Source organism: Parasedimentitalea nitratireducens, from assembly GCF_057444295.1.
This window is the reverse complement of record NZ_JBYAXC010000019.1, coordinates 1-42,361: the sequence shown is the minus strand read 5'-3', so window position 1 is coordinate 42,361 and position 42,361 is coordinate 1. Positions and strand designations below refer to the sequence as shown.

Here is a 42,361-nt window from a genome sequence, read left to right as displayed (position 1 = left end):
CCCGTGAAATCGAGTTGGAAGCCATTCATCCTGTGATGTAGTGCCGCCAAAACCGTGAGTTTTTCAACAGAATAGGCCGTAATCAAGCTTTTTGTTGCCCGCCATCTGCTTGAGAGGGGTCTACGCAAAATGAAAGGAAGCTCATGGCTGCACCTTCTCTCTACCTTCAAGACGTACTCGATGGCAGCATCGCCGCATTCCGCGCAGCCCTGAGCGGGACTGATCCCGACGGCGAAGACAAAAACGCGCCGACTTTTGGCCGACTACCTTTTCGTGCTACACGGGCGTAAATTGAATCTGCAGATCTGGACCACGGGCCATCCACTTTTGGGTTCAACCATCGTGACAACCTCGATGCTCATTCACGTGACAGAGGACAAGCGATGGGCCAGAACGTTCTCGCGCTGGTACCGGCTTGAGAACCCAAGGCAGGTCGACACTTTAAAGTTCTCCCAAACATTGAATTGGAAAGTTTCTGCCCATCGGTGGGGGCCGACGCGATCGGTATTCCTCTACGCCTGGCGCGGATGGTACTGGCTCAAAGGCATTGAGAGTTGGCCCGAGTCGCACTTAACAAGGGTGCAACGAGGCCGCTGCAAGTCTAACTCGCATCGATAAAAGTTGGCCATCTCAAAATCTATTTCGTGTAAGAGGTTGGAAGTTATGGAAAATTATAGGAAACATTATTCCGGTAATTTGTTCTGCGAACTTTCACAACCACCGCTTACCTAAAGATTGGGCAAGCAACGAAAGCCAACGAAGAGGTTAACGGCAACAGTGAAAACGAACGAATACGAAACGGCTGGGTTCGGGGGGGCGCCCAGCTGATACCCCGAACCCAGCCGTCCTCTGAGGCAAAATTCCAGAAGAATAGCACGAAAACCACTCGACCGTATTTCGGTTCGAGACCACGAAGCTTGTGCTTTGAGGCGAAACAAAATGCAGACCAACAGTCGAACAACACCAATTTAACAATCCCGTCGGTCACCCGCGTTGAGCTGGGTGATGACACCTTCTCTTTGCCCCGCGAATTCCTGGAGCGCGAGTTGCGCCGCTCGCATAGAAAGTCACTGCCGAGCCGTGCGAAACGTAGGATCCCCAAGTCATCGAAGGGCCACTTCGTCAGAGAACGGGTCTTCAACCATGGCGAACACCGTCAGAGGCTAGGCTTTGGAAGTTTGACCGAGCACAACGCCGCGCTGTGCTTTATCTACCGTCCAGATGTTATAGACATTGAAGAGCAAACTGGCGTCGTTGCCGTTTGTCCGCCCAAACGGCAAGACGTCCGAGCACTTCTTTGATTACCGAGTTTCATTCAGAAGTGGTCGCCGGTTTTGTATTTCGGTCAAGCCAGAACGGATTGCCCGGACCTTCGAGTACCGGGCTACGATGGACCGCATCAAACAGGCAGCCAATGGTAACATTTGCGATGACGTGCGGACAGTCACAGAGGGCAACATCCATCCGATTGAGCTCCATAATGCAAAGCTGTTCCACTCGGCTCGAGATCCTGAACCCCAGCTTGATGCATTCGTCGTTGCGGGGCTGAAGACGGTCGATAGGCCAATCAGCGTCAACAATTTCCTTGCTCTGATTGGCGTCGAGGGTGTCGGATTTTGCAGCACTGTTCGGGCGATCCGCTTTGGGCAAGCGAAGCTTTTTAGACGCGAGAAAATCACCGGCAGGAGCTTGATCGTTGGCGAAGCGGTCGACTGACGGCGTATCCGTTCAAAAAGAAGCTCAAGGTCCTGCTTGATACGCTCTGGGATGCTGAGCGTCCGACGATCAAGTCTTTTGTTTAGAGTGTTCAGGCTGCCATAGATGCTGAGAATGAACGCCGTGAGCGCCTTCCGGTTCCTGCATCGAAACTCAAGCGCCCAGGGTATGATCACATCTCTGGCAAAATTCGCGAGCTAGCGCCGCTTGTTCATGCCTTGCGAAAGTTCAGTAGGGACAAAGCTTACAAAGACCTGCACACTCTGGGAATGGGTATTGAGACCTCCCGATTGCTCGAGCGTGTCGAAGTGGATGAGTGATCTATTCAAAGTGACACGACTGTCCTTTTTCGACATTCGTGACCGGCTGGTTGGGCTCCTTCAAAACAGGAACTGATTTGGTTGCACTGAATGACTACGATACCTTCGGCGCTAAAACTCCCCTTTGAGGGAACATCGGGTGATGCAAAATCCTCTCTGTTGTCCGTGCCCGTTTTTATCCAACTGATCCTTAGATCAAGCGATCAGAGATTTCTTAATTGCGGCCAATAGATCTGCGCGCATGATGGGTTTCATCAGGCGAATGTCTTCAGATCGCAAACCGTTACCCTGTACAGTTGCCTCGCTCGCGTAACCGGACATGAAGACTACCGGGAATTCGGCTACTATCTCGCGAACTGCACGGCTTAATGCAGCCCCCTTAAGGTTTCCAGGCATCATGATATCCGTCAGGAGTAAATCGAATGTGGGATTTGCCTCAAACAATGCGAGGGCCTCATCCCCAGATCTTGCTGTTGTTACGACGTAATTTGATTTTTTTAGAATTTTTATCAGTATTGAAAGAACATTTTCATCATCCTCGACAACAAGAATTTTCTGGCCATTGCCCTGGAGACTTTCCACATTCACCAGCGCGGCCACTCTGATGTCCACCTCATCGTAGCGTGCTTTAAAATAAAGTTTGAAAGTCGTTCCAACACCAGGCTCTGAGTAGACCTGTACCGTGCCGCCAGACTGCTGCATGAAGCCAAATATCATTGACAGGCCAAGGCCTGTACCTTTGTCGGGAGCCTTAGTTGTGAAGAAAGGCTCAAATATACGTTCCAATGATTCAGCCGGAATACCATGTCCAGTATCGCTGACTGCCAGCATTACATACTGACCAGGCGCCATCTTCTTCTGGCGCGCATCAAGGTATCCTTCGTCAAAACGCACGTTCATAGTTTCGATTGTAAGATTGCCCCCTTCCGGCATGGCATCTCGGGCGTTAACGAGCAGGTTCAATAGCGCGCTTTCTGTCGAACTGGCGTCCGCCATGATCGGCCACAATTTCTCCCCCAGAGACGTTTTGACTGTAATACTAGATGGCAGTGTGCGTCCGGCCCAACTGTGGGTTTCATTCACCAAATCGTTGAGATCAATTAGGCTGGGGTCCAGACTTGCTTGGCTTGCGAATGCCAGCATGCTGCGTGTCAAATCGGCCCCTCGCTGGGCAGCGGTGAGACTATTGTTTATCAGGGTCAGGTGTTGTTCATCCGCTTCATCGTCGCGCAACAGCTCAAGGCTGAACATAATTGCAGCCAAAAGGTTGTTGAAGTCATGCGCCACACCTCCAGTTAGTTGCCCAATGCTATCGAGTTTTTGGGCGCGGTCTGCCACTTCTTGTTGAGCGCGCATGTGCTCTTGAGCCCTAACGTCGGCGGTAACATCAGTAACGAACCCGTCGGTCAGTATGCTCCCATCCGTCTGAAGAGTACCATTGGTGTGAGTTTCTAACCACTTACGTTCGCCGGAACGCGTTGTAACCTGATACCGATGTGAGTAGGTTTCACGATTTTTCACTGCATCAGACAGAAGCTGTTTTAATTCTGCTGTACCATCCGGATCAATCGTAGCTTCAAGAACACCTTTAGTGGCGTAGACCTCTTCTGGCGTGTAGCCCCAGATCTCTTCACTTTTTGAGCTGACGTAGATGGCAACAGAACCCTCATCTTCAGATACCCTACGACTGAGAACCGCCCCTGGAAGGCTGGTAACAATCCGTTCTAGTCGGGCCTCGACCAGGGCACTTTGCCTCACGGCTTGGTGCCGTTTTGATATGTCACGAACGACTAAGACAGTCTCATCACTCCCAGCTATTGGGCAAAGGCGCGCCTCGCGGAACCGCAGTTTGCCCTCAAACTCCAAATTGTACTCCCAGCTTACAATTTTCTTCTTGGCTCGCTGCTTCGTCATGTTTTCTTTTAGCAAGGTGGAGGGGCCAGGCGGCAGTGTATCGAAAACCGTGTGACCCAGATGTGCAACTGGATCATCGCTAATGGTAAGCCCGGGATGAATCCGATAGTCCAGAATAGTCCCATTTTTGTCGAGCCGAAAATAGTTGTCCGGCAACGCATCAAGTAAAGCTTCCATTTGCTCAGCCCGTGCCGACGTAGCATCGTGCGCTCGCTTTAGATCATCCTGCAGGCTAACCAGAGCCTTGCCGATCTGACCCAGTTCATCACCACGATTTGCCGTTGGAATTTCACTATCCATATTGCCCGCAGCTAAGGCATCCATACTTTCGCAGATTTTTGTGACGGGTCGAATGATGGTCCGAGTGGTGAACCACACTATTAGAAGGAGGCCAAGCCCGGCCAAAGCCACGCCAATCAGGATGTTTCGCGTCAACTCAAGTGAGGCAGCCAGGGGAGCTTGGACATTTTCACGTACTTCCAACACTCCCCGCACATCTCCCAACTGCCAATCGGTCTTTGGCGAGTCGGGGTGTGAATTGTGACAGGAGACACAGGTCTGGGCCACCATCCGATCTGCCACTGCAACGCGAAGAAAGGTCACGCCATTCTCGACTTCCTGACGCGTGAATGTGCCTTTTGGATTTTCGTTCAAGTAGATCCAGGCCTCTTGCATGAAACTGTCCACTTTGCGGTTTGCTCGATCTGGAAATGGAAAGGCGCTATATAGCAAGAGGCTAATGTCCTGATCGGCAAACAGCCTGCTAATGTCGTGGACAAATGTGGCTGGAAGCGGAATCATATTCGGGTCGTCTTTGTGTTCGACCCCAACTGAGACATTGCTGGAAGCCTCGACATCCATAACCACGTTCTCGGTGTAGTATCCTCGAATTCTCTTTATTTGGTTCGCTACGTTGGTTGCTGATGACGTCGCAAAAGCAATGGTGCTGTTTTCCAAGACGCGCGGAATGACAAACCAAGCGACGCCCATACACAGAAGGAAAAACAGTGGGATTGGTATGGATAATCTAAAGGCAATTGACTGAACTACTTTTCGCATTTTGCCACTCCATACTACCTGAAGGGTATCGCATCCAACTTGACCTCATGAATGAGAGCACCTTGTGCGTACAACTATTTAGCTCGCCTAGTGAATTGAGAAAGAATACTTCTACTGTTCCATTGCGTGAAGAAAGTTTTCGAAAACGAAACCAATTAGGAGTGCCATGAAATGAGTTGATGATGTTTTAAGCCCGCCAACACTGTAGAGGACGTTTCGAAACTGCGGATGTCGGCTTCCATTTATGCATCAATTGCTAGCCTGAATGTTCCACACAGCGGTTGTTCGAACGAAACGCGGACTGGTCGCATGCCGTCCTTTGTCCCGGATGCTGCACTGCGCATCAATGTGTAGAAGGGCTGTGAGCAGCCGTTAGATGTAAATTCGCCAAGGTTTGCTCGGGGTCGTTCGTTCGCTACCGTGAGGGGAGAGAGAAGTGGCCTGATTGCTGCACCATACGAATTTTGGCACTAAAGGCGAACGTTCGCTGCAGGGTCGAGATAATCAATGCTTCACCTCGAAAGGGACGTCCAAGGAGTTGTTGATTGGGCCAAGATCTAAGAAGACGCATCCGTGCTGATCGAAGTATGTTTTCTCTTCTTCAATCTAATTCTTGATCTGGCTGCATACCTTTGACAAACAAGCCGTGACATCCTTCTGATGGCGGCCATCTGGTCGCCTTTTCCGTTTGACCAACCTGTTGGAACGCTCACATGACCATCACCCATCTTGTCACCCATTCAGGCGGCTTCCATGCGGACGAGCTGTTGTCTTCTGTGGTGCTCACACGCCTGTTTCCTCAGGCGGAGCTGCTACGTAGTAGGGATCGGCAATGGGTCACGCCGGCGGCTCATAAGATCATTTTCGATGTAGGAGGTGCTTATGATGGCGAGGCGCAGATCTTTGACCACCACCAACGTCCTGGTCCGCTGCGTGAGGGTGGTCAACCGTTCAGCTCCTTTGGTCTGATATGGGCGCATTATGGGCGGGCCTATCTTGCGGCGATGGATGTACCAGGGGATGACATCGAGGCCATCCATTCTAAGTTTGACATCAAATTTGTGCTGCCAGTTGATTTGTTGGACAACGGCGATCTCGACGGTATTATTCGACATCATCTGGATCCCAGCTGATCATGGGCAAATTGGCGCCCAGCGATGGCCGTGTTGCCATCGGCACCTTGGTTCAGCGAAATTGATTTTGTTATCTGGCAAGATCAACGCGAGCTGCAACGGCAGCAGCACGCTCTGGATATTGGGAAAGTTGATCTGAGTGACGAAGAAGTCAGCCTGCTTGTGGAATTTCTAGGCAGCTTGACCGGGAAGAGTATTCTCACTCCGCCTTTTGGCGAACCGGATAGGGTGCCAAGTGGTCTGCCCAATGATTAGGCCTGTCGTTGTCTATTTCGGACGGGACAAAGCCATTCTACAGCAGCGCCCCACTCTGCGATTTTGCAAATCACCTGTCGGTCATTGGAAAAGATCAAACCGAAACGCTCGGAGCGCCGCTCGTAGTCTAGATTTTTGGAACGCGAACCACGTCGGCTGGGTAAAGTTCTCCGGCCTTGGTTGTTACGGTGGATGTTGAGTGATTGAACCAAAACCTTTCGGTTGCTGTGTCACGGATGCGAATTCCCTCAGGCATGGACATGGTTTCCACTCCTGCAACCTGGCAAGTTTGTTTTATCATTCTGTCCATGCCTGGATCATCCAGCCACGCCGCCAAATAGCTGATATTCCCACTTGTCATTAGCACTGGCTGGCCGGAGGAGCTCTGCAATTCGACCTTGGCGGTGCCTTCCAGTTCTTCGAAGTAACCTATTACAGCGCCGCCGCCGGTTAGGGGGACTGGCATATCCGGGCGGAAGCTCTCTACGCGGGAAACGGTGACATCTAAGCCGGCTAGGGCAGGCGGTGCCGGAATTGGAATGACCATATTGCCATCTCGCGCTCCAGCGCGGGGGCCAATCACAACCTGCGCAGGACTATCGGCAAGTGCATGTTTTAAGGGTTCGGGCATATGCATCAGGCCAGGAGCCAAGATGACAGAATAGGCGTCAAACGCATCGCTGTCTGGCGGTAAAATATCTACGGACATTCCCGCCCGGCGCAGGGCTCGATAGGTGTCGAAAACCAGCCCGAAGTAACTCAGGCCTTGGCCGTGCGGTTGAACTGTCCAGGCCCAGTCCGCATCATAGTCAAAAATCAAGGCAACTGGTGCGCGATACGGCTGCACATCCGGGGCCACCGCCAGTTCAGCTGACACTTGTCGTGCTTCAACAATTGCGGGCGCATCAATACTATCGGGGCGCAGCATGCCCGTGTGCAATTGTTCTTGCGCAAAAGGCGCCTGTCGCCAGCGGAAGTAACAGACCGCTTCCGCCCCATGGGCAAAGGCTTCCCAAGTCCACAGACGAACCATACCGGGCAAAGGGGCCGGATTGTAGGGCGCCCAGTTCACTGGGCCCGGTTGTTGTTCCATCACCCACCAGCGGCCGCGCCCGACAGCGCGGTACAGATCATGGTGAAAGGCTTGGAAATCCGGGTCGCCCTGACGGGCATAGGCACGTTGGTGCTCGGGTGACGCGCCAACACGATCTTCGAGAAAACCAAGCGGGTAGCTGTCCCAGCTGGCGATATCCAGATCTTCACCGACCTTGTAATGGTCGAATTCGGTAATCCGACCCATATAATTGTGGGCGATTGGTGCTGTTGAATGGGCACGGAGGATGTCCGACTGCACGCGATTGAAGGCAACAACCTGATCCGAGCTGAATCGGCGAAACGCCAGTGCATGAGATGGATTGGGTTCCGTAACGGTCAGGTTGGGCAGGTCAATATCGTCAAAGTCGGAATACTCCATCGACCAGAACACATTGCCCCAGGAGGTATTCAACGCGTTGATATCACCGGCATCGCCGTTGGTGCTGGGGAATTTCTCACGTAGCCAATGACGAAAGGCATCGCGTGCGGCATTAGAGTAAGAAATGACTGTGTCGTGGCACCCATATTCATTGTCGGTCTGCCAGGCCGCGACATAGGGGTTTTGACCATAACGTTCGGCCAGAAGGGTAACAATACGGCGGCATTCATCCAGATAACCCGCATGGCTAAAGCAATAATGTCGGCGAGACCCAAACTTGCGCGGGTTGCCATTTGCATCCACCGCAAGCATGTCGGGATGTTTGTCGAGCACCCATTTAGGCGGTGTTGCAGTTGGCGTTCCCAGCACAACTTGTAAACCGGCTTGCCCAAGCACATCGATCGCCTGCTCCAGCCAGTCCCAATTTAACTGCCCTGGCTGGGGTTCTATCCGCGACCATGCAAATTCACCGATACGGACCCAGGTCAGGCCTGCGTCAACCATGCGACGGGCGTCGTCAGCCCAGATCGTTGAAGGCCAGTGTTCAGGGTAATAGCAGGTGCCAAGAGTGCGCTGCATGGGGACCTCAGAGAAGAACTTGATGCTCGCGCTGACCTGCGACATCAGTGTTGAATTGGTAAGTTTGGCCAGCTTCTGGCGCATCGTCGCCTTCAGCTGCAGTGGTCACAAACAGTGTTGTATGGTCAGTGCCGCCAAAAGCAGGGCAGGAGGCTTGTTTTGCTGGGACGGGCAGTGCGGTCTTGAAACTACCGTCAACAGAATAGCAGGCCACACGTGACGCGCCCCATTGTGCATTCCACAGATTGCCATGTGCATCCACGACCGCGCCGTCCGGGCCAAAACTCTGATCCGACAGGTCAACAAAGAGCTGAGGCTTGCCCTCGGGCCAGCCATCATCTGCGTTCAGAGGTTGGCGCAAAATACGGCCTTTGGCCGTATCCGTGTAATATGCGCAGTATCGGTCCGGGGCAAAGCAGATGGCATTGCTGATGGTGACGTTTGGTACCAGTTTTCGCAGTTCGCCCTGATAGTAGCGATAGATCGCCCCTGCGCCGGGTTCACAATTATACCCCATGGTACCAATCCAGAACCCACCCCAGGGATCAGCCCGGCCATCATTGGACCGGGTGACAGGATTGTCCGCTTCCAGCTCGATCAGATATTCCTGTTCGCCACTTGTAATATCGAAACGCCAAAGGGCGGAAGCGCTGGCCAAGATCAGTGTGTCGTGATCCACCCACCCAGCCGCAGAAACACATTCGTCGAACTGCCAATGCCGCTGCTCGCCGTCAACAATCGTAAGCAACTGCTTGGATAGAATGTCAAACCAGAACAGTTGTTGGCGCTCGGGGTGCCACAGGGGGCCTTCTCCCAAGGTGCAACGGGTGTCACTAAAGATCTGGGCGGTTGTCATGCAAATGCCTTGTCATAAGCCGCGACGATTTCAGCAGCGCGAGCTGCAACATCCTGAGCGCTGAAGCCGGGTTTGTAGATGCCGGTGCCAATGCCAAAACCGGTAATACCTGCCCCTTGCCAATCGGCAAAATTGTCCGGCCCAGCCCCGCCAACAGCATATGTTTTTACCACCGTTGGCAAAACCGCCTTGAGTGCAGACAACCCATCTAGTCCAAGTTTGAAGGCTGGAAAAAACTTCAGCCCGTCGGCCCCTGCGCGCAGGGCAGCAAAGGCTTCGGTTGGGGTCAGAACACCGGGATAAGACAACATGCCTGCGGATTTGGTGGCCGTGATGACATCTGCGCAGCAATCTGGCGAAACCACCATCTGAGCGCCGATCCGGGCCAGCTTGGAAACATCGTCGACCTGTAAAACCGTACCGGCCCCAATGGTTGCCCGATCCCCTGCGTGGGCAAGCATCGCGGCGATGCTGTCCAGTGGTTGCGGTGAGTTTAGCGGCACTTCGATTTTGGTGATACCAGTCTCAATTAGGACATCTGTGATGGCGCAGGCCTCGTGTGGCTGGATGCCGCGTAGAATGGCGATGATTTCGCGGGTCATTGAGGTTTGCTTTCTAGGGCCAAGTAAGCGGCGCAGAGGCCGGCTAAAGTCATAGTTTCTGATGGTACCGTTTGCACCGGTAAACCCTGCGCGGACAAAGCGGCTTGATAAGCAGATGAAAGTCCATCTTCGCCAAGAATGACAATGTTCTGCCCTAACCAGTAAGGCCGCGCGCCTGCCAGTTCAGCGCCGATTAGCAGGCCTGAAACCTTGGCACGACCAACTGCGTTGCTTTGCCCGTGCAGCAAGGATTCAGCTCGGATCGAAAACAATTTTGACGCCAGTGTCGCCGGGTTGGACATGGCATCATCCACAGCAGCGGTAAAGGCTTCGACATCCCAATCACTGGATGCTGTGGAATGGCGCAATACCGACTGATCGGCGATCAGCGCGAACAGCTCCCCGGTCATAAAGGTGCGGAAGCTGACCACTTCGCGCGCGCTGATATGGACCCACTTGGTGTGGGTGCCGGGCAGACATATCACCCCGTCAAATTTGGGGTTGGTGGCCAGAAAACCGGCAATCTGAGTTTCTTCGCCGCGCATCACATCGGCGGGCGCGTTTTGTTTCATTCCGGGCAGGATGTAGACATCAATGCGGTTGTCTTTGGTTTTGATCCTGGTGGCCGTCGTCGCGTTAGGCGGTTCACTGGGCACTGCAGCATAAGGCGCCTCTGCCCAGCCCTGCTTCGCCCCGGCCATACCGCAGATGACAACCGGGACAGTCCGCTCATTTGGCAGATGTTCAGCGATCAGCTTCATCAATGCTGGCTCAAATTGATCCGGCGTCAGGCTGCCCATACCGCAGTCTGCGCTGATCCGGTGCAGGACATCACCAGTGTCCTCCATCAGCCAGATCCGCAGGTTTGATGTGCCCCAGTCTGCTGCGATCCATGCCAGTTGTTCAGTTGTCTGTGTCATTATCCAGTTACCACTACGCCACCATCGACGACCATTGTCTGTCCGGTCATCATCTTGCTGGTCTGAGAAGCCATAAACAACACGGCGTCAACAATATCTTGTGGTTCAAGATGATCCTTAAGACACTGGCGCTCCAGATGTGCGGCCAAGGCATCTGGGTCAGCCCAGAGGTCCAATTGTTTTTGGGTAAGGACCCAACCGGGAGCCAAGGCATTCACGCGGATGTGGTCAGGACCAAACTCGCGTGCCAGAGCCCGTGACATGCCATTGATGCCGGCGTTGGCGGTGACATAGGCGGGGTAACCCGCGTTGCCCATCATATAGCTGATCGATGAGAAATTAATAATCGACCCGCCGCCCAGTTGTCTCATGCCTTCAGCAACGGCCTGACAGGCAAAAAAATAGGCCTTTAGGTTGATTTCCTGCGACCAGTCCCAGAACTCTTCAGTCACTTCGGCGGTTTGATGGCGCTGGTCATTGGCGGCGTTATTCACCAGAACCTTGATGGGGCCATGGGCCTCGGCACTTTGACCGATGGCGGCCTGCAACGCGGGAATGTCGGTGATGTCACATTGAATGAACAAGGGACGCGCACCGATATCCTGTTCCATCTGATCCACGAATTCACTGGCATCCGACCGCCCGACAAAGGCAACCTTGGCACCCTGCCGCAAAAAACCTTCGGTCAGGGCCGCGCCAATACCGGACCCACCGCCGGTGATGAAAACTGAAGCGCCATTGAGATCATGAAATGTAGCTGAGGATTGCATTAGTGGCTCTCTCTCGTGACAGGGCGGGTATCTTTGCCCACCAGAAAATCCAGATCAGCGCCTTTGTCGGCCTGTAAAACGTGGTCGACATACATCTTGGCATACCCACGTGTGTAATGGGGTTCATCCGGTTGCCATTCAGAGCGGCGAGCGTCCATTTCTGCATCAGATATCAGAAGTTCTAATGCGCCAGTGCTGGTTGAGACGCGAATTCGGTCGCTGGTTTTAACAAGCGCCAGCGGACCGCCGGCCTGTGCTTCGGGGCTGACGTGCAAAATGACGGTGCCAAAGGCTGTGCCTGACATCCGTGCATCCGAGATACGGATCATATCTTTGATGCCCTGGGTGATTAACCTGCGCGGGATGGGCATATTGCCGACCTCCGGCATCCCCGGATAGCCCTTGGGGCCGCAGCCCTTAAGCACCAGAATACTGTCTGCAGTTACTGGCAGATCGTCGCGGTCGATATTGGCTTTCATGTCTTCGATACTGTCGAACACATAGGCTTCGCCTTCGTGTTCCAGCAGATGATCCGAGGCTGCCGAAGGTTTGATGATCGCCCCACGCGGTGCCAGATTTCCACGCAACACCCGCAGACCTGCAGCGGGCTTGACTGGACTGTCATAGCTCTGGATTACATTGTCATTGTAGCACTCGGCCCCTTCGGCATAGGCATGGATATCGCCACCCAGAACGGTCTGTGCATTGCGCAGGTGGCCTTGCTTGACAAGTTCACTCAACACCACAGGCATCCCGCCCGCATAACAGAAATCCTCCATCAGATATTTTCCCGATGGCATGCAGTTGACCAACAACGGGATTTCGCTGCCCAGCTCAAAATCGTCCAGCGCAAGGTCAACGCCAACGCGACCAGCCATTGCCAGCAAGTGAACCACTGCATTTGTCGACCCACCAACTGCTGCATTGGCCAATATGGCGTTTTCAAAGGCTTCGCGCGTCATGATATCAGAAGGCTTTATGTCCTCATCGACCATTTCCACAATGCGCTTGCCGGTCAGATGTGCCAACGCCATGCGGCGGGAATCCACGGCAGGCAGGGCGGCATTGGTAGGCAGAGACATGCCCATCGCCTCGACTACCGAGGCCATGGTGGAGGCCGTGCCCATAGTCATGCAAACGCCTTTGGAGCGGCTCATACCGCTTTCGGCATTCATAAAGTCCTGAAGCGTCATTTCCCCTGCGCGCACAGCTTCGGAGAATTTCCAAACATCGGTGCCAGAACCGATATCCTTACCTTTCCATTTGCCATTCAGCATCGGCCCTGAGCTAACGACGATGGTGGGGAGGTCAACCGAAGCCGCCCCCATCAGCTGACCAGGGGTGGTCTTGTCGCAGCCACCTAGTAAAACAACACCATCGATTCCATACGCGCGGATCGACTCTTCGACATCCATTGCGAGCAGATTGCGAAACAGCATCGCGGTGGGTTTCATCTGGGTTTCACCCAGTGACATCACCGGGAATTCTACGGGAAAGCCACCCGCTTCCCAGACACCCCGTTTGACGCCCTCGGCCAGATCGCGCAGGCCAGAATTGCAGGGGGTGAGCTCTGACCAAGTGTTGCAGATGCCAATGATGGGACGCCCATCAAAGGCATGATCCGGAAAACCCTGATTTTTCATCCAACTACGATGAATAAACCCATCTTTGTCGTGTTTGCCGTACCACGCGCTGCTGCGCCTTTTCTTGGTCATATCCGTCTTCCTTCGATCACCCACATGCGGTCTGGGAATGACCAGGGCAGGGTGAGCCCGTGTTGCATCAGATATTGGCCGTCCAGGGTCAGCGGCCCCTCTTTCAACGGGGTTGATCCACGTGACAGGTGATGGATCTCGTCTCGATTTGTCAGGGCGACTTCATAGTTGGCATGTGGTGTTAAACCTGTCAGCCGCAATGGGCGTGGCAGGATTTGGGTGCCGGTGGCGGTTTTGCCGACAAAAACCACAAATTGACTACCGTCTTGCGCCATCTGTTGTTCGGCAATGACGCTGGGATCTGCGCTGTCCAAACGCAGGATGTCTGCACCCATAGTCCAGCTGCGGTTGGCCTTCCACCAGCCGGTCACACGACGTAGGACATCCGCCTCTTCCACACTCAGCTCACGGGGGTCCATTTCGAATCCCATATGCCGCTGGGCCGCCACCCAAGCGCGAAAGTGAATGTCATGCATTCGGCCAGATGTGTGACATTGGCGCGGCCCCACATGGCTGCCGGTGATTGCAGCGGGTAACATTAACGCGGCGTCGTGCTGTATACGCAGGCGTTCCAACGCATCGTTGCTGTCTGACAGCCACACCCGCTGGGTCAGACTGAGAATGCCTGCATCAATCCTTCCGCCCCCCGACGCGCAGCTTTCAATTTCAACCTTCGGAAAGGCGGTGCGTAGATCCAGAAGCAGTTCATAAACGCCTTCGGTTTGAGCTGCATCGGAGATGGGCAACAGGCGATTGTGATCCCATTTGATATAGTCGATGTCATTCGACGACAAAATGCTGGAGATTTTGCCATACAGGTGAGCGCGGACAGTTGGGTTTGCCAGGTCGAGCACCCGTTGCTGACGACCTTCAATCTGGTTGGGCGGCCCCAGTATCCAATTCGGGTGAGCCCGTGCCAGATCGCTGTTTATGTTGATCATTTCTGGCTCAAACCAGAGACCAAATGTCATATCTAACTTATGAACATGGTCGATCAGCGGCGTCAGTCCGTCGGGCCACTTGCGAGGATCAAAATCCCAGTCGCCTAGGGATGAGGTGTCGTCGTCGCGATGACCAAACCAGCCGTCGTCCAGCACAAACCGCTCGACGCCAAGGTCGGCGGCTTGGGTGGCTATATCCATCAACATATCGGCATTGTGGTCGAAATAGACTGCCTCCCAACAGTTGTAATGCACGGGGCGGGGGAGGTCTGGCTTGGGCCAGGTTACGACGTGATCACGCAATAGGCGCTGGAAGGCCACGGCACATCCATTCATGCCGGTTTCGGACACACTCAGATAAAGCGGCGCAGTTTTGAATTTGGTTCCTGCGCGTTGGGATCCCGTGGCGTGACCCCATTGGATTTGTCGGCGCCCATCAGATAGTTCCTCGGCGTACATGACATGGCCACCGGACCAGCCATATTGCATAGCAAAAACGGTGCCAGATGTATTGGTTGCATCTGCTTCTGGAAAATAGGCCAATGGCGGATGCTCGTGCCCGGACCTGCCTGTGCGTGATTCACGCATATGGACACCAGAGCGCCATGGCGTGTACTGCGTCTGGAACTCGCCAATCCACCGCCCAGCAAAATCGATGATATCCTTACCTGCCTGCGGGCCGGGAACCACAGGCGCGGACAGGTGATGCAAGGCTATTTCATCGTCAGAGGTCAGTGTTGTTGTGGCGGCAAGTGTTTCGCCAACGGGCTCAATATTAAAAAATAGGGTCAACCCAAGGACATCATCACGGCAGGTAACGCACTGTCCGTCAGTTGTGGTTAGTTTGAATTGCGGATGCAGCGGTTTGCCGTTTCGGTAGGCTACCAATCCAGGCTGTCCTTGAAAGCCTTCGGCGGCCTGCGGACACAGGGTCAATGTCGGCAAGCTGTCAATCATGCCGCCGGTGACATCGCGGGTTGTAGCGCTGGCGATTGCATTTAGATCCGCCGCGGCTGGCAGAGCAGGGCCCCAGTAGACGGCGCCGGGAAGCCCACCGTTTGAGGATAGAACCAAAGTTTGCCCCGGCGCATCGATCCGCCAGACCTGTGTTTCGTTGCTCACTTCACCGCTCCTAGTGTCAAACCAGCAATGAAGTGGCGCTGCATCAAGAAGAACATCGCCACAGGGGGGAGGGCAGCCACGATCGAGCCCGCGCTCATCAGATGATAGGCTGCGCGATATTGCGCGTTGAAAGATGTAATGCCTGCGGTCACAGGTTGGCTTTCAATGCCTTGGGTCAGCACCACGGCCCAGAAATAATCGTTCCAGATAAAGGTGAAGATCAACACAGACAGCGCGGCAATTGCGGGCTTCATCAGCGGCAAAACAACGTACCAGAATATCCGCCATTCTGCGACACCTTCGACCCGGGCTGCTTCGATCAACTCATAGGGAAGGGCTCGGATAAAGTTGCGCATGAATAAAGTGCAAAAGCCAGTTTGAAAAGCGATGTGGAACAGCACAAGTCCGGTCTTGGTGTTATACAGCCCTAAATCCAATGTCAGATCGCGGACTGGAACCATCAGGATCTGGAACGGCACAAAATTACCCGCAATGAACATGAAGAACAGGATCAGGTTGCCGCGAAATTTGTAAATTCCAAGGGCAAAGCCGGTCATGCAGGACAGGGCAACGGCGCCGATGACGGTTGGCACTGTGATCAGAACAGAATTCATCAAATAGCGCGGCATATCCGAGGCGAAAAACACCTTGCCGTAGTTGTTGAAACCTTCGAATGAACTGGGCAGGCCCCAGTAATTTCCCGATGTGAAATCGGTGTCTGGTTTGATTGAGAAAATGGCAACGGCGATCAGTGGTAGCAGCCACAGTGTCAGGGCAACCGGCAGCAGAGACTGATAGGTCATTTGCCAGCTGCGTGAGGACTTTTCGATAGGTCTGGGAAACATCAGCGTGCCCCTTTTTCGTCTTGGTACATCGACCACAGGAAGTAGGCGATAAAGGCCAACATGATGACAAACAACACAACAGCAATTGCGGCACCATATCCCATGCGGAAGCCATATTCGCTCAACGCTTTTTCAAACATATAAAAGGACAACACCCTGGTAGATCCAAATGGACCGCCGTAAGTCATGATCGAGATCAGATCAAACGAGCGTAGTGCTCCGATGATAGTGACCACAAAGGCAATGAAGGTCGCAGGGCGCAGTTGCGGGATGATGATATGCCATAACATCCGCCACCCTTTGGCTCCATCCAATCGCGCAGCCTCGATTTGCTCGGGGTCCACTGCATTCAGGCCAGTGAGATACAGGATCATGCAATAAGCGGTTTGCGGCCACAGACCCGCAAGAATAATGCCATAGGTGGCCAGATTGGGATCACCCAGGACGTTCAGTGGCTCCAATCCAAATTGTTCCAAAATCGTATTCAACAGACCAAAAGTTGGATCGTAAAACCATGTAAAAACTAGGCCAACAACAACCTGGCTGATGACAAAGGGGAAAAAGAACAAAGACTTATACAGGCGAATGCCGGTCACTGTTTGGTTTAGAAACAGCGCAATGAACAGACCCGCCGGTATCGCCAACAGGTATAGGATTAGCCATTTGAAGTTGTTCCACAAGGACACTTCAAAAGCCCGGTCATTTAGCAGCTTCTCGTAATTTCTCAGGCCGACATATTCGGCTTCACCCAAACCATCCCATTTGTAAAAAGACAGGTTGAAGCTCTGGATTACTGGAAAGATCACGTAAAATAGGAAGAATAGGATGCCTGGGGCGAGAAACAGAAGGGGCGTAATGACCTGCCGGTTACGCGCCACAAAGCCGGGGTGGAATGTCTTAACCGGGACCGAGGAGTGGGGGGCATTGCTCATCTGATCAGTATCCTGCGCGGTCGCTAAAACAGCGACATAAAAGGGCAGGGCGGATAAACCGCCCTACCGAAGTTCGATTGATTAGTAAACATCCTGACGCACGGCCTCGAGGCGTTCCAAGATGTCGTCCAGATTATCCGGTATAACCATAAATTCCTGGAACCCTTCCATGGCAACTGCTGCCATTTCGGCGGGGTAATCCCGGTCAAAGAATTGGGCTACACCGCCGGGGCTGTTTGACGACAACATGTCAAAGCCCTGTTCGAGGAACTTGTCAGCATCAACCGAAGACTGTGCGTTCACAGGCAGCTGACCAAGGGCCTCCCCCGAGTTGATCTTGGTCTGAACACTTGAGGACGCAACAAAGCGCAGAAACTCGCGGGCGGCCTCTTTGTTTTCAGCCTTGGCAGGGATGTGGAAGGTGTCGGTTGGTGCATCTTCAGCCATTTCGACGTCTGGGTTGATTTCTACAAACTGGTAGAAATCCAGCTTGCTGTCATCCAGACCTGCTTCACGCAACGGCGAAACAGCAAAATTGCCCATCAGATACGCAGTGGCTTCACCGTTGACCATAAAGGGCAGGGCTTCTTGCCAGCTGTAGGTTTGGTGATTGGCAACAAATCCGCCCATGTCGATCAACTGTCGCCAGTTGGCAAAGGTCTGACGCACACGATCATCGGTCCATTTTACTTCACCACGGGCCAACTGCATGTGGAAGTCAAAACCGTTGGTACGCATGTTCAGGTAGTCAAACCACCCACCAGCAGTCCACAAGAACTTGGAGCCGATCGTGTAGCAAGCGCGACCCGAGTCGACGATTTTTTGGCAGTTGGCCAGTTCTTCGTCCCAGTTGGATGGTTCGGTCAGCCCGAGTTCAGCAAAGATGTCTTTGCGGTAGTAAACGCCCCACTGATAATAGGTATAGGGTACGCCCCATTGTTTACCATCGATTGTCATCGCTGATTTTGTGGAGGCTAGGTTGTCGGCGATCGCCGGTTCAGCCCACAGGTCACTGACATCTTCGAACAGACCGGCAGATACATATGGACCCATGCGATTGGCTGCATACCAGTTGGCCACATCGGGTGGGTTGGCGGACAGGAAGTTACGGATCTGGGTTTTGTACGCTTCGCGGTCAATGACGGTCAGTTCGACGGTCAGATTTGGGTGCAACGCATCAAAGTCCGATGCCAGACCTTCCATCACCGCGCGTGGGGCAGGATTGGACATATCTGAAAAGATTTTCAGGGTTCCAGTCAATTCAGCCAGTGCAGGCGATGCAAGGCCAGTGGTTATGGCAAGCGCAGCCGCTGCCGTGGTGAGTTTTTTAAACATGTGTTCCTCCCTCTTGACATTTAGCTTTAGTTCCAAATAATGAAACCAAATCTCAACTATTGAAACTATGCTGGAAACAGCTTAACGATGTCAACACTCTCAACGCGGTATGCGAATGAGAATCTCGGAGAAGACGATGGCTAAACCAAACAAAACCAAGGGATCTGGAGACGGAACTGTTGGAAAAGCTTTGGAAATTCTTGATGCGGTGGCTGCAAAGAGCCGCCCTGTTCGGTTTGGTGAGCTATTGGCGGAATCTCCGCACCCCAAGGCTACTTTGTACCGATTTCTACAAACGTTAACGAATCAAGAGATGCTGCACTACGACTCGGATCAGCAAACCTATTCGCTTGGTTTGCGGTTGGTGCGCATGGCGCATTCAGCCTGGAGCCAATCGTCGTTGTCCTCCGTTGCTGCCCCAATTTTGGACGAGCTGGCTGCTGCGGCCAATGAAACAATCCATCTGGCCCAAATGGAGAATGGACAGGTTCTGTTCGTGGACAAGCGACGTGCCTCTGCGCTTTTTGAGACACTGGCCCAGACCGGACGCGTTGCCCCAGCTCACAGTACCGGGGTTGGCAAAGCCATTTTGGCTTTTATGTCTCCGGACCGTTTGGAGCGGGCTCTACGACAGCAGGCATTTGTCAAATATACGCCCAATACCCACGACAACGTTGAAAGCCTGAAGGTTGAGTTTGAACAGATCCGTGCCGAAGGCCTTGCCTATGATCGGGAAGAACACGAGCAGGGCATCATCAGCATCGCCGCCCCCATTTTATTGGGCAATGGCAAAGTCGTTGGAGCGGTCTCCATTGCCAGTTCTACGTCACGCCACTCGCCTGAAAGTTTGCAGACCTTTCGCGAGGTGCTGCTGGACGCAACTACACGCATCGGCAACGAAGCCACTCCGTGGCAGTTCCCCACATAAGTTCCAGGAGAAAAACACATGACTGGCGTAAACCTTCAGAACGTTGTCAAGAAATATGGTGAAACTCAGGTTATTCATGATGTGGATTTGCATATCGATGATGGGGAGTTTTGCGTTTTTGTTGGCCCTTCAGGCTGTGGCAAGTCCACTCTGCTTCGGATGATTGCCGGTCTTGAAGAAACCACATCGGGTCAAATAGAAATTGGCCAGCGCGATGTTACTCATCTGGACGCTTCGGACCGTGGGGTGGCAATGGTGTTCCAGACCTATGCTCTGTACCCGCATATGACGGTCGAAGAAAATATGGGGTTTGGCCTGCGGATGAATGGTCACCCCAAGGATGAGATCAGGTCAAAGGTGGGTGAGGCTAGCCGCATCCTAAAGCTGGACGAGTATCTAAAACGTAAACCCAAGGCGTTGTCGGGTGGGCAACGTCAACGCGTGGCAATTGGCCGGGCTATTGTACGTGGTCCAGATGTGTTCTTGTTCGATGAACCCTTGTCCAATTTGGACGCAGAGTTGCGCGTTGACATGCGGGTTGAAATCGCCCGCCTGCACAATGAAATTGGGGCCACAATGGTCTACGTAACCCATGATCAAGTCGAAGCGATGACCTTGGCCGACAAAATTGTTGTGTTACGCGCTGGCCGGATTGAGCAAGTTGGTAAGCCGATGGACCTTTACCGCGACCCGGATAACAAATTTGTTGCTGGTTTTATCGGCTCGCCCAGCATGAATTTCATCGAAGGTATTGTTGAGAACGGCGCCATTCGCATTCCGATTTTGGGTAACCGGATGGTCAAAACATCTGTTAACTTACCCGCAGAAGGGTGCCCGGTGTATGTTGGTGTCCGTCCCCAGCATCTCTCGATTACCGAAGGAGAGTCAGATATCAAACTGGATATTCGAGAGCATTTAGGTGGCATTTCATACGACTATCTAGTGGCGGCGGATGGCTTCAAGATGATTGTTGAGACCCGTGATGATCGTGAAATTCCAGAAGGCAGTGCTTTACAAGTCGATTTTAGTGAATCGGATGTGCTTTTCTTTGATGGTGAAACCGAAAATAGATTGAGGTAACACGCGGTTTTTCTGACTGAACAACATAATCGCGCAGGATCACCGGCCCATTGATGGATCAAATGCCCCTCTCAGCGATGCTCGCATCACCTGTCGGCAGTAGAATTCACGGTTTCAGGGCGTTTCGCTCAGTGGCTGCCACACTCGAAGGGATTGAGGTTGCGCATGTTTGCATTTGGCCAATTCTGTTCGGAACGCACTTTGTTGATTTAAAGCGGGTCACGGATCGACCAAGCACAGCGAATGAAAATGGGTCTATCGCCTAATGCGCTCCGGAACCGCTTGCAGTGTTGAAGCCATGGATTCCTAGGCGCACAGACCTTCAAACCCTACAGCACTTCCAGAGGAATGCCTGATGCTGCGCCAAGTGGACTGGGCAGCATTGTTTAAGTGAGATCGACTAAATATGGTCTGTGATCCAGTCAAACACCTGTTGGATTTTGCTGTCTCTGCTGTTGCGGGTTCTTTTGAGGTAATATCCCCGAGTGCTGTCCAGCCTGTCAGGAATGGCCTCGACCAGCTGGTTTCTGGTCATGTGGTCATCAATCAACCCATGCCAGCCAATCGCTACGCCCAGTCCTGATTCAGCTGATCGGATCACATGATCATAGCTGTTGAATTTCAACTGCTCGCCGAGGGGGCGTTGCGGGAAATCGAAGGCCCGGAGCCAATCTGCCCAGGTGAACCATGGGGCAGGGGCGTCTGCGGTCAGGTCGATAAGTGTTTTGTCCAAAACGTCGCGTGGCTGCTGCATAGTTGGGTGGCGGGTTTTGAACACAGGGCTGCAGACCACCGAAACGGATTCGCGGAAAAGGCATGCCTCTGTGTCGTCTGTTTCATGGGTTTCTTGCATTTGAATGACCAGATCAGCGTCTTGGGCAGCGGCGGATTGCGGCATCTGGTTTGTGACCAGCGATATGCTGAGATCACCAAAGGCGTCGCAAAGGGAGGCAAAGATCGGCAGCAGGCGAAAGCTGGCAAAGGCAAGGTCGGTCTGAATAACCAGAGTGTTGCGTGCTCCGGTGTTTGCAATTTTGGCAAAAGCGTCGGCGGCGTTGGAGAGGTGGGGCAGCAGGGCGGCGAGCAATTCCTGCCCGGTGCGGGTCAGGGTGACACCGCGTCGGCCCCGGAAGAACAGGTCATTGCCCAGACTGTCTTCGAGCGATTTGATCCGCTGGCTGAGCCGGGGTTGCGAGAGGCCAGCAATCTGCGCCGCCTTGGACAGTTGTCCCTGTTCGGCAACCAATATGAACAAACACAGATCGGCGCTGTGTCGGCCAAATTTGACATAAGGATTACGAATGTCTGCCATTGACTGATAGCTCTCTGAATATTGCTAAAGTTGGGGTTTACTGTCGGCCAAGCTTAAACGTGAATTATGCCATATTGAAGGATCAAACGGATGAAACCAAGCACCGAGGGGGCACGGCGCCCCAATATCCTGATTTTTATGGTGGATCAGTTGAATGGAACGCTGTTTCCGGATGGTCCGGCGGACTGGCTACATGCGCCAAACATCAAGGCATTGGCGGCGCGGTCCACCCGGTTTCGCAATGCCTATACAGCGTCGCCGCTGTGTGCGCCCGGGCGGGCGAGTTTTATGTCCGGTCAGTTGCCGTCAACAACCGGGGTTTATGACAACGCGGCGGAATTTGCCTCGTCCATCCCCACCTATGCGCATCACCTGCGCAGGGCGGGGTATCAGACCTGTCTGTCGGGCAAGATGCATTTTGTCGGCCCGGATCAGTTGCACGGGTTTGAAGAGCGGCTGACCACCGACGTGTATCCGCCGGATTTTGGCTGGACGCCGGATTACCGCAAGCCAGGCGAGCGGATTGATTGGTGGTATCACAACATGGGCTCGGTGACTGGGGCCGGGGTGGCTGAGATCACCAACCAGTTGGAATACGACGACGAGGTGGCCTATCACGCAACCCGCAAGGTCTATGATCTGGGGCGGCGTCAGGATGATCGGCCCTGGTGTTTGACCGTCAGCTTTACCCACCCGCACGACCCCTATGTGGCACGGCAGAAATACTGGGATCTGTACGAAGATTGCGAGCATCTGCTGCCCGAGGTGCCTGACCTTGGATACGAGGCGCAGGACCCACATTCAAAACGGATTTTTGACGCCAACAATTGGCGCGAGTTCGACATTTCGGATGAGGATATCCGCAAATCTCGGCGGGCGTATTTTGCCAATATCTCGTATCTGGATGACAAGATCGGCGAGATTATGCAGGCGCTGCGGGGCACCCAGCAGGAAGAGGACACAATCATCATGTTCGTGTCCGATCACGGCGATATGCTGGGGGAACGTGGTCTGTGGTTCAAAATGTCCTTTTTCGAGGGATCAGCGCGGGTGCCGTTGATGATTGCAGCACCTCAGATGCAGCCGGGGTGCGTCACCACACCAGTCAGTAATATCGATGTCTGCCCGACGCTGTGCGACCTGGCCGGGGTATCAATGGACGAGGTGCTGCCCTGGACCACAGGTGAATCACTGCTGCCGCTGGGGCAGGGGGGCAGCCGCGAGACACCTGTGGTGATGGAATATGCGGCCGAGGCATCCTATGCGCCGCTGATTTCGCTGCGTCAGAAGAATTGGAAGTACAACAGATGCGCGTTGGACCCGGATCAATTGTTTGATCTGGACGCCGATCCCCATGAGATGACCAACCTGGCAGATGACCCTGCCTTTGGTGATACCTTGGCCTGGTTTCAGGCCATGGCACAGGCGCGGTGGGATCTGGATCAGTTCGACGGTGACATTCGCAAATCACAGGCCCGGCGTTGGGTGGTGTATGAAGCTCTGCGCAATGGGAACTACTATCCATGGGATCACCAACCGCTGCAGCAAGCCTCTGAACGCTACATGCGCAATCATATGGATCTGAACGAGGTGGAAGACCGTGCGCGTGTCCCGCCAGGCGATTGATGGCCTGAGCAAAAGACAAGAGTATGAAAGAAACAACCTTTTGGACGCACTGGCCAAAGGGCACAGCAACAGTTGTTGCGCAACGGGTATTCACAGAAAGAGTGCGCATTTGCCGAAATTCGACTGAGCGCATTTTGTGATCTGTCTGTAGCAAATCTATTGCGGCGATGCCTGATCCTTCTGTTTTGGTTGGCACATCTGTGCAACGCGAGTGCGTTGTGACATGTGCCGACAGGCATCAACTGTTCCCTTTGTTAGAGCAACATGACAGTCGCGCGATGCTTAGAACTGCAAAGCGAGCGGGTTCCTGACAGTTTGTCTGGGCAATACTGATCGCAAACCTGTGTTGACAATTGCGCTTATTCTACTTTAATTTGATTCCTAAATTAAATAAAGGCAAGCACTTCAGTGAGTGCCAATACGGAGGGCACGGATGTACATCGGGTTAGATCTGGGGACGTCTGGCCTGCGGGCTTTGTTGTCTGATGCGGGCGGGGCAATTGTTGCCACCGCCGATGCGGCGTATTCTGTGGAAAACCCACACCCGGGTTGGAGCGAACAAGATCCTGCAGATTGGCTCAGCGCCTGCAAAAATGTGATGGCCCAGCTCAAGGCTGCTTATCCCGCTGAATTCAGTGCTGTCCGGGGTATTGGGCTAAGCGGCCATATGCATGGTGCTACCTTGATTGACGCCAAAGGACAGGTGCTGCGTCCCTGTATCCTGTGGAACGACACGCGCTCAGCAATACAGGCCGCTGTTCTTGATGAGACAGCTAACGTCCGTGACCTGACGGGGAATATCGTATTTCCGGGATTTACCGCCCCAAAGCTGATGTGGGTTTTGGAAAATGAGCCAGAGATCTTTGCCAAGGTGGCTAAGGTTCTACTGCCCAAGGACTATTTGCGTCTTTGGCTGACAGGTGAATATGTTGGTGACATGTCTGACAGTGCGGGCACATCTTGGCTAGATGTTGGAAAACGGGATTGGTCTGACGAATTGCTTGCCGCTGGGCATATGCGTCGGGATCAGATGCCTAGGCTGGTTGAAGGCTCGGTGAGCTCTGGCAATCTGCGTGAAACACTGGCCTCTGATTGGGGTATGACCGGCCCGGTTACCGTGGCTGGCGGCGGCGGTGACAATGCCGTGGCGGCTTGCGGGGTCGGGTGTTTTCAAGATGGTGATGGGTTTGTCTCGCTTGGCACCTCGGGTGTTTTGCTTGCGGCCAAAAACAGTTTTGCACCGGATCCCGCGTCCGCGGTGCACACATTCTGCCATGCGGTGCCTGATACCTGGTATCAGATGGGCGTTATCCTTGCCGCAACCGATTGCTTGAACTGGCTATCGCGGATTTTAGGGCGGTCTCCGGTCGAGCTTGCAGGGCAACTGGATGGCCGGATATCCGGACCGTCTAAAACCATGTTCCTCCCATATTTGTCTGGTGAGCGTACGCCACATAACGACAGCACCGTGCGGGGATCGTTTGTTGGGCTGGATGTTGCGACATCGCCCGAAGATTTGACACAGGCGGTCATGGAAGGCGTCTCGTTTGCCCTGCGCGACAATCTTGACGCGCTAAAGGCAACCGGAACCAACCTGTCGCGCGTCTTGGCCATTGGCGGCGGCGCGCAGTCCCGGTTCTGGCTGGAGACGCTGGCCACCACCTTGAATCTGCCGCTGGATCTACCGGAGAAAGGTGATTTTGGTGCAGCACTGGGGGCGGCCCGGTTGGCCATTGCTGCTGATACCGGGGCTGATCTTTCTACAATCATGACCGCCCCCACTGTTGCAGAGACGATCGAGCCGCGTGCCGATCTGGTTGACCGCTATTCTGAAACTCATGCGCGCTATCGCTCGCAATATCCTAACTTGAAGGCAACCTTATCATGAGCACTGGATTTTTCCGCGACATCACTGAAATCCCTTTTGAAGGCACCGACAGCACCAACCCGCTGGCGTTTCGCCACTACAATCCGGATGAGGTTGTTATGGGCAAGCGGATGGAAGACCATCTGCGCTTTGCGACCTGCTACTGGCACAACTTTGCCTGGCCTGGTTCTGACCCGTTCGGCGGCCAGACGTTTCACCGCCCTTGGTTCCCTGCGGATTCTATGGAATTGGCAAAGTTGAAAGCCGATGTGGCCTTTGAAATGTTCACCTTGCTGAAATCGCCATACTATTGCTTCCACGACGCAGACGTGCGTCCAGAAGGGGCAAATTTTTCCGAAAACACTAAGAATCTAAATGAGATAGTCGACTATTTTGCGCAAAAGCAAGAAGAGACTGGTGTGAAGCTGCTTTGGGGAACTGCGAACCTGTTTAGCCAAGCCAAATTCATGTCCGGCGCCTCCACGAATCCTGACCCCGACGTGTTTGCATTCTGTGCGGCGACCATCAAAACATGTATGGATGCAACCCATCGTCTGGGTGGCGAAAACTATGTTCTGTGGGGCGGTCGTGAAGGTTATGAAACGCTTTTGAACACTAATCTGGCGAAGGAAGACGCACAGATGGGCCGTATGTTGAACCTTGTAGTTGATTACAAACACAAGATCGGGTTCAAGGGCGAGATCTTGGTTGAGCCAAAGCCGCAAGAGCCGTCTAAACACCAGTATGATTATGACACAGCAACGGTTTATGGGTTTCTGAAACGTCACGGTCTGGAAGGTGAAGTCAAAGTAAACCTTGAGCAAGGCCACGCAATTTTGGCGGGTCATTCGTTTGAACACGAGATTGCGACAGCCACAGCGCTGGGCATCTTGGGTTCCATCGACATGAATCGTAACGATTACCAATCTGGCTGGGACACGGATCAATTCCCAAATAACGTTCCAGAAGTTGCGCTGGCCTATTACCACATTCTTCAAGATGGCGGCTTGAAAACGGGTGGCACCAATTTTGACGCGAAACTGCGTCGTCAATCTCTGAACGCCGAGGACCTGTTGATTGGTCATATCGGTGGTATGGATGTGTGTGCCCGTGGGTTAAAGGCCGCAGCCGCGATGATCGAAGACTGCACATTGTCGAATTTTGTTAAAGATCGTTATGCGGATTGGGACAAGCCGTCGAACCAAGCAATGTTGGCAGGCAAAGAATCTTTGGATGATATTGCAGCACGTGTTGAGGCGCAGGACATTAACCCCAAGCCAAAATCGGGTAAGCAAGAATACCTCGAAAACGTCGTTAACCGTTTCGTATGACTGCAATCCAGGACTACGGCCAATTCAATGGCGAAACCCTGCGAGAGGTCACCATCAGCGATGGTGATGTCTCTTTGGCAATCCTCAATTACGGTGCAACTACACGGGATTGGAGGGTGCCCTTGGGTGGGCGACGAGTGCCTGTTGTGCTGGGATATGCAGACCCGGTGCAATATCTGCACAGCTCCACCTATTTTGGGGCTATTGCCGGGCGGGTCTCAAACCGGATTTCTGGCGCGCAATATTGTTTGGGTGACGAAACCTTTTATTTGACTTCGAATGAAGGGGCCAACCAGCTGCATGGTGGACCTGCGGGTCTGTCCAAGGTGTTTTGGCAGATCGAGCCAGGCGGGCCATCGGCGGTACGCTTGCGATACAATTCTCCCGCAGGGGAAAACGGGTTTCCGGGGTGTGCCGAGTTGATTGTGGACATTCGGCTGGATGGCGCATGCGTGACGTATGACATGAGCGCCCAAGTTGATTGCGTGACCCCGATCAGTCTGGCGCAGCATAATTACTACAACCTTTCTGGTCCTGGGTCCATTTGGGATCACCAAATGCGCTGTGCGGCGAACAGGGTGCTGGAAATGGATGATGAGGGCGTCACAACCGGACACATTGCTCCAGTTGATGGCACCCGTTTTGATTTCCGCAAGAAACGTTCTTTTGCTGAGGCAGATTCTGCACGGCTTGGGATCGACCATAATTTGATTTTTGAAACGGACCGAAATACCGACGAGGCTGTTGCAAGTGTTCAGGCCCTCAATGGTATGGGGCTGAAAATCTGGAGTGATCAACTGGGGGCGCAGCTGTATACCGCCGCACAGATGGCTCCTCAAAGCGGTGGGCTGGAGGGCCAGGCCTATGGCCCGGCTGGCGGGTTTTGTTTTGAGCCGCAAGGGTTTCCCAACGCGGTTAACATACCCTCGTTCCCGTCTGTTATGGTTTCACCGGAAATGCCTTATACTCAGAAACTGCAGGTCGAAATAAAAGGGAGCTGACGAATGAAATGGATGATTGTCGGCGCCCTGTTGGCAACTGGGGCTGAGGCACAGGATCTGGGGCCACGACCTGTGTTTCCTGAGATGGACTCACTACGTGTTCAGCTTGGACAACTGCTGTTTTATGATCCCATCTTATCCGGCAACCGGAACATAAGCTGCGGCACCTGCCATCATCCTCGGTTTGGCACCTCTGACGGTATGTCACTGTCGGTAGGAGAGGGGGGGATCGGGCTTGGCCCGGACCGGCGTATTGATCCGAACAACGTTCCCGAAGACCGTTTGCCCCGTAATGCACCGGCCCTGTGGAACCTGGGTGCCAAAGAATACACCTCCTTTTTCCATGACGGTCGGTTAGAAATTGATCCGGACAAGCCAGGTGGCATCCGAACACCGCTGGGCGCTGAAATGGTTGTTGGCTTTGAAAGTGTTTTGGCCGCGCAGGCGATGTTCCCGGTTCTGGCCAGTGATGAAATGGCAGGACATTATTCAGAAAATGAAGTGTCACAGGCGGTTCGCTTGGGTCATCTGAGTATCAAGGACGGGGCCTGGGACAAAATTGCAGCGCGGGTTGCGGCAATACCAGAATACCGCACTGCCTTTGATGCTGTTCTGGGGGATCAGGAACCCATTAAATTCACTGACATTGCCAATGTCATTGCCGATTTCACCAGCGTTGAATGGCGGGCGGATGACAGCCCGTTTGACCGTGCCCTGATGGGGGGAAGTCCACTGCCGGATGACGCGGCTCGCGGTCAGGAATTGTTTTATGGCGAGGCTGGGTGCTCCAACTGTCATTCGGGCTGGCTGCAAACGGACCATGATTTTCACGCGATTGCCATGCCGCAAATCGGGCCGGGGAAATCGGCACCGTTTGAGAGCCACGCGCGCGATGACGGTCGCATGCGCGTGACTGGAGATCCGGATGACCGGTATAAATTCCTCACTCCCTCGCTGCGCAATGTATCTGAAACTGGACCATATGGCCACAACGGTGCATACGCGAGTTTAGAAGCGATAGTGCGTCATCACCTTGATCCGGTTGCATCCTTACTTGCCTATGATCCTACACAGGTGGTGTTCCACGACATCAATGATGCTGACGATTGGCGTGTCGTGGCGGACAGGGATGAAATGGCGCGTCTGTCGGCAGCAAATGAATTGCTGCCGGTCGCGCTGGATGATGATGCCGTGGCGGATCTAATGGCGTTTTTACACAGTCTGACAGATACGGAATCCACCAAAGGCCGACTGGGTGTGCCGACACAGGTGCCCAGTGGATTGCCTGTTGATCAATGATCCAGTGTAACAATCTGGTTGGCGGTGAATCGCTGCCAATCAGATGTGCGTTGATCAGGGCGTATAATTCTGATCTCGGCGTCTGTGTTCTGCCCAAGCCCAAAATGAATTTGCCCAGCTTGTCCGCTGGCATGTCCACCGCCAACTGTAATTTCGCGCGTTTGCACTCGATCTCCGGTGCGTAGTTCCACATGTGTACCAACGGACTGGGTATTGCTGGCGAGGGGGGCAAGTTGCACCATCAGCCAGTTTTTCTGGGCGGCGGTGTTTTGGTACAGTTCCATCTGCGCCCGTCGGTTCACTACAGCCAGATCCAGCCGTCCATCCAGGTTCAGGTCTATCAGAGCTGCGCCGCGGGATCGTGCGAGATTGGCGATTCCCGCTGCTTGGCCATGCTCGCTAAACGTGCCGTCTGACGCTTGCATAAGCAGGTTGTTCGGATCATTCATAGCCGCACCGGGCATCTGTTCGACATTGCCTTTGGCCACAAAAATATCGTCCAACCCATCGTTGTCTACATCGCCAAATGCCGCGTGCCACCCGGTAGAGGGGCGCCCATCGCCGCCAGTGTAAGGGCGGTGTGCAGTTGTTCCACGCTCATAAGTGGCATCGCGATAAAACGGGCCACCTTTGTGCGGCTCGAAATATTGGAACTTCTGGTCGCCCATCGAGGTTAGGTAAACATCGGCAAAGCCATCACCACTTAGATCCCGAGAGGCAATTCCCATGCCCCACAGGAAATAGGGCTGCCAGCCATCCTCTTCTGAATACAGGCGTGGCGTGTCTTCCATCGCCCACATCTGTTCTTGGCCTCCGCGCACATAGTAATGCCGGTCATTGCTGATCCGTAGATCTGCACGACCCGACCGGGACCAATCTGAAAACAGCATGGATAAGGCACAGAATCCGGGCTCCAAACGTTCGGCTGGCCCATAGGATTGACCATTGGGGCGGTAAAGCAATGTCACATCACAGGTCTCAAACGGGCCATCGGGATGGTTGCGGTCGACATAAGTGCCAAAAGCCAGCGTTGGCAACGTATTCCCCGTCTCCCAAGTTGCAGAAAACGCTGTGGTCCAGTGGTCGCCGCTTTCAAAACCCAGATTAACGAAGGATGAGAACGCGCAATTTCCCAGACCTTGCATCAGCATGTCCGGCCCGTTGCGAAGGATTGCCAGATCCAGGATCGCATCCCCGTTGATATCCAGCGGATAGGCTCCGATGACACCAGTTACCGCAAGTGCGTCGGGCGTATTTGCTTTGAAAGACAAATCTTGACCCGCGCCGGCTGTCGTGTTGAGCATAAGCTGCGCCGGGTTTTCACCTCTGGCAGCATATAGCTCTGGAAGCTGATCTCCGTTGCAGTCAAAGGCGGCGACGCCACCGCCGACGAAATATTCCCAACCACCTGAATAGACATGTTCGGGCAGGGGGCGCTGAGAATAACTCACGTCGGCAAAAGCCGACGGTGCGATCAGCCCGAGGGCTAGCGCCAATTTATTTTTCACTGTTTGCAAGCTCCCGAATGGCTAGAACTGAGACTTCTTCAATTGCGTAGGCCGCCGCGCCTTTTGCCCACATTAAATCGCCCCAACTGTGTACGAGAACTTCTGGTGACGGGGCATCGACCTGTACGACCCAGCGCTGCATCTCTTGAATGACTTCATCAGAATAGAGATAGTCGAAAGAAAGCCGAGCACCGGATAGTATGATCAGCTTTGGGTCAAAGATATTGACCACATTTGCCAAACCCATGGCAAACATGCGTCCGGCACGATCGAAGATAGAGCGTGCCATCTGATCGCCGGATTGGGCGGCCTCTACCAGTTGCCCAAGATCCCTGTGGCCGACGCCGCCATTGGTGATGTTGGCCTCTCGCAACAGTGCATAGTCACCTACATAGGCCTCGAGGCAGCCGCGCTGGCCACATTGGCATAGCGCACCTTCTAATTGGACTTTGGTATGGCCAAACTCGGCGCCGCAGCCGCGGGATCCTCGGTAAATCTCGTTGTCTACTACAATTCCCATGCCAACGCCGTGTTCAATTGTGATCACAACAAAATCGCTGACATTTTGCCCCTTGCCAAAAAGATGTTCAGCTTTTGCAACCAGATTGGCGTCATTATCGATAAAAATCGGGCAGGGGGTGTACCGGGCAAGATGGGCACCAAAATCTACATTGCGTTCGTCCAGCGACGAGGACCAGTAGACAAAATTGCGCTTTGCATCCACCAGCCCAGCAAGCCCAACACCGATCCCGGAAATTGTGCTCACATCAAACCCGCCCTTGCTGCAGGCCTGGGCTAGGGCGTCCATGATCAACGTGCACAGTTCTGCGACTGGCATGCGGGCCTGCCGAAGCGGCATCTCGTGGTCGACAATGTCATTGCCCTCGAAATCGAGGAGCACCACCGAAATCACCCGATGAGACACTTTGATCCCGGCAATTCTGTGCGCATCGCCACGAATTTTGAGAGCAACCCGTGGTCGGCCGCGCTTGGCTTCTTGTCGTGGGGCATCCGGTGTAATTTCTTCGATCAGCCCGACATCAATCAGCTCGGCGGTTATTGCTGTTACCGTTGCGGGGCTGACCCGTGTGGCTGTTGAAATATCAATACGCGCAATACTGCCCGCTGCCCGGATCGTATCGATGACCTGCTGCTTGCCACTTTCGCGTTGCTCGCTCGAATGCGAGAGACGGTTTGTTTTTATCAATTTGTCACTCCCTGCGAGACCAATAAACCATCGGTACGCTCTTGGTAATAGGTACCTCCGTGAGTAGGGTACATGATTTAATTTGAATTTCAAAAAAAATAATGCTAAACCGATCTTGTACGGAGAGCTCGGTTTCACGAGCCCTTTGAGAACAGGGAGGAATACAATGAAATTTTTGAGTGGAATCTCTCTGGCCGCAGCTGTGGCCATGACCGGTTCGGCGGCCTTTGCCGCTGATTTGACTGTTGGCGTAAGTTGGTCGAACTTTCAGGAAGAGCGCTGGAAAACTGATGAGGCCGCCATCAAGGGTGCTTTGGAAGCCGGGGGCGCTGATTACATTTCTGCTGATGCACAATCTTCGTCATCCAAGCAGCTGTCAGATATCGAAAACCTGATCGCCCAAGGGGCAGATGTACTAATCGTTCTGGCACAGGATACTCAGGCCATTGGCCCGGCTATTCAGGCTGCTGCCGACGAAGGCATTCCGGTCATTGCCTATGATCGTTTAATCGAAGACAGCCGCGCCTTCTACCTGACCTTTGACAATGTCGAAGTTGGCCGCATGCAGGCCCGTGCCGTTCTGGACGCCCTGCCTGCCGGTAACTATGTCATGATCAAGGGGTCGCCGACTGATCCGAACGCTGATTTCCTGCGTGGTGGCCAACAGGAAGTCATTCAGGCTGCGGTTGACAGCGGCAAAATCAAAATTGTTGCCGAAGCCTATACTGATGGCTGGCTGCCTGCGAATGCTCAGCGCAACATGGAGCAGATCCTAACGGCTAACGACAACAAAGTTGACGCTGTGATTGCGTCCAACGATGGCACCGCTGGTGGTGTTGTTGCAGCTCTGACCGCTCAGGGCATGGAAGGGCTTCCCGTGTCTGGCCAGGATGGTGATCATGCTGCGCTGAACCGCGTTGCACTGGGTACTCAGACTGTTTCGGTTTGGAAAGATGCCCGTGATCTGGGCAAAAATGCTGGTGAAATCGCTGTTGCTCTGGCTGGCGGCGCCGCTTTGTCAGACGTAGCAGGATCAGCGGCTTGGACGTCACCCGGTGGTACAGACATGACATCGATGTTCCTGGCACCCGTTCCTGTGACTGCTGACAACCTGAGTGTTGTTGTCGACGCTGGCTGGATCAGCAAAGACAAGCTGTGTCAGGGTGTGACCAACGGTCCTGCCCCCTGTAACTAAACTCTGGTCTTAATACCTTGCGCGTCCCTTTCAATTTGGGGCGCGCTTTTGAAAATCACTGCTGTATCTGGAGTTCGGACATGACCGAAACCACGTCTCAGCCGATCCCGACCCAATCAAAACGCAACATGTTCCAGCAGCTGGAGCTTGACGTGCGACTATTGGGAATGATCGGTGCCTTTGTCATCCTGTGTATCGGGTTCAACATTTTAACGGATGGGCGATTTCTAAGCCCACGGAACCTGTTCAACCTGACGATCCAGACAGTATCAGTCGCGATCATGGCGACGGGCATGGTGTTTGTTATTGTGATGCGCCACATTGATCTGTCTGTTGGCGGAGTATTGGCGGTGAGTTCAGCCGTTATGGCGTTGGTGCAAACTAAATTCCTACCGACGTATCTGGGCCTGGGATTTGATCATCCTTTGACCTGGATAATTGCCATCGCAATTGGTCTGAGTATCGGTACATTGATCGGTGCGTTTCAAGGATGGCTGGTTGGGTATCAAAGCGTTCCGGCCTTTATCGTGACCCTTGGTGGGTTTCTGGTCTGGAGGAACTATGGCTGGTTGTTCACGTCCGGGCAGACAATTGGACCGTTGGATAAAAACTTCTTAGTTCTGGGTGGCGTCAGTGGCACCATGGGAGAAGCAATTAGCTGGACCATTGGGGTGATTGCGGTTGCGATTTCGCTCTGGGCAATGATCTCTTCCCGTCGCGGTCGTATCCAGCATGGTTTCCCGGCAAAGCCTGCCTGGGCTGAAGGTGTAGTCATGGGCATCGTGACCTGTGCCATTCTGGGCTTTATCTGGATCCTGAATTCTTATGATATTCCAACGCGAAAACTGCAGCGCATGTTCGAGGCAAAAGGCGAGGTGATGCCAGAGGGGCTGGAAGTTGGTTATGGTTTGCCAATCTCGGTTCTGATCCTGATTGCAACTGCCATTGTCATGACCGTTATCGCACGCCGTACACGTTTGGGGCGATACATCTTTGCGACCGGCGGTAATCCAGATGCGGCTGACTTGTCCGGCATCAATACCCGTCTGCTGACCGTTAAGGTATTCGCAATTATGGGTTTCCTCTGTGCGCTTTCAGCCGTTGTTGCTTCGGCACGCCTGCAAAATCATACCAATGACATCGGGACACTTGACGAGTTGCGGGTGATTGCTGCTGCGGTCATTGGTGGAACAGCGTTGGCTGGCGGTGCCGGGACGATTTATGGTGCCATCCTTGGGGCGCTTGTTATGCAAAGCCTACAGTCCGGTATGGCGATGGTCGGCGTTGATGCGCCGCTGCAGAACATCGTGGTTGGATCGGTGCTGGTTTTTGCGGTTTGGCTGGACATTCAATACCGCAAGCGGTTGGGGGCAAAAATATGACGGCTTCAGAAGTTAAAACAGCTCAACAGCGGCGCATGGATGGGGATACGCCACTGGTCGAGTTGAAAGACATATGTGTTTCATTTGGCGGCATTCACGCCGTGGACCAAGTCAGCGTTGATCTGCATCCGGGCGAAGTTGTGGGTCTGCTGGGTCATAACGGTGCAGGCAAATCGACCCTAATTAAGGTGCTGTCCGGCGCCTATCAGATGGACAGCGGCGAGATCCGCATCAACGGCGACAAGGCCGTCATCACCAATCCTCGGGATGCGCGCAGCTACAACGTCGAGACCATTTATCAGACACTTGCTTTGGCTGATAATCTTGATGCTGCGTCTAACCTGTTCCTGGGCCGTGAGTTGATTACTTCGGTTGGTCTTGTTGATGATGCAGCGATGGAAGCGGAATGTCGCAAGATCATGGGTGGGCTGAACCCGAACTTTAGCAAGTTTGCGGAGCCGGTCAGTGCGTTGTCCGGTGGTCAGCGCCAGTCTGTCGCCATTGCGCGGGCGGTCTATTTCAACGCCAAAATCTTGATCATGGACGAACCGACCGCTGCCTTGGGTCCGCAAGAGACCCAGATGGTGGCCGAGCTGATCCAAAAGCTAAAGGCCCAGGGCATCGGGATATTCTTGATTGACCACGATGTTCATGCCGTGATGGAACTCTGCGACAGGGCGAGTGTGATGAAAAATGGTCAGCTTGTTGGAACCGTGAATATCGATGAGGTCACCGATGATGACCTTTTGTCGATGATCATTTTGGGCAAAGTGCCGAACCATTCAGTCGCGTAGTTATCTGACGTAGTCCGGTTTCAGATGCAGCATGCGACAAAGCCCAATGACATTTAACAGGCTCATTGGGCTTTGTTGCACAAACCTGATGATGGTCGTGCTAGCCTTCACCTCAGACGGATTTCGCCTACAGCTATTGTTCGAGGAACGCCAAGAACTGCGAAACCATTTAGGATCGCGGCACAGATTTGGATCTCGGAAACCTGACGACCGAAGTCCCGCGCTAAGCGAGCAGTTTCACACAGCGCATTTTGTCCCTACGCGGCTCCGGCGGCGGTATTCAGTTAGCAGTCGGCAAAATGCGCAGTCCAGGTACTTTGAGGATCAGACCGTTTCGTTTCTCGCCTTCGCTCTCAGCTTTGATGCTAGTGCTATCTATCAGCAGGCGCAGCAGTCCCGCTTAGCCCTGAGATGGATGGCAACCGACAGCGCCCTTTGCTCCTTCTCGTTCAAATAAACATGCACCACCAAGCAGTGGACGACACAAGGTGCTGAAATCTGGCAATGCCCTGTCCAATCCAACCAGTTCCAATAAGCTTTCCACAAACCCAGTTGTCGGCCGTAAGGGCAATCCGAACATCACTTTGATGGCCAGGTAAGTTTGTATGGCAACGTCACTATGGGCTTGTCGCGGTCCACGCATACCAGAAGGATCGGCTTTTCAATCTATCCCCGTGTCGAACCAGATCGAAAGAGATCTTCTACACTTCAGGGAAAGGTTTTAATCCGCCCCCCTTGAGCCGTGTAAGAAACGTGAGGTTGAAACACTTGTTTCCCTTCCTTAAATTGCGCACGAATTCGATTAATTTCCGTAAGATAACCAGGAGCCATATTTGTGACTGATACTGGCGTAAAAGAGACATTTTCCTTTCAAACTGAGGTAGGCCAATTACTCGAAATTGTCGCCGGATCTCTTTACTCGAACCGCGAAATTTTCCTGAGAGAGCTTGTTTCAAACGCTTCTGATGCCTGTGATAAGCTTCGCTACCAGGCTCTCACGGATCCCACATTGACCGATGGTTCTGATCAGTTTTCAATTTCGCTTGAGATCGACGCGAAGGCCAAAACCCTGTTCGTTTCGGACAACGGGATTGGGATGAGCCACGACGACTTACTTGAAACGCTCGGAACAATCGCAAAGTCAGGTACGGGAGCTTTTCTCAACGCCTTGAAGGATGGTGAAAAAGGCGAAATGGGTCTAATTGGCCAGTTTGGCGTCGGTTTCTATTCTGCATTCATGGTGGCCGACAAAGTAGACGTTTTGACGCGAAAAGCGGGCGAAGACACGAGCTGGCAGTGGTCATCGGACGGTAAAGGCGAATTTACGATTGAGCCCGGTGATAGGGTCGCATGCGGCACAACTGTGGTGCTACACCTGAAGAAGGACGCGAAAGAGTTCCTCGAAGAGGTCCGCGTTCGCCATATTATCAAGACCTATTCTGATCACATTAGCTTTCCGGTGACGCTGGGTGGCGAAGCTCTAAATTCGGCCTCTGCCATTTGGACCCGTGCCCCAAAGGATGTGACCGAAGAGCAGCACACAGAGTTCTACCATCATACTTCGCATGCCTTTGATAAGCCTTGGCTTACCTTGCATAGCCATGTCGAAGGCGCGGTGAGCCACACGAGCCTTCTGTATGTGCCCACGACCGCCCCAATGGATCTGTACGACGCTGAACGCAAAAGCCATGTGAAGCTTTATGTGAATCGGGTGTTTATCTCGGAAAACACCAAGGATCTTGTGCCTGCTTATCTGAGGTTCCTTCGGGGTGTCGTCGACTCACAAGACCTCTCGCTGAATGTGTCTCGTGAGATGCTCCAGTCAGACCCGACGCTTGCGAAAATCAAGACAGCGCTCAGCAAGAAGGTGATCGGAGCGCTCAAGAAGAAAGCCAACAAGGCTCCAGAGGAATACACCAGCTTTTGGGAGAACTTTGGCGCTGTCGTAAAAGAAGGCTTGATCGAAGATCCGACCTTGCGGGATCGGCTGCTTGAAATTTGTCGTTTCTCTTCAACCCTCAACACTGAGCCGACCAGTCTTGTAGACTACGTTGGTCGCTGCAAAGAGGGCCAGGACGCGATTTACTACATCACGGGTGACGATGCGAAAAAGATATCGCAGTCACCACATCTGGAAGGCTTTAAGGCCAAAGGCGTGGAAGTCCTGTTGTTGGCAGACCATGTCGATGAGTTCTGGCTTCAACATATCACTGAATTTGAAGGCAAGACGTTCAAGTCTGTTACTCGCGGAGCAACTGATCTGGATAAAATCAGTGGTGATTCAGATGCAGCCGACGACAAGGATGATGCAGAGACACCTGAACTTGATAATCTTATTGCAGCGGTAAAGCTAGAACTTGGAGATTTGGTCAAAGATGTGCGCCCGTCCAAGCGGTTAACCGATAGCCCGGTGTGCTTGATCGCAGACGATGGCGACATGGACGTCAATCTGGAACGGCTGCTGAAGCAACATGGCCAGTTGATGGAAGGCATGCCGCGGGTTCTGGAACTAAACCCAGACCACAGAGTTGTGAAAAAGTTGGCCGAACGTGCAAAAGGCGACGCGGTTGCGTCAGATACGTTGCTACAAGATGCGGCGCATTTGTTGCTGGATCAGGCTCGGATTTCAGATGGAGAGGCACCTTCTGATCCTGCGGAATTCGTTCGCCGCCTTAGCGCAGTAATGGATAGTGCATTATAGCGTCTCGCGGGTGTGCGGCCTGTTAGCCATTTCCTGTCTGGTGGCCGGGATAGCTGCCAGAACATGATGCCTCGGTAACAGATTGTTGCATGCCTACCTATGGCCAAAGCTTCCCAGCTTCGGTCAGTATCCATAGTTGCCAAGACAATTCTGATTTTCTTTTCTGAGGAGTAGTGCCTGAGGGGCGCCCGTTTGATATCTTTGACGATCTTCTCGCTAGGGCTTTTGCGTATTCCTGTTGTCTTTCTCATCGTCCACTCCTCAGTGGTTACGATGAGCCAAGAATTCTCTCTTATCATATAGCGATATTTGGACCCATAAGCGCTGACGTCAGAGAGCCATGCAGATACTGCAGAATGGCGCCAGGCAGCCAGTGAATACCGAGATTTGTTGGCCGATCTGGATGGGTCGTCAGACTTCGGCAGTGTCAATGTCCGCCGGGCCAGTCACCAGCTGCACTAGCTGACTTCCCCGAAATCTTTTGCTCGCGCTTGTGTAGTGCCTTTACCAAATAGCGAACACATACCCGAACCCGTTCAGTTGAGATCAGATCTGGATGGGTCAAGGCCCAGGTCGGCAGGGAATGCGCGTCCTTGGGCTCTGTCAGGCGTACTAGGTCAGGGTCAGGATCGGCGGCAAAGCAATTTAGGAATGCAAACCCCATACCCGAACTAACGGCACTTTGCTGCGCCTGCATGTCAGAAATAACGTGAGCCACTTTACAGTCAGGATACGGTGAATTTTGCCGCCAATGGGCCAGCACACCTTTGCCACCCAAGGCAATCCATTCTGCATTTGGGTTGCTGCCGGTAAAGTTGTGCGTGTCGATATAGTCCTGGGTTGCATAGATCGTGTTGGCAAAACCAGGCAGTCGATGCGCAACCAAATTGTCTTCAGGCTGAACCTGAAATCGAATGGCAATATCGGCGTTTCGCCGCCGCAGGTCAGCAACCTCAAATGTGGCATCGACGTCTAGTTCGATCTGCGGATAGAGCGCTGTGAATTCAGCTAGAATGGGCATGAGCAATTGTTGCGCCAATATCGGTGGTGTCGAAATCCGTACCGGGCCTGCGAGACGGCCATCACGGCCAAACACCTCACGTTCCATACTTAGTATTTCGCTTTCCACCCGCTCGGCCCGTTCGACAAGTGCCTCCCCGATATCGGTCAGTACAAAACCATCCGGCTGGCGCACAAAAAGCTTGATACCCAATTGATCCTCCATCGCCTGCAATCGGCGCGACACTGTCGAGTGGCTCACGTTTAAAAGCTTGGAGGCGGCACGCACCGAGCGCCCACGCAGGACCGCCAGAAAAATGCGCAGGTCATCCCATTCAAAAACTTTCATTGGACCCTCTCTTGTTGTCGCAGCGTTGCCTATGTGTGGTGCAAGAACGGAACGAGAAATTGCAGTTATAGCCAGTTCCTCTCCTTGTTTGCACCAGTTACTTTTGAGCCAGACATTCATGCAGCCCTATAATGGCCCATCGGAGAACTGAAAATGAAAAACAATATCCTCATCATCGGCGGCACCGGCAATATCGGTACACCGCTGGTCGATCTTTTGAAACGCAGCGACGAAAACTATCGCGTCCTGGTACGGAGCGACGAAAATGAAATCAAATTGGCGGCAGCGGGTGTTCCCACCATTCGCGCAGAACTGGGCGATTGGCCTAGTGTTGAGACCGCGCTAGAAAACATCGATACAGTGTTCCTTCTCAGCGCGCCGTCACCAGATATGTCCGATCTTCACAAAGGGCTGATTGATCGGGCCAAATCCGCAAACGTGCGCAAAGTTGTGCGACTGTCGGCTGAGCCTGCGAACTATTGCAAAGGCCTTCCGATGTACGAACAACACAGCGAAGTCGACGAATACTTGGCCACAAGCGGATTGGAGTATGTCATTCTAAGGCCGCACTATTTTATGCAGAATATCCCGCAAATGCATGCTACTTTCATGAAGGATCAAGGCATGTTCGCACAATACATGGGCAACACCCGCATTCCTATGGTGGACACACGTGATATTGCAAAGGCAGCGCTCGCAGCTTTGAAATCGGACGCGTTCAACGGCAAAATCCACTACTTAACCGGCCCGCAATCAATCAGTTTTGATGATGTCGCTAAAGCGTTTTCAAAGCCCTTGGGCAAAGAGATTAGCTATGTGAACTTACCTTATGAGGATCAGAAGGCTGGGCTTGAGGCCTACGGGGCACCCGAAATGATCGTTACAACGGTCATGACGTTGTTCAAACGCTGGGCCGAGGGGGCGGATCAACCCGCAACCGATGACTACGAGAAAATCACCGGTGAAAAAGCCACTGATATAGTCAAGTTTGCGGCAGATTTTGCACCGTCGATGTAAACCATAGACCAAGGTTCAGAAAACCATTGCCGCGCCGCTCGGATAGCAAAGCGAGTGGCGCGTTGCAAAATACATACTTTGTTTTGCAACGAGGACGAACAAACAGCCCCTGTTCCCAGGCCAGTTGCCACATGTGCTATTCGCAAGCTTTTTCCGGGCGCTTCATGTGAAAAGTCAAACTGGGATTGAAGCGGATGAAACGCATGAATTCAGTCGGAGTATGACCGTCATTGGTGTCGGAAGCGCACCTGCACTTGTCAACGCCGCTCATCTTGATGGCGCTGGTCTTGCTCCTATCGCTGCTCTTGGTTCAGTTCGTCACGTCATCAAACTTGATGCGTATCATGGTCGGGACAAAGCCGTTCTACAACAGCGAGATAGGATCAAACGAAAGACGCTCGAAGCGCGCCGCTTGCATCACAAAAAACGCGCCGCATTATCAAACCAGCCAGATGAGCCAAACGCTCTCTTAGCTTAGACCACCTTTGGACCCAAAAACTCTGCCGACGGGCAGTTCGCGAGTATCTGGGGCAACGAAACACCAATTTGAAGCGTGCTATCGGGAGGGCATCGTTCGACCTCTTGTCCCGCGAACCGAAAGAGGGGGGGCGTGTGCCAATTTGTATTCAGTTGTTTGCATCTGGACAATTTCTCGGAAAGATTGCCCTACTGCCAAAATTGGGTGCAGTGGATGACTGCAATTTGCATCCGATTTCTTATGCCGCTCAGCGTGGGGCAGGGCGTTTTGAAGTCCTCTTCGCTGAGATCCTCGATGGTAACTTCTCAGCATTTGTTCAATCAGAAAAACCTGAGAATTGGGCGATTTATTTAGGTCCCGGATCTGTAGTGACTATGAAATGATCCGCCTAACACACCCCAGAAAATCATCGATTTTAAGGCTCGCCTCGGCGGGCTTTCTTGTTGCAGTTTCCATGGTTTCGCGGGATCTTACCCCGACTCTCGCGGGATCCTTGCTCCGAGCCGGAAATAGTCAAGTGTAACTAATTGTATTGTAAGGGTTCTTCAGGTCACTTGGAGATAACTTTGGAGGGATTCGCAATGTCTGCGTTTGAAATCAGCCTAGCCCCAACTGGTGATCCGGCTGCGGCGCGGTTGATTGATCGGCATTTGTCGCTGATGGCGTCGCAGTCTCCGGCTGAAAGTTGCCATGCACAGGGACAAACTGATCTGGACGCAGCGGATGCGCAGCTTTTCCTGTTGCGGCGGGATGGTGTGGCTATTGCCATGGGTGCGCTGAAAGCACTGGACGACGGCGCGCTGGAACTTAAATCCATGCACACTGTGTCCGAAGCCCGAGGCAGCGGTGCCGGGCGGGCGATGCTGGGTCATTTGTTGACCCTTGCACGCGAGAGTGGCGCGCCAAGTGTCTATCTTGAAACCGGTTCGAGTGATGACTTTGTTGCGTCTCGACGTCTGTACGCATCGCTGGGTTTTGTTGAATGTCCGCCATATTCAAGCTACGTCGAAGACCCATTGTCTACGTTCATGTATTTGGATTTGAGCAGTGCAAACTGAGGCTTGAAAGCTTTTGGTTCAGCGGTTTTCAAGAAATTTCTCTGGTTAATCAGACACAGTGACCGCATATTTGTTTTGGTACAAAGTGCGCGCAACGGCTTGTTTGCAGACGGGTTGTGCACCGAAGAAAATATCAAGTATCTACCAAGTTGACATCGCTGTGTTTTAGCTCCAATAAAACGACACGCGGGCCGTTAGCTCAGCTGGATTAGAGCAGGGAACTTCTAATTCTCAGGTCGGGGGTTCGAGTCCTCCACGGCTCGCCAGTTCCTCTTTAACCTATTGAAAAGCCTCAATGTTTACGGGCAGTTTTGGATTGTTTTACAGGGTTCTGGTCTTGTTCCGTTCCCAAAAACGCAGTTCGGCGTTGTGCTTTTCGAGTGTATGCCTCGACTTCATTGAGCGTGGTGTGACCTACCCATGCTTGCATTTGCAAAACGGTGGCACCATTCTCTGATAATTCGTTCATTCGGTATTTGCGTAAGCCGTGGGCGGCCAGCTTTAGCAAGCCAGCTTCTGTGCAGGCGGCGGAGAACCATTGTGAAAAGCTCTTTGGGGATCGAGGCTTTCCATGAACGGTGGTGAGAAACACCATGTGCGTTGATTGGTAGCTGAGAAGTGTCTCGCGCTCGCTTTCCAGTCCGAGGGCTGGGCAGGTCCACGGGTGTGCGTCGGCAGAGTTTTTGGGTCCAAAGGCAGCCTAAACTAAGAGAAAGTTTGGCTCATCTGGTTGGTTTGATT

At 53.2% G+C, this 42,361-nt stretch carries 35 protein-coding genes, 1 tRNA gene and 2 pseudogenes; 21 read left to right on the top strand and 17 right to left on the bottom strand.

The genetic code is table 11. From position 1 onward, the window contains the following. The first annotated feature begins 143 nt into the window (after window positions 1–143). The 3 genes from AC2T28_RS23710 (at window position 144) to AC2T28_RS23700 (ending at window position 1,716) form a co-directional block, all read left to right on the top strand. Window positions 144–290, top strand: coding sequence for a hypothetical protein (locus tag AC2T28_RS23710; RefSeq protein ID WP_486751086.1), 147 nt, complete (start codon window positions 144–146; stop codon window positions 288–290). Continuing rightward, window positions 274–618, top strand: a complete 345-nt coding sequence (locus AC2T28_RS23705) for a DUF6634 family protein (protein WP_486751085.1) — start codon at window positions 274–276, stop codon at window positions 616–618. The genes AC2T28_RS23710 and AC2T28_RS23705 overlap by 17 nt, the downstream gene beginning before the upstream one ends. 615 nt (window positions 619–1,233) lie before the next feature. Beyond that, window positions 1,234–1,716 carry a hypothetical protein gene (locus AC2T28_RS23700; RefSeq protein WP_486751082.1) on the top strand — a complete coding sequence of 161 codons (483 nt, stop codon included), beginning with the start codon at window positions 1,234–1,236 and terminating at the stop codon, window positions 1,714–1,716. Window positions 1,717–2,231: 515 nt separating this feature from the next. On the opposite strand, the gene AC2T28_RS23695 is transcribed toward AC2T28_RS23700, so the two are convergent. Continuing rightward, window positions 2,232–5,009: an ATP-binding protein gene (locus AC2T28_RS23695; RefSeq protein WP_486751081.1), complete on the bottom strand. Its 2,778-nt coding sequence runs from the start codon at window positions 5,007–5,009 to the stop codon at window positions 2,232–2,234. Window positions 5,010–5,722: 713 nt separating this feature from the next. Here AC2T28_RS23695 and AC2T28_RS23690 point away from each other — a divergent pair. After that, a pseudogene (locus tag AC2T28_RS23690) lies at window positions 5,723–6,109 on the top strand (MYG1 family protein); the annotation flags it as partial. A gap of 57 nt (window positions 6,110–6,166) precedes the next feature. Then, complete coding sequence (locus tag AC2T28_RS23685; protein ID WP_486751080.1) at window positions 6,167–6,397, top strand: hypothetical protein; 231 nt, start codon at window positions 6,167–6,169, stop codon at window positions 6,395–6,397. Between the two features lie 127 nt (window positions 6,398–6,524). On the opposite strand, the gene AC2T28_RS23680 is transcribed toward AC2T28_RS23685, so the two are convergent. The 10 genes from AC2T28_RS23680 to AC2T28_RS23635 form a co-directional block, all read right to left on the bottom strand. Beyond that, a complete protein-coding gene (locus AC2T28_RS23680; RefSeq protein ID WP_486751079.1) occupies window positions 6,525–8,450 on the bottom strand; it encodes a beta-galactosidase in 1,926 nt (641 codons plus the stop codon). Between the two features lie 7 nt (window positions 8,451–8,457). Further along, on the bottom strand, window positions 8,458–9,306 hold the full coding sequence (locus AC2T28_RS23675) for an SMP-30/gluconolactonase/LRE family protein (RefSeq protein WP_486751078.1): 849 nt from the start codon (window positions 9,304–9,306) through the stop codon (window positions 8,458–8,460). Continuing rightward, window positions 9,303–9,908, bottom strand: a complete 606-nt coding sequence (locus AC2T28_RS23670) for a 2-dehydro-3-deoxy-6-phosphogalactonate aldolase (RefSeq protein WP_486751077.1) — start codon at window positions 9,906–9,908, stop codon at window positions 9,303–9,305. The genes AC2T28_RS23675 and AC2T28_RS23670 overlap by 4 nt, the downstream gene beginning before the upstream one ends. Beyond that, window positions 9,905–10,828 (bottom strand): 2-dehydro-3-deoxygalactonokinase, encoded by a 924-nt coding sequence (locus AC2T28_RS23665; protein ID WP_486751076.1) that lies wholly within the window; start codon window positions 10,826–10,828, stop codon window positions 9,905–9,907. Before AC2T28_RS23665 ends, AC2T28_RS23670 begins: the two co-directional genes overlap by 4 nt. Continuing rightward, complete coding sequence (locus tag AC2T28_RS23660) at window positions 10,828–11,598, bottom strand: SDR family NAD(P)-dependent oxidoreductase (protein WP_486751075.1); 771 nt, start codon at window positions 11,596–11,598, stop codon at window positions 10,828–10,830. Before AC2T28_RS23660 ends, AC2T28_RS23665 begins: the two co-directional genes overlap by 1 nt. Continuing rightward, window positions 11,598–13,313 carry an IlvD/Edd family dehydratase gene (locus AC2T28_RS23655; protein WP_486751074.1) on the bottom strand — a complete coding sequence of 572 codons (1,716 nt, stop codon included), beginning with the start codon at window positions 13,311–13,313 and terminating at the stop codon, window positions 11,598–11,600. Before AC2T28_RS23655 ends, AC2T28_RS23660 begins: the two co-directional genes overlap by 1 nt. Beyond that, the gene (locus tag AC2T28_RS23650) at window positions 13,310–15,376 is read right to left on the bottom strand and encodes an alpha-galactosidase (RefSeq protein WP_486751073.1); all 2,067 of its coding nucleotides are present in this window, start codon (window positions 15,374–15,376) and stop codon (window positions 13,310–13,312) included. Before AC2T28_RS23650 ends, AC2T28_RS23655 begins: the two co-directional genes overlap by 4 nt. Next, a complete protein-coding gene (locus AC2T28_RS23645) occupies window positions 15,373–16,221 on the bottom strand; it encodes a carbohydrate ABC transporter permease (protein WP_486751072.1) in 849 nt (282 codons plus the stop codon). Before AC2T28_RS23645 ends, AC2T28_RS23650 begins: the two co-directional genes overlap by 4 nt. Then, window positions 16,221–17,153 (bottom strand): carbohydrate ABC transporter permease, encoded by a 933-nt coding sequence (locus AC2T28_RS23640; RefSeq protein WP_486751071.1) that lies wholly within the window; start codon window positions 17,151–17,153, stop codon window positions 16,221–16,223. The genes AC2T28_RS23645 and AC2T28_RS23640 overlap by 1 nt, the downstream gene beginning before the upstream one ends. A gap of 81 nt (window positions 17,154–17,234) precedes the next feature. Further along, a complete protein-coding gene (locus AC2T28_RS23635) occupies window positions 17,235–18,488 on the bottom strand; it encodes an ABC transporter substrate-binding protein (protein ID WP_486751070.1) in 1,254 nt (417 codons plus the stop codon). A 136-nt stretch (window positions 18,489–18,624) separates the two neighbouring features. On the opposite strand from AC2T28_RS23635, the gene AC2T28_RS23630 reads away from it, so the two are divergent. Then, window positions 18,625–19,416 (top strand): IclR family transcriptional regulator, encoded by a 792-nt coding sequence (locus AC2T28_RS23630; protein ID WP_486751069.1) that lies wholly within the window; start codon window positions 18,625–18,627, stop codon window positions 19,414–19,416. A gap of 18 nt (window positions 19,417–19,434) precedes the next feature. Beyond that, the gene (locus tag AC2T28_RS23625) at window positions 19,435–20,496 is read left to right on the top strand and encodes an ABC transporter ATP-binding protein (protein ID WP_486751068.1); all 1,062 of its coding nucleotides are present in this window, start codon (window positions 19,435–19,437) and stop codon (window positions 20,494–20,496) included. Window positions 20,497–20,896: 400 nt separating this feature from the next. Here AC2T28_RS23625 and AC2T28_RS23620 read toward each other — a convergent pair whose 3' ends face one another. Then, window positions 20,897–21,808 (bottom strand): LysR substrate-binding domain-containing protein, encoded by a 912-nt coding sequence (locus tag AC2T28_RS23620; RefSeq protein ID WP_486751067.1) that lies wholly within the window; start codon window positions 21,806–21,808, stop codon window positions 20,897–20,899. 90 nt (window positions 21,809–21,898) lie between these two features. Between AC2T28_RS23620 and betC the strand changes: the two genes are divergently transcribed. From betC to AC2T28_RS23595, 5 genes are all read left to right on the top strand, one after another. After that, window positions 21,899–23,434: a choline-sulfatase gene (gene betC / locus AC2T28_RS23615; RefSeq protein ID WP_486751066.1), complete on the top strand. Its 1,536-nt coding sequence runs from the start codon at window positions 21,899–21,901 to the stop codon at window positions 23,432–23,434. A 433-nt stretch (window positions 23,435–23,867) separates the two neighbouring features. Next, window positions 23,868–25,322 (top strand): xylulokinase, encoded by a 1,455-nt coding sequence (gene xylB / locus AC2T28_RS23610; RefSeq protein ID WP_486751065.1) that lies wholly within the window; start codon window positions 23,868–23,870, stop codon window positions 25,320–25,322. Beyond that, window positions 25,319–26,632, top strand: a complete 1,314-nt coding sequence (gene xylA, locus AC2T28_RS23605) for a xylose isomerase (RefSeq protein ID WP_486751064.1) — start codon at window positions 25,319–25,321, stop codon at window positions 26,630–26,632. The genes xylB and xylA overlap by 4 nt, the downstream gene beginning before the upstream one ends. Beyond that, window positions 26,629–27,633, top strand: coding sequence for an aldose epimerase family protein (locus AC2T28_RS23600; RefSeq protein WP_486751063.1), 1,005 nt, complete (start codon window positions 26,629–26,631; stop codon window positions 27,631–27,633). Before xylA ends, AC2T28_RS23600 begins: the two co-directional genes overlap by 4 nt. 3 nt (window positions 27,634–27,636) lie before the next feature. Further along, window positions 27,637–28,932, top strand: coding sequence for a cytochrome-c peroxidase (locus AC2T28_RS23595; RefSeq protein WP_486751062.1), 1,296 nt, complete (start codon window positions 27,637–27,639; stop codon window positions 28,930–28,932). Here AC2T28_RS23595 and AC2T28_RS23590 read toward each other — a convergent pair. Then, the gene (locus tag AC2T28_RS23590; protein WP_486751061.1) at window positions 28,926–30,440 is read right to left on the bottom strand and encodes a CRTAC1 family protein; all 1,515 of its coding nucleotides are present in this window, start codon (window positions 30,438–30,440) and stop codon (window positions 28,926–28,928) included. The genes AC2T28_RS23595 and AC2T28_RS23590 overlap by 7 nt on opposite strands. After that, a complete protein-coding gene (locus AC2T28_RS23585) occupies window positions 30,430–31,647 on the bottom strand; it encodes an ROK family protein (protein WP_486751084.1) in 1,218 nt (405 codons plus the stop codon). Before AC2T28_RS23585 ends, AC2T28_RS23590 begins: the two co-directional genes overlap by 11 nt. Window positions 31,648–31,813: 166 nt before the next feature. On the opposite strand from AC2T28_RS23585, the gene xylF reads away from it, so the two are divergent. The 3 genes from xylF (at window position 31,814) to AC2T28_RS23570 (ending at window position 35,018) form a co-directional block, all read left to right on the top strand. Then, window positions 31,814–32,842 carry a D-xylose ABC transporter substrate-binding protein gene (gene xylF / locus AC2T28_RS23580; RefSeq protein ID WP_486751060.1) on the top strand — a complete coding sequence of 343 codons (1,029 nt, stop codon included), beginning with the start codon at window positions 31,814–31,816 and terminating at the stop codon, window positions 32,840–32,842. Between the two features lie 80 nt (window positions 32,843–32,922). Continuing rightward, complete coding sequence (locus AC2T28_RS23575) at window positions 32,923–34,224, top strand: sugar ABC transporter permease (RefSeq protein ID WP_486751059.1); 1,302 nt, start codon at window positions 32,923–32,925, stop codon at window positions 34,222–34,224. Then, a complete protein-coding gene (locus tag AC2T28_RS23570; RefSeq protein WP_486751058.1) occupies window positions 34,221–35,018 on the top strand; it encodes an ATP-binding cassette domain-containing protein in 798 nt (265 codons plus the stop codon). The genes AC2T28_RS23575 and AC2T28_RS23570 overlap by 4 nt, the downstream gene beginning before the upstream one ends. A 478-nt stretch (window positions 35,019–35,496) precedes the next feature. Here AC2T28_RS23570 and AC2T28_RS23565 read toward each other — a convergent pair. After that, a pseudogene (locus tag AC2T28_RS23565) lies at window positions 35,497–35,730 on the bottom strand (transposase); the annotation flags it as partial. A 123-nt stretch (window positions 35,731–35,853) separates the two neighbouring features. Here AC2T28_RS23565 and htpG point away from each other — a divergent pair. Then, window positions 35,854–37,719: a molecular chaperone HtpG gene (gene htpG / locus AC2T28_RS23560; RefSeq protein ID WP_486751057.1), complete on the top strand. Its 1,866-nt coding sequence runs from the start codon at window positions 35,854–35,856 to the stop codon at window positions 37,717–37,719. Window positions 37,720–38,146: 427 nt separating this feature from the next. On the opposite strand, the gene AC2T28_RS23555 is transcribed toward htpG, so the two are convergent. Next, the gene (locus tag AC2T28_RS23555; protein ID WP_486751056.1) at window positions 38,147–39,067 is read right to left on the bottom strand and encodes a LysR family transcriptional regulator; all 921 of its coding nucleotides are present in this window, start codon (window positions 39,065–39,067) and stop codon (window positions 38,147–38,149) included. 153 nt (window positions 39,068–39,220) lie between these two features. Here AC2T28_RS23555 and AC2T28_RS23550 point away from each other — a divergent pair, with 153 nt between their 5' ends. The 5 genes from AC2T28_RS23550 (at window position 39,221) to AC2T28_RS23530 (ending at window position 41,886) form a co-directional block, all read left to right on the top strand. After that, window positions 39,221–40,084 (top strand): NmrA family NAD(P)-binding protein, encoded by an 864-nt coding sequence (locus tag AC2T28_RS23550; RefSeq protein ID WP_486751055.1) that lies wholly within the window; start codon window positions 39,221–39,223, stop codon window positions 40,082–40,084. A gap of 220 nt (window positions 40,085–40,304) precedes the next feature. Further along, window positions 40,305–40,562: a hypothetical protein gene (locus AC2T28_RS23545; protein WP_486751054.1), complete on the top strand. Its 258-nt coding sequence runs from the start codon at window positions 40,305–40,307 to the stop codon at window positions 40,560–40,562. A 134-nt stretch (window positions 40,563–40,696) separates the two neighbouring features. Further along, complete coding sequence (locus AC2T28_RS23540) at window positions 40,697–40,945, top strand: hypothetical protein (protein ID WP_486751053.1); 249 nt, start codon at window positions 40,697–40,699, stop codon at window positions 40,943–40,945. 198 nt (window positions 40,946–41,143) lie between these two features. After that, window positions 41,144–41,620, top strand: a complete 477-nt coding sequence (locus AC2T28_RS23535) for a GNAT family N-acetyltransferase (protein ID WP_486751052.1) — start codon at window positions 41,144–41,146, stop codon at window positions 41,618–41,620. A 188-nt stretch (window positions 41,621–41,808) separates the two neighbouring features. Beyond that, window positions 41,809–41,886: transfer RNA gene (locus AC2T28_RS23530), tRNA-Arg, on the top strand. A gap of 26 nt (window positions 41,887–41,912) precedes the next feature. On the opposite strand, the gene AC2T28_RS23525 is transcribed toward AC2T28_RS23530, so the two are convergent. Continuing rightward, on the bottom strand, window positions 41,913–42,260 hold the full coding sequence (locus AC2T28_RS23525; protein WP_486751083.1) for a tyrosine-type recombinase/integrase: 348 nt from the start codon (window positions 42,258–42,260) through the stop codon (window positions 41,913–41,915). Between the last annotated feature and the right edge of the window lie 101 nt (window positions 42,261–42,361).

Excerpts from the sequence above, each read along its gene's own strand:
- betC (WP_486751066.1), top strand. The coding sequence starts at position 21,899 with ATGAAACCAAGCACCGAGGGGGCACGGCGCCCCAATATCCTGATTTTT.
- AC2T28_RS23550 (WP_486751055.1), top strand. The coding sequence starts at position 39,221 with ATGAAAAACAATATCCTCATCATCGGCGGCACCGGCAATATCGGTACA.
- AC2T28_RS23630 (WP_486751069.1), top strand. The coding sequence starts at position 18,625 with ATGGCTAAACCAAACAAAACCAAGGGATCTGGAGACGGAACTGTTGGA.
- AC2T28_RS23635 (WP_486751070.1), bottom strand. The coding sequence starts at position 18,488 with ATGTTTAAAAAACTCACCACGGCAGCGGCTGCGCTTGCCATAACCACT.
- xylF (WP_486751060.1), top strand. The coding sequence starts at position 31,814 with ATGAAATTTTTGAGTGGAATCTCTCTGGCCGCAGCTGTGGCCATGACC.
- xylB (WP_486751065.1), top strand. The coding sequence starts at position 23,868 with ATGTACATCGGGTTAGATCTGGGGACGTCTGGCCTGCGGGCTTTGTTG.
- AC2T28_RS23625 (WP_486751068.1), top strand. The coding sequence starts at position 19,435 with ATGACTGGCGTAAACCTTCAGAACGTTGTCAAGAAATATGGTGAAACT.
- AC2T28_RS23710 (WP_486751086.1), top strand. The coding sequence starts at position 144 with ATGGCTGCACCTTCTCTCTACCTTCAAGACGTACTCGATGGCAGCATC.
- AC2T28_RS23645 (WP_486751072.1), bottom strand. The coding sequence starts at position 16,221 with ATGTTTCCCAGACCTATCGAAAAGTCCTCACGCAGCTGGCAAATGACC.
- AC2T28_RS23600 (WP_486751063.1), top strand. The coding sequence starts at position 26,629 with ATGACTGCAATCCAGGACTACGGCCAATTCAATGGCGAAACCCTGCGA.
- AC2T28_RS23695 (WP_486751081.1), bottom strand. The coding sequence starts at position 5,009 with ATGCGAAAAGTAGTTCAGTCAATTGCCTTTAGATTATCCATACCAATC.
- AC2T28_RS23680 (WP_486751079.1), bottom strand. The coding sequence starts at position 8,450 with ATGCAGCGCACTCTTGGCACCTGCTATTACCCTGAACACTGGCCTTCA.
- AC2T28_RS23665 (WP_486751076.1), bottom strand. The coding sequence starts at position 10,828 with ATGACACAGACAACTGAACAACTGGCATGGATCGCAGCAGACTGGGGC.
- AC2T28_RS23575 (WP_486751059.1), top strand. The coding sequence starts at position 32,923 with ATGACCGAAACCACGTCTCAGCCGATCCCGACCCAATCAAAACGCAAC.
- AC2T28_RS23685 (WP_486751080.1), top strand. The coding sequence starts at position 6,167 with ATGGCCGTGTTGCCATCGGCACCTTGGTTCAGCGAAATTGATTTTGTT.
- AC2T28_RS23555 (WP_486751056.1), bottom strand. The coding sequence starts at position 39,067 with ATGAAAGTTTTTGAATGGGATGACCTGCGCATTTTTCTGGCGGTCCTG.
- AC2T28_RS23545 (WP_486751054.1), top strand. The coding sequence starts at position 40,305 with ATGACCGTCATTGGTGTCGGAAGCGCACCTGCACTTGTCAACGCCGCT.
- AC2T28_RS23655 (WP_486751074.1), bottom strand. The coding sequence starts at position 13,313 with ATGACCAAGAAAAGGCGCAGCAGCGCGTGGTACGGCAAACACGACAAA.
- AC2T28_RS23670 (WP_486751077.1), bottom strand. The coding sequence starts at position 9,908 with ATGACCCGCGAAATCATCGCCATTCTACGCGGCATCCAGCCACACGAG.
- xylA (WP_486751064.1), top strand. The coding sequence starts at position 25,319 with ATGAGCACTGGATTTTTCCGCGACATCACTGAAATCCCTTTTGAAGGC.
- AC2T28_RS23620 (WP_486751067.1), bottom strand. The coding sequence starts at position 21,808 with ATGGCAGACATTCGTAATCCTTATGTCAAATTTGGCCGACACAGCGCC.
- AC2T28_RS23675 (WP_486751078.1), bottom strand. The coding sequence starts at position 9,306 with ATGACAACCGCCCAGATCTTTAGTGACACCCGTTGCACCTTGGGAGAA.
- AC2T28_RS23640 (WP_486751071.1), bottom strand. The coding sequence starts at position 17,153 with ATGAGCAATGCCCCCCACTCCTCGGTCCCGGTTAAGACATTCCACCCC.
- AC2T28_RS23570 (WP_486751058.1), top strand. The coding sequence starts at position 34,221 with ATGACGGCTTCAGAAGTTAAAACAGCTCAACAGCGGCGCATGGATGGG.
- AC2T28_RS23660 (WP_486751075.1), bottom strand. The coding sequence starts at position 11,598 with ATGCAATCCTCAGCTACATTTCATGATCTCAATGGCGCTTCAGTTTTC.
- AC2T28_RS23535 (WP_486751052.1), top strand. The coding sequence starts at position 41,144 with ATGTCTGCGTTTGAAATCAGCCTAGCCCCAACTGGTGATCCGGCTGCG.
- AC2T28_RS23595 (WP_486751062.1), top strand. The coding sequence starts at position 27,637 with ATGAAATGGATGATTGTCGGCGCCCTGTTGGCAACTGGGGCTGAGGCA.